At 64.6% G+C, this 55042-nt stretch carries 57 protein-coding genes, 1 tRNA gene and 1 riboswitch (2 of these 59 cut by a window edge); of the genes, 37 read left to right on the top strand and 21 right to left on the bottom strand.

The genetic code is table 11. From position 1 onward, the window contains the following. Positions 1 to 1514, bottom strand: the 5' portion of a protein-coding gene (gene aspT, locus HDG32_RS13275) for an aspartate-alanine antiporter (RefSeq protein WP_184067425.1). It extends 169 nt beyond the left edge of the window; 1514 of the gene's 1683 nt are visible here — the first part of the coding sequence; the start codon lies at positions 1512 to 1514; its stop codon lies off the left edge, out of view. Between the two features lie 487 nt (positions 1515 to 2001). Between aspT and HDG32_RS13270 the strand changes: the two genes are divergently transcribed. Beyond that, the gene (locus HDG32_RS13270; protein ID WP_018419530.1) at positions 2002 to 2997 is read left to right on the top strand and encodes a 2-hydroxyacid dehydrogenase; all 996 of its coding nucleotides are present in this window, start codon (positions 2002 to 2004) and stop codon (positions 2995 to 2997) included. A 44-nt stretch (positions 2998 to 3041) separates the two neighbouring features. Here the strand turns inward: HDG32_RS13270 and HDG32_RS13265 are convergent, their stop codons facing one another. Then, positions 3042 to 3623: a plasmid fertility inhibition factor family protein gene (locus tag HDG32_RS13265; protein ID WP_184067422.1), complete on the bottom strand. Its 582-nt coding sequence runs from the start codon at positions 3621 to 3623 to the stop codon at positions 3042 to 3044. 140 nt (positions 3624 to 3763) lie between these two features. Between HDG32_RS13265 and HDG32_RS13260 the strand changes: the two genes are divergently transcribed. From HDG32_RS13260 to HDG32_RS13245, 4 genes are all read left to right on the top strand, one after another. Then, entirely contained in the window at positions 3764 to 4582 is an 819-nt protein-coding gene (locus tag HDG32_RS13260) for a crotonase/enoyl-CoA hydratase family protein (RefSeq protein ID WP_184067419.1), read from the top strand. 99 nt (positions 4583 to 4681) lie between these two features. Further along, the gene (locus HDG32_RS13255; RefSeq protein WP_184067416.1) at positions 4682 to 5074 is read left to right on the top strand and encodes an SRPBCC family protein; all 393 of its coding nucleotides are present in this window, start codon (positions 4682 to 4684) and stop codon (positions 5072 to 5074) included. A gap of 199 nt (positions 5075 to 5273) precedes the next feature. Then, a complete protein-coding gene (locus HDG32_RS13250; protein WP_090805596.1) occupies positions 5274 to 6431 on the top strand; it encodes an MFS transporter in 1158 nt (385 codons plus the stop codon). A gap of 193 nt (positions 6432 to 6624) precedes the next feature. Further along, a complete protein-coding gene (locus HDG32_RS13245; protein ID WP_184067413.1) occupies positions 6625 to 8412 on the top strand; it encodes a PQQ-binding-like beta-propeller repeat protein in 1788 nt (595 codons plus the stop codon). Between the two features lie 107 nt (positions 8413 to 8519). On the opposite strand, the gene fahA is transcribed toward HDG32_RS13245, so the two are convergent. The 3 genes from fahA to HDG32_RS13230 all read right to left on the bottom strand — a co-directional run bounded on the left by fahA (position 8520) and on the right by HDG32_RS13230 (position 11364). After that, on the bottom strand, positions 8520 to 9818 hold the full coding sequence (gene fahA, locus HDG32_RS13240; protein WP_184067409.1) for a fumarylacetoacetase: 1299 nt from the start codon (positions 9816 to 9818) through the stop codon (positions 8520 to 8522). Next, entirely contained in the window at positions 9815 to 11161 is a 1347-nt protein-coding gene (gene hmgA / locus HDG32_RS13235) for a homogentisate 1,2-dioxygenase (protein WP_184067406.1), read from the bottom strand. The genes fahA and hmgA overlap by 4 nt, the downstream gene beginning before the upstream one ends. Before the next feature lie 62 nt (positions 11162 to 11223). After that, a complete protein-coding gene (locus tag HDG32_RS13230; protein ID WP_184067457.1) occupies positions 11224 to 11364 on the bottom strand; it encodes a hypothetical protein in 141 nt (46 codons plus the stop codon). A 267-nt stretch (positions 11365 to 11631) separates the two neighbouring features. Here HDG32_RS13230 and HDG32_RS13225 point away from each other — a divergent pair, with 267 nt between their 5' ends. Further along, positions 11632 to 12465: an EAL domain-containing protein gene (locus tag HDG32_RS13225; RefSeq protein WP_184067403.1), complete on the top strand. Its 834-nt coding sequence runs from the start codon at positions 11632 to 11634 to the stop codon at positions 12463 to 12465. A 40-nt stretch (positions 12466 to 12505) separates the two neighbouring features. Here HDG32_RS13225 and HDG32_RS13220 read toward each other — a convergent pair whose 3' ends face one another. Next, positions 12506 to 13291 (bottom strand): IclR family transcriptional regulator, encoded by a 786-nt coding sequence (locus HDG32_RS13220; protein WP_184062238.1) that lies wholly within the window; start codon positions 13289 to 13291, stop codon positions 12506 to 12508. A gap of 94 nt (positions 13292 to 13385) precedes the next feature. On the opposite strand from HDG32_RS13220, the gene HDG32_RS13215 reads away from it, so the two are divergent. Further along, complete coding sequence (locus tag HDG32_RS13215; RefSeq protein WP_184034334.1) at positions 13386 to 14576, top strand: acyl-CoA dehydrogenase; 1191 nt, start codon at positions 13386 to 13388, stop codon at positions 14574 to 14576. Between the two features lie 74 nt (positions 14577 to 14650). On the opposite strand, the gene HDG32_RS13210 is transcribed toward HDG32_RS13215, so the two are convergent. Next, positions 14651 to 15289, bottom strand: a complete 639-nt coding sequence (locus tag HDG32_RS13210) for a peroxiredoxin (protein WP_184067400.1) — start codon at positions 15287 to 15289, stop codon at positions 14651 to 14653. Positions 15290 to 15637: 348 nt separating this feature from the next. Between HDG32_RS13210 and HDG32_RS13205 the strand changes: the two genes are divergently transcribed. From HDG32_RS13205 to HDG32_RS13195, 3 genes are all read left to right on the top strand, one after another. Then, entirely contained in the window at positions 15638 to 15940 is a 303-nt protein-coding gene (locus HDG32_RS13205; protein WP_026225611.1) for a YqjD family protein, read from the top strand. A 131-nt stretch (positions 15941 to 16071) separates the two neighbouring features. Further along, positions 16072 to 16461 carry a phage holin family protein gene (locus tag HDG32_RS13200; protein ID WP_018419515.1) on the top strand — a complete coding sequence of 130 codons (390 nt, stop codon included), beginning with the start codon at positions 16072 to 16074 and terminating at the stop codon, positions 16459 to 16461. Between the two features lie 57 nt (positions 16462 to 16518). Further along, positions 16519 to 17034, top strand: coding sequence for a DUF3318 domain-containing protein (locus tag HDG32_RS13195; protein WP_184067397.1), 516 nt, complete (start codon positions 16519 to 16521; stop codon positions 17032 to 17034). 78 nt (positions 17035 to 17112) lie between these two features. On the opposite strand, the gene HDG32_RS13190 is transcribed toward HDG32_RS13195, so the two are convergent. The 7 genes from HDG32_RS13190 to glyA all read right to left on the bottom strand — a co-directional run bounded on the left by HDG32_RS13190 (position 17113) and on the right by glyA (position 21928). After that, complete coding sequence (locus HDG32_RS13190; protein ID WP_184034346.1) at positions 17113 to 17544, bottom strand: type IV pilin protein; 432 nt, start codon at positions 17542 to 17544, stop codon at positions 17113 to 17115. A gap of 22 nt (positions 17545 to 17566) precedes the next feature. Further along, a complete protein-coding gene (locus HDG32_RS13185; protein WP_184067394.1) occupies positions 17567 to 18037 on the bottom strand; it encodes a pilus assembly protein in 471 nt (156 codons plus the stop codon). Between the two features lie 128 nt (positions 18038 to 18165). After that, positions 18166 to 18972, bottom strand: coding sequence for a PilW family protein (locus HDG32_RS13180; RefSeq protein ID WP_184067391.1), 807 nt, complete (start codon positions 18970 to 18972; stop codon positions 18166 to 18168). Continuing rightward, positions 18969 to 19418 (bottom strand): hypothetical protein, encoded by a 450-nt coding sequence (locus tag HDG32_RS13175; protein ID WP_184067388.1) that lies wholly within the window; start codon positions 19416 to 19418, stop codon positions 18969 to 18971. The genes HDG32_RS13180 and HDG32_RS13175 overlap by 4 nt, the downstream gene beginning before the upstream one ends. Further along, entirely contained in the window at positions 19415 to 19981 is a 567-nt protein-coding gene (locus tag HDG32_RS13170) for a GspH/FimT family pseudopilin (RefSeq protein WP_184067385.1), read from the bottom strand. Before HDG32_RS13170 ends, HDG32_RS13175 begins: the two co-directional genes overlap by 4 nt. Before the next feature lie 213 nt (positions 19982 to 20194). Beyond that, positions 20195 to 20677: a transcriptional regulator NrdR gene (nrdR, locus tag HDG32_RS13165; protein WP_008919734.1), complete on the bottom strand. Its 483-nt coding sequence runs from the start codon at positions 20675 to 20677 to the stop codon at positions 20195 to 20197. Between the two features lie 3 nt (positions 20678 to 20680). After that, complete coding sequence (gene glyA / locus HDG32_RS13160) at positions 20681 to 21928, bottom strand: serine hydroxymethyltransferase (RefSeq protein ID WP_090803175.1); 1248 nt, start codon at positions 21926 to 21928, stop codon at positions 20681 to 20683. 178 nt (positions 21929 to 22106) lie between these two features. Beyond that, a riboswitch (ZMP/ZTP riboswitch) is annotated at positions 22107 to 22233 on the bottom strand. Between the two features lie 247 nt (positions 22234 to 22480). Here glyA and ydfG point away from each other — a divergent pair. The 10 genes from ydfG (at position 22481) to HDG32_RS13110 (ending at position 31333) form a co-directional block, all read left to right on the top strand. Beyond that, positions 22481 to 23227 (top strand): bifunctional NADP-dependent 3-hydroxy acid dehydrogenase/3-hydroxypropionate dehydrogenase YdfG, encoded by a 747-nt coding sequence (gene ydfG, locus HDG32_RS13155; RefSeq protein ID WP_184067382.1) that lies wholly within the window; start codon positions 22481 to 22483, stop codon positions 23225 to 23227. Positions 23228 to 23432: 205 nt separating this feature from the next. Beyond that, positions 23433 to 23897 carry a tol-pal system-associated acyl-CoA thioesterase gene (gene ybgC / locus HDG32_RS13150; protein ID WP_184055415.1) on the top strand — a complete coding sequence of 155 codons (465 nt, stop codon included), beginning with the start codon at positions 23433 to 23435 and terminating at the stop codon, positions 23895 to 23897. A gap of 187 nt (positions 23898 to 24084) precedes the next feature. Beyond that, positions 24085 to 24762 carry a protein TolQ gene (gene tolQ, locus HDG32_RS13145; protein WP_090803171.1) on the top strand — a complete coding sequence of 226 codons (678 nt, stop codon included), beginning with the start codon at positions 24085 to 24087 and terminating at the stop codon, positions 24760 to 24762. Positions 24763 to 24772: 10 nt separating this feature from the next. Then, on the top strand, positions 24773 to 25219 hold the full coding sequence (gene tolR, locus HDG32_RS13140; protein ID WP_026225609.1) for a protein TolR: 447 nt from the start codon (positions 24773 to 24775) through the stop codon (positions 25217 to 25219). After that, positions 25216 to 26262, top strand: coding sequence for a cell envelope integrity protein TolA (tolA, locus tag HDG32_RS13135; protein ID WP_184067379.1), 1047 nt, complete (start codon positions 25216 to 25218; stop codon positions 26260 to 26262). The genes tolR and tolA overlap by 4 nt, the downstream gene beginning before the upstream one ends. 139 nt (positions 26263 to 26401) lie before the next feature. Beyond that, the gene (gene tolB, locus HDG32_RS13130; protein ID WP_184067376.1) at positions 26402 to 27694 is read left to right on the top strand and encodes a Tol-Pal system beta propeller repeat protein TolB; all 1293 of its coding nucleotides are present in this window, start codon (positions 26402 to 26404) and stop codon (positions 27692 to 27694) included. 32 nt (positions 27695 to 27726) lie between these two features. Next, positions 27727 to 28233 (top strand): peptidoglycan-associated lipoprotein Pal, encoded by a 507-nt coding sequence (pal, locus tag HDG32_RS13125; protein ID WP_184067373.1) that lies wholly within the window; start codon positions 27727 to 27729, stop codon positions 28231 to 28233. 20 nt (positions 28234 to 28253) lie between these two features. Next, positions 28254 to 29003, top strand: a complete 750-nt coding sequence (ybgF, locus tag HDG32_RS13120; protein WP_184034372.1) for a tol-pal system protein YbgF — start codon at positions 28254 to 28256, stop codon at positions 29001 to 29003. A gap of 183 nt (positions 29004 to 29186) precedes the next feature. After that, positions 29187 to 29262, top strand: a tRNA-Lys gene (locus tag HDG32_RS13115). Between the two features lie 328 nt (positions 29263 to 29590). Continuing rightward, a complete protein-coding gene (locus tag HDG32_RS13110) occupies positions 29591 to 31333 on the top strand; it encodes a hypothetical protein (RefSeq protein WP_184067370.1) in 1743 nt (580 codons plus the stop codon). A gap of 100 nt (positions 31334 to 31433) precedes the next feature. Here HDG32_RS13110 and HDG32_RS13105 read toward each other — a convergent pair whose 3' ends face one another. The 3 genes from HDG32_RS13105 to HDG32_RS13095 form a co-directional block, all read right to left on the bottom strand. Next, on the bottom strand, positions 31434 to 32816 hold the full coding sequence (locus HDG32_RS13105) for a HAMP domain-containing sensor histidine kinase (RefSeq protein WP_184067367.1): 1383 nt from the start codon (positions 32814 to 32816) through the stop codon (positions 31434 to 31436). Then, positions 32794 to 33516 carry a response regulator transcription factor gene (locus tag HDG32_RS13100; protein WP_184067365.1) on the bottom strand — a complete coding sequence of 241 codons (723 nt, stop codon included), beginning with the start codon at positions 33514 to 33516 and terminating at the stop codon, positions 32794 to 32796. Before HDG32_RS13100 ends, HDG32_RS13105 begins: the two co-directional genes overlap by 23 nt. 148 nt (positions 33517 to 33664) lie before the next feature. Further along, entirely contained in the window at positions 33665 to 34381 is a 717-nt protein-coding gene (locus HDG32_RS13095) for a phosphatase PAP2 family protein (RefSeq protein WP_184067362.1), read from the bottom strand. 309 nt (positions 34382 to 34690) lie between these two features. Here HDG32_RS13095 and HDG32_RS13090 point away from each other — a divergent pair, with 309 nt between their 5' ends. The 5 genes from HDG32_RS13090 to HDG32_RS13070 all read left to right on the top strand — a co-directional run bounded on the left by HDG32_RS13090 (position 34691) and on the right by HDG32_RS13070 (position 39862). Further along, on the top strand, positions 34691 to 36862 hold the full coding sequence (locus tag HDG32_RS13090; protein WP_184067359.1) for a TonB-dependent receptor: 2172 nt from the start codon (positions 34691 to 34693) through the stop codon (positions 36860 to 36862). Positions 36863 to 36876: 14 nt separating this feature from the next. Beyond that, positions 36877 to 37566 (top strand): MotA/TolQ/ExbB proton channel family protein, encoded by a 690-nt coding sequence (locus HDG32_RS13085; RefSeq protein ID WP_184067356.1) that lies wholly within the window; start codon positions 36877 to 36879, stop codon positions 37564 to 37566. A gap of 2 nt (positions 37567 to 37568) precedes the next feature. Continuing rightward, the gene (locus HDG32_RS13080; protein WP_090803146.1) at positions 37569 to 37967 is read left to right on the top strand and encodes a biopolymer transporter ExbD; all 399 of its coding nucleotides are present in this window, start codon (positions 37569 to 37571) and stop codon (positions 37965 to 37967) included. Position 37968: 1 nt separating this feature from the next. After that, the gene (locus HDG32_RS13075) at positions 37969 to 38697 is read left to right on the top strand and encodes a TonB family protein (RefSeq protein WP_184067353.1); all 729 of its coding nucleotides are present in this window, start codon (positions 37969 to 37971) and stop codon (positions 38695 to 38697) included. A gap of 100 nt (positions 38698 to 38797) precedes the next feature. Next, positions 38798 to 39862, top strand: coding sequence for a YncE family protein (locus tag HDG32_RS13070; protein WP_184067350.1), 1065 nt, complete (start codon positions 38798 to 38800; stop codon positions 39860 to 39862). A 60-nt stretch (positions 39863 to 39922) separates the two neighbouring features. Here the strand turns inward: HDG32_RS13070 and HDG32_RS13065 are convergent, their stop codons facing one another. Then, positions 39923 to 40246 carry a hypothetical protein gene (locus HDG32_RS13065; protein ID WP_184067347.1) on the bottom strand — a complete coding sequence of 108 codons (324 nt, stop codon included), beginning with the start codon at positions 40244 to 40246 and terminating at the stop codon, positions 39923 to 39925. 731 nt (positions 40247 to 40977) lie between these two features. Here HDG32_RS13065 and HDG32_RS13060 point away from each other — a divergent pair. The 3 genes from HDG32_RS13060 to HDG32_RS13050 all read left to right on the top strand — a co-directional run bounded on the left by HDG32_RS13060 (position 40978) and on the right by HDG32_RS13050 (position 43259). Further along, complete coding sequence (locus HDG32_RS13060) at positions 40978 to 41637, top strand: hypothetical protein (protein WP_184067344.1); 660 nt, start codon at positions 40978 to 40980, stop codon at positions 41635 to 41637. Between the two features lie 235 nt (positions 41638 to 41872). Further along, the gene (locus HDG32_RS13055) at positions 41873 to 42247 is read left to right on the top strand and encodes a hypothetical protein (protein ID WP_184067341.1); all 375 of its coding nucleotides are present in this window, start codon (positions 41873 to 41875) and stop codon (positions 42245 to 42247) included. Between the two features lie 193 nt (positions 42248 to 42440). Then, positions 42441 to 43259 carry a mechanosensitive ion channel family protein gene (locus HDG32_RS13050; RefSeq protein WP_184067338.1) on the top strand — a complete coding sequence of 273 codons (819 nt, stop codon included), beginning with the start codon at positions 42441 to 42443 and terminating at the stop codon, positions 43257 to 43259. A 123-nt stretch (positions 43260 to 43382) separates the two neighbouring features. Here HDG32_RS13050 and HDG32_RS13045 read toward each other — a convergent pair whose 3' ends face one another. Continuing rightward, on the bottom strand, positions 43383 to 44054 hold the full coding sequence (locus HDG32_RS13045) for a VTT domain-containing protein (RefSeq protein ID WP_184067335.1): 672 nt from the start codon (positions 44052 to 44054) through the stop codon (positions 43383 to 43385). A 194-nt stretch (positions 44055 to 44248) separates the two neighbouring features. Here HDG32_RS13045 and mutL point away from each other — a divergent pair, with 194 nt between their 5' ends. Both mutL and miaA read left to right on the top strand, forming a co-directional pair. Beyond that, complete coding sequence (mutL, locus tag HDG32_RS13040) at positions 44249 to 46348, top strand: DNA mismatch repair endonuclease MutL (RefSeq protein WP_184067332.1); 2100 nt, start codon at positions 44249 to 44251, stop codon at positions 46346 to 46348. 47 nt (positions 46349 to 46395) lie between these two features. Continuing rightward, positions 46396 to 47337: a tRNA (adenosine(37)-N6)-dimethylallyltransferase MiaA gene (gene miaA, locus HDG32_RS13035; RefSeq protein ID WP_184067329.1), complete on the top strand. Its 942-nt coding sequence runs from the start codon at positions 46396 to 46398 to the stop codon at positions 47335 to 47337. Positions 47338 to 47476: 139 nt separating this feature from the next. Here the strand turns inward: miaA and purM are convergent, their stop codons facing one another. Then, the gene (gene purM, locus HDG32_RS13030) at positions 47477 to 48544 is read right to left on the bottom strand and encodes a phosphoribosylformylglycinamidine cyclo-ligase (RefSeq protein ID WP_184067326.1); all 1068 of its coding nucleotides are present in this window, start codon (positions 48542 to 48544) and stop codon (positions 47477 to 47479) included. On the opposite strand from purM, the gene HDG32_RS13025 reads away from it, so the two are divergent. The 7 genes from HDG32_RS13025 (at position 48543) to panB (ending at position 54004) form a co-directional block, all read left to right on the top strand. Beyond that, positions 48543 to 48746, top strand: coding sequence for a hypothetical protein (locus HDG32_RS13025; protein WP_184067323.1), 204 nt, complete (start codon positions 48543 to 48545; stop codon positions 48744 to 48746). The two genes, purM and HDG32_RS13025, sit on opposite strands and share 2 nt — an antisense overlap. Positions 48747 to 48820: 74 nt before the next feature. After that, complete coding sequence (gene hda / locus HDG32_RS13020; protein ID WP_090803130.1) at positions 48821 to 49573, top strand: DnaA regulatory inactivator Hda; 753 nt, start codon at positions 48821 to 48823, stop codon at positions 49571 to 49573. Next, entirely contained in the window at positions 49566 to 50252 is a 687-nt protein-coding gene (locus HDG32_RS13015; protein WP_184067320.1) for an HAD family phosphatase, read from the top strand. The genes hda and HDG32_RS13015 overlap by 8 nt, the downstream gene beginning before the upstream one ends. Continuing rightward, positions 50249 to 51880, top strand: coding sequence for a polynucleotide adenylyltransferase PcnB (gene pcnB, locus HDG32_RS13010; protein ID WP_184067317.1), 1632 nt, complete (start codon positions 50249 to 50251; stop codon positions 51878 to 51880). Before HDG32_RS13015 ends, pcnB begins: the two co-directional genes overlap by 4 nt. 51 nt (positions 51881 to 51931) lie before the next feature. Then, a complete protein-coding gene (folK, locus tag HDG32_RS13005; RefSeq protein WP_090803125.1) occupies positions 51932 to 52474 on the top strand; it encodes a 2-amino-4-hydroxy-6-hydroxymethyldihydropteridine diphosphokinase in 543 nt (180 codons plus the stop codon). Next, positions 52471 to 53151 carry a deoxynucleoside kinase gene (locus tag HDG32_RS13000; RefSeq protein WP_090803123.1) on the top strand — a complete coding sequence of 227 codons (681 nt, stop codon included), beginning with the start codon at positions 52471 to 52473 and terminating at the stop codon, positions 53149 to 53151. The genes folK and HDG32_RS13000 overlap by 4 nt, the downstream gene beginning before the upstream one ends. A gap of 37 nt (positions 53152 to 53188) precedes the next feature. Next, positions 53189 to 54004 carry a 3-methyl-2-oxobutanoate hydroxymethyltransferase gene (panB, locus tag HDG32_RS12995; RefSeq protein WP_184034424.1) on the top strand — a complete coding sequence of 272 codons (816 nt, stop codon included), beginning with the start codon at positions 53189 to 53191 and terminating at the stop codon, positions 54002 to 54004. A 48-nt stretch (positions 54005 to 54052) separates the two neighbouring features. Here panB and pabB read toward each other — a convergent pair whose 3' ends face one another. Continuing rightward, positions 54053 to 55042, bottom strand: partial view of an aminodeoxychorismate synthase component I gene (pabB, locus tag HDG32_RS12990; RefSeq protein ID WP_184067313.1) — the 3' portion only. 897 nt of this gene lie beyond the right edge of the window; only the last 990 of its 1887 coding nucleotides appear in the window; its start codon lies off the right edge, out of view; its stop codon occupies positions 54053 to 54055.

Genomic DNA, 55042 nt, shown 5'->3' with positions numbered 1-55042 from the left:
AGCAGCATCGGCGCTTCGAGCTTCAGCAGCGCATGCCCGATCCATAGCGACAGCAGGCCCGGCACGAGCACCATCAGGATGCCGGCGAGCGGCAGCGCGAGTCCGTATTCGCGCACGAGCTTGATCGCGTCGGGCCCGGCCGACAGCCCGACCGCTGCGATGAACGTCGCGAGTCCGAAATCCTTGATGATCTGCGCGGCCGCCGACGGCAGCGAGCCGACGAGCGGATGGCGCGAGCGCACCCAGCCGAACAGCAGCCCCGACAGCAGACAGCCGCCGCCCGTGCCGAGCGCGAGCGTCACGCCGCCGATCGTGCCGCCGAGCCGCCCGATCGCCATACCGACCAGCACGCCGAGGCCGAGATAGACGAAGTCGGTCTTCTCGGTCGGCGGCAATACGTAGCCGAGCCGCTTCGCACCGCGCTCGACGTCGGCTTTCGCGCCGACCAGCGTCAGCACGTCGCCGCGATGCAGCTCGGTGCCGGGCAGCGCGGGAATCGTCGATTCGAGCCGCGTGATCGCGGCGACATAAACGCCGCGCGCGTTTTCCGGCTTCGCCTGCGCGCGCAGCTGCGCGACCGTCATCCCGCTGACGTCGGGCCGCGTCAGCACCACGTTGAGCCGTTGCGCGAACACCTGGCCGAAATCGGCGCCAAGCACCTCTTCGCCGAGGCTCGCTGACGCCGCGACGACCGCGGCGCGCCGCCCAGCGACTAGCACGACATCGCCGGCCGCGAGCCGCGTCTCCATGGCGACCGGCAGGTCCGCGCCGTGGCGCTCGATCTGCTCGACGGTCAGGTTGTAGCCGTATTGCTCCTCGAGCCCCCGCACCGTCAGGCCAGCGGCGTCGCCGATGCGAAACGCGCGGCCGACGAGTGCCGGCGCGGCCGCCCTCTGCCCTTCGCTGAACGCGCCCTCGCCGCCGAGCTTGCGCCACACGCGCTCGGCTTCTTCGCGCAGATTGACGCGCAGCATCAGCGGTGCGAACTGGCTCGTAAACAGTACGATCGTGATCAGGCCGAACAGGTAGCTGACGCTGTAAGCGGTCACGATATTGGCCTGCAGACGCTGCGTGGCCGCGTCGCCGAGACCGAGCCTGGCGATCGCCTCGGACGCGGTGCCGATCACCGCCGACTCGGTCGCCGCGCCGGCGAGCAGCCCGGCCGCGGTGCCGACATCGAGCCGCATCACGCGGACCGCGATCATGATCAGCACCAGCACCGAGACGATTTCGATCAGCGACAGCACCCCATAGCGCCAGCCGCGCCCGATGTTCGCGAAAAACTGCGGCCCGCCGGTAAAGCCGAGCGCGAAGATGAACAACGCGAACGCGATGTTCTTCAGGTCAGGCGCGATGCGCGCGCCGCTCTGCCCGAGCACGAGCGCGACGATCAGCGTGCCGCACACGCCGCCGAGCTGAATCGGGCCGATATGAAACGAGCCAATGAAATAGCCAATGGCGAGACACGCGAAAAGCGCGATTTCGGGTTGCGATCTCAGCAATTCACCGATCATGTTGGCTCGCCGATTTACAGGTTGATTAAAGAAAAACAGAACACCAACCGCTCGAAAACCGAATCAAACCGTCTGACAGAAGGTGACGCAATGGTGATGTCGCGCGCGCAACAAGCGCGATGCACGGCACATCAAATGGCCGATAGCGGGAAGCAGAAAAACACAGCTATGAAAGGAGAACCACGCGATGGGTGCCGGAAGAGCCGCACAGCGGGGCACCAGGGCGCCCGGACGCACGCACCGCCTGGTGATACCGGCGGTGAAACGATTTCCCGAACGCTCGACAGTTACTCTTTCATCGCGAAGTCGCCTAACATCGTGAAAAGGATAATCTGCTGTCTGGCCAGTTTCTTGCAGCATGTTTGTACATGCTTTGTTCGGAATGCTCGTTATTTAATATTGCAGTTCGGCACCCCTGTCAATGTTATTTTTTGCGAGAAACCGACTTTCCAAAACACGTCTAAAGCACGCTTCTTCGGAGCCCGATATGCGCACGATCCTGTTCAGCAGTCGTCAATACGACGTCGATACATTCACCGAGGCCAATGCCGCGCATGGCTATGAACTGCATTTCCAGGAATCCCCTCTCGACAGCGAGACCGCGATCCTCGCGCATGGCTACGACGTGGTCTGCCCGTTCGTCAACGACAGCGTCGACGCCGCCACGCTCGAACGGCTTCATGCGGGCGGCACGCGCATGATCGCGCTGCGCTCGGCGGGCTTCAATCACGTCGACCTCGCGGCGGCCGAGCGGCTCGGCATGCCGGTCGCACGCGTGCCGGCCTACTCGCCGTACGCGGTCGCCGAACATGCGGCCGGGCTGATTCTCGCGCTGAACCGGCGCCTGCCGCGCGCGGTCGCGCGCACGCGCGAAGGCGACTTCTCGCTGCATGGGCTGCTCGGCTTCGACCTGCATGGCAAGACGGTCGGCGTGATCGGCGCGGGCATCATCGGCCGGGTGTTCGCGCGCATCATGGCGGGCTTCGGCATGCAGGTGCTCGCCTACGATCCGGGGCCGCCGGCCGACGAACTGCTCGCGCTCGGCGCGCGCTACGTGCCGCTCGATACCTTGCTCGCCGAATCGGACGTCGTCAGTCTGCATTGCCCGCTGTTGCCCGACACCTATCACCTGATCGACCGCGCCGCGCTGGCGAAGATGAAGCGCGGCGCGATGCTGATCAACACCGGGCGCGGCGGGCTCGTCGAGGCGAACGCACTGATCGGCGCGTTGAAGGACGGCCAGCTCGGCCATCTCGGGCTCGACGTGTACGAGGAAGAAGGCGGCATCTTCTTCGAGGATCATTCGAATCTGCCGCTACAGGACGACGTGCTCGCGCGTCTGTTGATGTTTCCGAACGTGATCGTCACCGCGCACCAGGCGTTCTTCACGCGCGAGGCGATGACCGAGATCGCGCAGACCACGCTCGCGAACATCGCGGCGTGGCAGGCGGGCACGCCGCGCAACGTCGTGCAGGCGGGGTAGCCGTGATAACCGTGGCGTACGCGAATTGCCGCGGACCGCGAAAGTTAGACGTCGCTGTCGCTGCCCGACTGGGTCGCGCGAATCGCGGTGCGGGCATCATCGGCCGCGCCGCACAGCTCACGCAGCAATCCCGCCTCGCGCTCGTGCACTTCGACCGGACACCAGCGCGCGCCCGCCTCGGCCAGATAGCGCGCGCGATGCTGGCCGTTGCGAAACGCCACCACCCCCTCGCGCTCGATGCCGACCCAGCCGAGCAATCCCGGCGCGCGACGCGTGGAGATCGTCACGTACGGCATCTGCGGAATGCGCGGGCTTTCGGGATCGAGAAACTCGCGAATGCCGCGGACCTTGCCCGAGTGCCATTCGGCGACCGGCTTCAGCACGTAATCGGTGTTGTCGCGATCCGCGCACACGAGCAGCTTGCGCAGATCGACGAGCACGACCTGGTGACGTGTGCCGTCGGTGACGAAGACGCGCTTCAGGCGCACATGGTCGTACCACGAGTGGGCCTGCAACGGCACGACCCACACCGTTCCGGCGCAGGCTGGCGCGGCGGCCGGCGATGAATTGGGCAAAGGCAAGGACAAAGGTAGGCTCGGCAAGCTGGCGACAGGACGCCAGCGCATCAATAGAGCGCTAACGCTACGAGCCGGATGTGATGGAAACATGACAACTCACCGGATTAATTACGCTGCATGAGCGTGCTGTAACACTGCCGGATCAACAGGCCAGCAGCGACCTTCAGGTACCCTCAAGGTACATAACGATGATAGCCAACCAATATTTCAATAACCATGTGCGAATCGAGTCGAATGACGGCAACGGCGTCGCTACGATCGTGCTGGAGAGGCCCGCGCAGCGCAACGCGGTCGATCGCCAGGTGGCCGATGCGTTGAGCGCCGCGTTCAGCCGCTTCGAGGCGGAGCCCGCGTGGCGCGCGGCCGTGCTGTTCGGCGCGGGCGGCACGTTTTGCGCGGGCGCAGACCTCAGCGCGCTTGCCGACGACGCGCGCCGCAACGAGTTGCATGCGGACGGCAGCGGCCCCGGTCCAATGGGACCGACGCGCATGCATTTCAGCAAGCCGGTGATCGCCGCGATCGCCGGCTATGCAGTGGCGGGTGGGCTCGAGCTTGCCGTGATGTGCGACCTGCGCGTCGTCGAGGAAGATGCGGTGCTCGGCGTGTTCTGCCGGCGTGTCGGCATTCCGCTGATCGACGGCGGCACGATCCGGCTGCCGCGACTGATCGGTCTGTCGCGTGCGCTCGATCTGATCCTGACCGGCCGCGCGGTCGATGCGCGCGAGGCGCTTTCGTTTGGGCTCGCCAACCGCGTGGTGCCGAAGGGCGAAGCGCGCGCGGCTGCCGAGCAACTCGCCGCGGAACTCGCCGCGTTTCCGCAGGCGGCGCTGCTCGCCGATCGTCGCTCCGCGCTCGAGAACAGCACGCTGGACGAACTCGCCGAGGCATTGCGGCGCGAAAGCGCGGGCGGCTACGCGGCGGTCTTCGCCGAGGGCGTGGCGGGCGCGGCGCGTTTTGCGTCCGGCGCGGGCCGTCATGGCGACACGTTCGACGCGGATCGCGGATAAGACGGCGCCGCGCGATCGGTGAGAGGTTCGCAATCGCCGGTCGCGACACCCCCGCGCGCACGAGACCTGGGTTACCCGAAACGAACAGGAGGAAGTGCGATGGCGACGATCTACCGGGAAATCGCCGTGGCAACCACCGCGGCCGATGCGTGGTCCGCGCTGCGCGATCCCGCCGGGGTCGCCCGCGTATTCGCGGGCGTGCTGATCGCGGCGCGCATGGAAGGCGACCTGCGCTGGGTCACCTTCGCCGACGGCACCGTGGTCGAGGAACGCGTGATTGCCGTCGACGATGCCCACATGCGGCTCGCCTACTCGGTGGGCGGCGGGCGCTTCGAGCATCATCATGCGACGCTGCAGGTCGTGGCCGACGCGTCCGCACATTGCCGCGTGATCTGGATCGCCGACTTCAAGCCCGACGATCGCAGCAACGTGGTCGAAGCGCTGACGGATGCGGGCTGCGCGGCACTCGGGCGCAACCTCGCGCGGCGCTGAACGCCGCCCGGCGCCTCGGGCTCCCGCCGCCGCGTTCCACAAAAAACAACAGCTTTCCGGACAGCCTGCAAGCCAGATTTGGCTTAGGTAGAATCCCCTACTGTTTTTTCCCTATCCGGCGACAGCGTTTCCGCCTTCGGAATCGCCCGCCCGGCGCCCGTTGTTCGCGCCGCTTCACCCGTCACACCCCATCATCGCCATGCCATTGCCTCTGCTTGCCCTTGCCGTTGCCGCGTTTGGAATCGGTACCACCGAGTTCGTCATCATGGGCCTGTTGCCCGATGTCGCGCGCGATCTGTCCGTGTCGATTCCGGCGGCTGGCATGCTGGTGTCCGCGTATGCGCTCGGCGTCACGATCGGCGCGCCGATCGTCGCGATCGCGGTTGCCAACATGCCGCGCAAAAAGGCCCTGATGAGCCTGATCGGCGTGTTCATCGTCGGCAATCTGCTGTGCGCGATCGCGCCCGGCTACGCGGTGCTGATGGCCGCGCGCATCGTCACCGCGTTCTGCCACGGCGCGTTTTTCGGCATCGGCTCGGTGGTCGCGGCCGGGCTCGTCGCGCCGAATCGCCGCGCGCAGGCAATCGCGCTGATGTTCACCGGCCTCACGCTCGCCAACGTGCTCGGCGTGCCGCTCGGCACCGCGCTCGGCCAGGCGGTCGGCTGGCGCGCTACTTTCTGGGCCGTGACCGGCATCGGCGTGCTGGCGGCGGCCGCGCTCGCGGTGTGCCTGCCCGCGAAGATCGAGATGCACAAGGCGAGCCTCGTGCGCGAATTCAGCGTGCTGAAGAACCCGCAGGTGCTGATGGTGCTCGGTATCAGCGTGTTCGCGTCGGCGAGCCTGTTTTCGACCTTCACCTACATCACGCCGATTCTCGAAGACGTGACCGGCTTCACGCCGCACGCGGTCACCCTGGTGCTGCTCTTGTTCGGCCTCGGCCTGACGGTCGGCAGCACGCTCGGCGGCAAGCTCGCGGACTGGCGGCTGATGCCCTCGCTGGTCGCGTTCCTGATGGCGATCGTCGTGATCCTGTGTGTGTTCGCGGGCACGATGCACGCGCGCACTCCGGCGATGCTGACCGTGTTCGTGTGGGGGGTGCTCGCATTCGCGATCGTGCCGCCGCTGCAGATGCTGATCGTCGATCGGGCGAGCCACGCGCCGAATCTGGCGTCGACGCTGAATCAGGGGGCGTTCAACCTCGGCAACGCGACCGGCGCATGGCTCGGCGGCATGGCGATCGGCGCCGGCGCGCCGCTGACGACGCTGCCGTGGGTCGGCGTCGCGACCGCGCTCGGCGCGCTGTTGTTGACGTTGTGGTCGGTGTCGATCGAGCGGCGGGTGGCGGTGGCGGGGTGAGCTGGCCGGCTCGAAGTCATGGTTCGAGAGAGCGATTACACCGTTCTGCTGCGGGCAGCCGAGTTGACGAATAGACGCTAATTGCTGGCTTTTACGATCTATACGCAGGGTGATAATCTCAACCCACGTTGCGCGGACACTCGACAAACGGCCCATATTTCGTGGCGCCGCCGCAAGCAACGGGGAGTCCGCCATGGTCTCGATGCGCCTGTTGCTCCGTGCCAGCCTGTTGGGCACGGCGATCGCGGTAGCCGCGATCGTCGCGGCGAACTGTGGAGGCGGCGGAGGCGGAAACAGCAGTGCCCCGACGGGCGCGAGCGTCGGCGCCGGCGGCAGCGGCGCATCGGCCCCGGCCGCAGCGAGCGGCGGCAGCACCACCGGCGGTGGCACCACGAGCGGCGGCACCACCTCCGGTAGCACCGGCGGCTCGGGCAGCGGCTCGGGCACCCCGATGGGCGGCACATCGGCGGCAGCCGTGCACGACGTGCTCACCTATCACGACGACATCGCGCGCACCGGCCAGAACCTCGGCGAAACCACGCTGACGCCCGCCAACGTGGCGGCGTCGACGTTCGGCAAGGTCGGCTTCTTTAGCGTCGACGGCAAGGTCGACGCGCAGCCGCTATTCGTCGCTGCGCTGGCGATCGCGGGCGGCACGCACAACGTGCTGTACGTCGCGACCGAGAACGACAGTGTGTACGCATTCGATGCCGACACCGGCGCGCCCCTGTGGCAGGTGCGCACACTCGGCACCGGCGAAACCCCGAGCGACGACCTCGGCTGCAGCCAGATCGTGAACACCATCGGCATCACCGCGACACCGGTGATCGACCGTTCGCGCGGCACGCACGGCACGATCTACGTCGTCGCGATGTCGAAGGACGCGGCCGGCGGCTACCATCATCGCATTCACGCGCTCGACCTCGCGACCGGCGCCGAGCTGCTGAACGGTCCCACCGAAGTCGCCGCCTCTTACCCGGGCAGCGGCGCGGGTAATACGAACGGCGTCGTGCCGTTCACCACGTCGTTGTACGCGGAGCGCGCGGGGCTGCTATTGCTCGGCAACACGGTCTACACGACGTGGACCTCGCACTGCGACGACGGCGGCTATACGGGCTGGATCATGGGCTACGGCGCCGACACCTTGCAGCAGACCACCGTGCTCAACCTGACGCCTAACGGCATCGGCGGCGCAATCTGGATGAGCGGCGCGGGACCGGCGTCGGACGGCTCGTCGATCTATCTGCTCGATGCCAACGGCACGTTCGACACGACGATGACGTCGAGCGGCTTCCCCGCCAGCAAGGATTTCGGCAATACGTTCCTGAAGCTCGGCACGACGGGAGGCCTGTCGGTGGCGGACTACTTCGCGATGACGAACGTCGTGCAGGAGGCCCACGACGACATCGACCTCGGCTCCGGCGGCGCACTGGTGCTGCCGGACCTGACCGACGCGAACGGCACCGTACAGCATCTGACGCTCGGCGCGGGCAAGGACAGCACCATCTACGTGCTGAATCGCGACTCGATGGGCAAGTTCAACCCGGCGGCCGACAACATCTATCAGGAGATTCCCGCGCAGCTGGCCGGCGGCGAGTTCGGCATGCCCGCCTATTTCAACGGGCGCGTGTATTTCGGCTCGGTCGGCGATCATCTGAAGGCGTTCACCGTGACCAACGCGAAGCTGTCGATCACACCGACCGCGCAAAGCGCGATGACGTTCGCCTATCCCGGGACGACGCCGAGCATCTCGGCGAACGGCACCACGAACGGCATCGTGTGGGCCGCCGAAAACGGCACCGTCGCGGCCTTGCATGCGTTCGACCCGAGCACGCTCAACGAGCTGTACAACAGCAACCAGATGGGCACGCGCGATCAGTTCGGCACGGGCAACAAGTTCATCACACCATTGATCGCAAACGGCAAGGTGTATGTCGGCACGACGAATGGGGTGGCCGTATTCGGGTTGCTGGGTGGGTGAAGCGGACGACGCGCCGATTCATTTCGACCCGGTACGCCCAGGGTCTCGCACAAACGACGAGGGCCGGCATACCGCGCCGGCCCTCGCTCATCGTGACTGCCGCGCGCTCACGCTCGCGCCGGCAGAATCTCTGCGGCACACGCGCCGAACCCCACGCGATACCCGTCGCCCTGGCACCAGCCGACGAGCGTCAACTCATCGCCGTCCTCGATGAACGTGCGCGTGCCGCCCTCCTTCAACGCCAGCGGCTTCTTGCCGTTCCACGTCAGCTCCAGCAGGCTGCCGTACGAATCCTCGGTCGGCCCGCTGATCGTCCCCGAGCCCATCAGGTCGCCCACCCGTGTATTGCAGCCCGCCACCGTGTGATGCGCGAGCTGCTGCGCCATCGTCCAGTACATGTATTTGAAGTTGGTCCGCGCGATCGTGCTCGCTTGCCGCGCGGGTTGCGCGCGCAATGTCACTTTGAGGTGAATGTCGAACGCATGCTTCCCTCGATGCCGCAGATAGGCGAGCGGCTCCGGCTCCTGCACCGGCTGCGCGACGCGGAAGGGTTCGAGCGCATCGAGCGTGACGACCCACGGTGAGATCGTCGTCGCGAAGGTCTTCGCATTGAATGGGCCGAGCGGCACGTATTCCCATTGCTGGATGTCGCGCGCGCTCCAGTCGTTCAGCAGCACCATGCCGAAAATGTGCGCCTCCGCGTCCTCGCACGCGATCGGCTCGCCCAGCGCATTGCCGCCGCCGATGATGAAACCCGTCTCCAGTTCGATATCGAGCTTGCGGCTCGCGCCGAACACCGGACGCTCCTGGTCGGGCAACTTCAGCTGACCATTCGGACGACGCACCGGCGTCCCGCTCACGACCACCGACGATGCCCGTCCGTTGTAGCCGATCGGCATCTCCGACCAGCTCGGCAGCAGCGCATTCTTCGGATCGCGGAACATCGCGCCGACATTGGTCGCGTGTTCCTTCGATGAATAGAAATCCGTGTAGCCCGGAATCTGCACCGGCAGATGCAGACGCGCATCGGCCGCGCGCACGAGCACCTTCGCGCGCAACGCGGCATCGTCGCGCAGCGTCGCGGTGTCGCGCGCGAGCAGTTGGCTCAGCTGGATACGCACGCTGCGCCACACGTCGCGGCCAAGTGCGATGAAATCGTTCAGCGCATCGCGCGCGAACACGTTGTGCGCCGGCACGTTCAGCAGACCCGCGGCCTGCAACGCGGCGAGATCGACGATCTGATCGCCGATCGCGACGCCCACGCGACGCGCGTCGTTGCCACGGTCGCTGAAAATGCCGAACGGCAGGTTCTGGATCGGGAAGTCGCCAGCCGGGTCGTTGGCCGACTCGATCCAGCTCTTGCGCGACGCATCGAGCGTCGCCTGGAGATCGTTCACCGCGTTCATCGTTGCTCCGGATTGAAGTGTTTCTTGAGGCCTTGCCAGCACTCGTAGTAACGCGCCTGCAGTTGCGCGGTTTCGAGCGCGAAGCGCGTCGGCTTGATCAGCGTGCGGGTCTCGAACATGAAGGCCATCGTGTCGTCGACCTTCTTCGGCACCGAGGTATCGAGATGCGACGCCTTCTCGAACGTGTCCGCGTCCGGGCCGTGGCCCGTCATGCAGTTGTGCAGGCTCGCGCCGCCGGGCACGAAGCCCTCGGCCTTCGCGTCGTAGACGCCATGCACGAGGCCCATGAACTCGCTCGCGACGTTGCGATGGAACCAGGGCGGCCGGAACGTATCTTCGGCGGCGAGCCAGCGCGGCGGGAAGATCACGAAGTCGATCGTATCGACGCCCGGCGTGTCGCTTTGCGATTGCAGCACGAGGAAGATCGACGGATCCGGATGGTCGAAGCTGATCGAGCCGATCGTGTTGAAGCGGCGCAGGTCGTATTTGTACGGCGCGTAGTTGCCGTGCCATGCGACCACGTCGAGCGGCGAATGGCCGATGTCCGCGCGCCACAGATTGCCGTTCATCTTCGCGACGAGCTCGAATGCGCCTTCGCGGTCTTCGTATGCGGCGTGCGGCGTCAGGAAATCGCGCGGATTCGCGAGACCGTTGGAGCCGATCGGCCCCAGTTCCGGCAGACGCAGCAGCGCGCCGAAGTTCTCGCAGATATACCCGCGCGCGCTGCCGTCCGGCAGGCTGACCGCGAAGCGCACGCCGCGCGGAATCACCGCGATCTCGAACGGCTCGACATCGACGCGGCCCATTTCAGTCGCGATATGCAGGCGCCCCTGCTGCGGCACGATCAGCAGTTCGCCGTCGGCGCTGTAGAAGAAGCGATCGTGCATCGAGCGGTTCGCCGCGTACAGATGGATCGCGCAACCGCTCATCGCTTCGGCCGAGCCGTTGCCCGCCATCGTGACCCAGCCGTCGATGAAATCGGTCGGTTCGCTCGGCATCGGCAGGGGGTCCCAGCGCAGCTGGTTCGGCGGCGTCGGCGGCACCTCGGCGAAGTTCGCGACGAGCCGCTCCGACGGCATCGAAGTGAACGGCTTGTGCATGGCCGCCGGACGAATCCGGTACAGCCACGAGCGACGGTTGTGACCGCGTGGCGCTGTAAACGCCGTGCCCGAAATCTGTTCGGCATACAAACCATAGGCCGCGCGTTGCGGCGAATTGCGGCCGGTCGGCAGCGCGCCCGGCAATGCCTCGGTCGCGAATTCATTCGCGAAACCCGACTGATAGCCGGGCTCGATTTCAGGCCGCAGGCGTTCGTCGGCCGGCGTACGTGTTGAGGTATCCATACAAGGTTCTCCGCGAGTTGCCCGATTCTTTCCCGGTTGATAGGTGATCTTTGCAGTCAGGCTCAGGCCGGCTCCGCTTCGGCCGCGCGGTTGGGTTGCCGCGTCGCACCGCCGAGCACGACCACCAGCAGCGCCGAGCACAGCACCGGCAGCGCCGCCGCATGAAACAGCGCGGCATTCGACCAGTTCAACGCGATCAGCATTGAGTCGTCCCCTCCGGCTGGCTAAAATCGCCTTTTACGAATAGTAAAACGAATTACGAATAGTGAAACTAACGTATACCCTTGGAAACACGCCCGCGAACCTCGTCCTTCCGCGCTCAGCCCCGGCCGATAAGCGTGAGACCAATAACGATATGAGCATTTTGTTAATCTGCGCAGGGCGCGTACTGCTACCATCAATGAATGCGGCCATCGCGTCGCGCTGCCACGCGCCCGGTGCGCGTTCATCGTCGCCTTTCATTTGCCTTCATGATTTCGCCGACCATCCCCGATCTGATCGCCCGCGCCGCTCATCACCCGTTTCTCGGCGAGCATCTGGCAATGGGACAAGGCGGGCGCGCCGGCATCGCGCTCGCACATTTCGACGGCATCGAGCTTACGAGTGCCTACGAGCCGATCTTCGACATCAGCGTGCATGGGCTTGCGCAGTCGCTGTCATGCGGCGCGGAAGGGGTCGACCGCTTCGGTGATGAACTCGGCTTTCAGGCGGTCACGCACCGGCTCGACGCGCCGCCATTCGAGGTGTTCGATCCGTTCGACAACATCGCCGACGATCAGCAGCTGGTCGCGCTAGACCGCATGTCGCGCGCGCTGCACGCAATCAACTTCTTCGGCCCGCAGCGGCATGGATTGCTGTTTCTGCGGGTGCACGAGAGGCTGTTGAAGAGCGTGAAGTACGACCACGGCCGGCATTTTTCGAGCGTGCTGACCTCGTTCAATTTGAGTCCGGCGCGCATCGTGATCGAGTTGCCGGCGGCGGCGGTCGCACACAAGACGTTCCTGGGCTATCTGACGCGCAGCTATCAGCACTACGGGTTCAAGGTGGCGGGCAATCTGTCGAACGCGGGGCAGATCCTGTCGGTATCCGAAACCGCGCGGCTCGACTTCATCAAGATGGATGCGGCGGCCGCATTGCGCGACGCGACCGTGAAGCCGCTCGTCGGCTACGCGGGCCGGCTGCGGGTGCCGCTGATTTTCAATCGCGTGACGGATGAGGCGCAATTCTCCGCGCTACAGCAGTACGACGTGCGGTTCGTGCAAGGGCCATTATTCAACGCGCATTATCACGACCGGGCGGCGTGACACGGTGTGGGCCCGGTTAGTCGGGCGCCCCGGCATTAGCTCAGCCCGGCTCCCCCAGCCGCGCCGCGAGCGCCTTCAGGCGCGGCGCGACATTCTCGCGAAACACTTCCTCCCCCATCGACGACGCCGGCCCGCTGCAGCTGAGCACGAGCCAGCGGTTTTCGCGCGGCTCGCGAAACGGCACCGCGACTGCGTTCACGTCGTCATGCCACGCACGAAACGAGTAGCAGCATCGCTCGGTCGCGAACGCGGCGATCTCCTGTTCGGCTTCGGCGACGAGCATCGCCCCCACTCTGCCAGCCGCTTTTTTCAGTTCCGCGAGTAACGCGGTACGCGCGTCGGGCGGCTGCACGGCGAGATAGGCGCGGCCCATCGAGCTCGTCAGCATCGACAGTTTCGAGCCGGATGCGAGGCCGAGCGTCAATGCGGTTTCGCTGCGAATCGTCTCCAGATACACCATGTCGAGCCCGTCCCGGCACCCGAGCGAGACCGCCGCGCCGACCTCGCGCGCCAGGCTGCGCAGGTGCGGGCGTGCCAGTTCGAGCATGTCGGTGCCCGACAGCAGCGCGAAACCGAGCGACAGCACGCCCGCGTCGAGCGCATATTTGCCGTGTCTTTCGTCCAGCCGCAGATAGCCGAGCACGGTCAGCGTGTAGGCGAGCCGGTTCACGGTTGCCTTCGGCAGACCCGTGCGTTCGACGAAATCCCGATTGCCGAGCATCGTCTCGCCTGGCCGGAACGCGCGCAACAGGTCCAGCCCGCGAGCAAGGGCGACGACGAATTTGCGTTCGTCGAGCGAAGCGGAGAAAGTGGATGGCGGCGTCATAGGGTGATACACTCGGGCGTCATTTGCAAAACATTGTTTCGCAAAGCGGAACTCTAGTCAAGCTGGTTCTGAGCGAGAAATCAGGAGATACGTCATGGCCGTAGCCGCGCAGTTTCACTGGGAAGACCCGTTGCTGCTGGATCAGCAGCTCACCGAAGACGAACGTATGGTGCGCGATGCCGCTGCGGCTTACTCGCAGGACAAGCTGCTGCCGCGCGTGCTGGAGGCGTTCCGCCATGAAAAGACCGATATCGGGATCTTTCGCGAAATGGGCGAGCTTGGCCTGCTCGGTCCGACGATTCCCGAACAGTATGGGGGCCCCGGTCTGAACTATGTCGCGTACGGGCTGATCGCGCGTGAAGTGGAACGCGTCGACTCCGGCTATCGCTCGATGATGTCGGTGCAGTCGTCACTGGTGATGGTGCCGATCTACGAATTCGGCTCGGACGCGCAGAAGGAGAAATATCTGCCCAAGCTCGCGCGCGGCGAGTGGATCGGCTGCTTCGGCCTGACCGAGCCGAACCACGGCTCCGATCCGGGCAGCATGGTCACGCGCGCGAAGAAGGTCGATGGCGGCTACTCGTTGTCGGGCTCGAAGATGTGGATCACCAATTCGCCGATCGCCGACGTCTTCGTCGTATGGGCGAAGCTCGAGGAAGACGGCAAGGACAACATCCGCGGCTTCATTCTCGAGAAGGGCTGGAAGGGTCTGTCGGCACCGGCGATCCACGGCAAGGTGGGTCTGCGAGCGTCGATCACCGGCGAAATCGTGCTCGACGAAGCGTTCGTGCCGGAAGAGAACATCATGCCGGGTGTCAGCGGCCTGCGCGGTCCGTTCACGTGTCTGAACTCGGCGCGCTACGGCATCGCCTGGGGCGCGCTCGGCGCGGCCGAAGCGTGCTGGCACATCGCGCGTCAGTACGTGCTCGATCGCAAGCAATTTGGCCGGCCGCTCGCCGCGAACCAGCTGATCCAGAAGAAGCTCGCCGACATGCAGACCGAAATCACGCTCGGGCTGCAAGGCGTACTGCGCCTCGGCCGCATGAAGGACGAAGGCACGGCCGCGGTCGAAATCACCTCGATCATGAAGCGCAATTCGTGCGGCAAAGCGCTCGACATCGCCCGCCTCGCGCGCGACATGCTCGGCGGCAACGGCATTTCGGACGAGTTCGGCGTCGCGCGTCATCTGGTGAACCTCGAGGTAGTCAACACCTACGAAGGCACCCACGACGTTCACGCGCTGATCCTCGGCCGTGCGCAGACCGGTATTCAGGCGTTCTTCTGATTCCGATGCTGGTGTATCGATAATGCCAAAAAGCCGGTTCCTTCGAACCGGCTTTTTGGTTCATGCCGCGCCGCTTACCGGTTCGGCTGCGGCGTCAGGCGCAGGTACGGACGCAACGCCTTGTAGCCCTTCGGGAATTTCTGCTTGATGACTTCCTCGTCCTTCAGCGACGGCACGATCACGACGTCATCGCCCTGCTTCCAGTTGCCCGGCGTCGCGACCGAGTGACTGTCGGTCAGTTGCAGCGAATCGATCACGCGCAGCACTTCGTCGAAGTTGCGGCCGGTGCTCGCCGGGTACGTGATGATCAGACGCACCTTCCGGTTCGGATCGATGACGAACAGCGAGCGCACCGTGAACGTTTCGTTCGCGTTCGGGTGAATCATGTCGTACAGCCCGGAGACCTTGCGATCGCCGTCCGCGAGAATCGGAAAACCGACGTTGGCGGCCTGCGTCTCGTTGATGTCCTTGATCCACTCCTTGTGCGACTCCGCGCTGTCGACCGACAACGCGATCGTCTTCACGTTGCGCTTTTCGAACTCGCCCGCGAGCTTCGCGCTCAGCCCCAGCTCGGTCGTGCAGACCGGCGTGAAGTCGGCCGGATGCGAGAACAGCACGCCCCAGCTATTGCCGAGCCACTCGTGAAACCTGATGCGGCCCATGCTCGACTCCTGTTCGAAATCCGGCGCAATGTCGCCAAGACGTAGACTCATAGTGCATCTCCTGTAGGTCTTCGGAAGGTATCCGGATAAGGTCGCGGGCGTGTGCCCGCGGCGGCCAGTCACGATAAAGCATAAGGCCGCGGTGGTACATGGCGAACCAACATCGCGTCAGTACTTTATGTGTTTTTGTAATTTTTTCCCGTTTGACGGAAACTTTGCGGGACAGATCAACTCAATCCAGATACCGGTCTGGAGCAGAGTGCCCTCAAACGGGTGTCTTGACGCCACGCGCTGGCGGGAACGAATCGTGCAGCGGCGGCATGCAACCGGCACTATGCTCGCCAGCGACCGTTTCTTTGGTTACGATTTACGCGTAGCGTGAGACAAAGGGAGCTGTCAATGTCGGAAGTCAACAAGGAGAGATTGATGTCGGATATCAAAACCGTCCTCGCGGACGCTGAAGACCTGCTGAAACAGGCCGCGAGCGCTACCGGCGAACGCGCGTCGGAACTGCGCGAAACCGCGCTGACGCGCCTGAAGCAGGCGAAAGAAAAGGCAGCCGACGTTCAGGTCGTGGTCGTCGAAAAAGGCAAGAAGGCCGCCCGCGCCACCGACGACTACGTGCACGAGCATCCGTGGGCGTCGATCGGCATCGCCGCGGGCATCGGCGTGGTGGTCGGTCTGCTGATCAATCGCAAGTAAAGGCCGGTGAGGCCGCCGGAGCAGGCAGGTCCGGCGCACCGGCGACACGGGCGGACCGGCGCGAGCCTCGCCGGTCCCCTTCTGCTGGCGCGCGCGCGCCGGCCAGGCCCTCACGCGCAACGCCCACAGCCATGACGACCGAAACACACTCGCAGCGCGCAGAACGCAGCCCGTTGCGCCGTATTCTCAGTTCCGTGTTTGCGATCCTGCAGACGCGGCTCGAACTGGTGGGCATCGAACTCGCCGAGGAAAAAGACCGCCTGCTCGGCGTGCTGTTTCTCGGTCTTGCCGCGATGATGCTCGCAACGATGGCCTTGATCGCGTTGACCGCACTCGTCGCCATTGCCTTCTGGGACACCTACCGATGGCAGGCGCTTGCCGGCATCACCGCGGTCTACGCGATTGCCGGGCTCGCCTGTGCGCTGAAGGCGCGCAGCGGTTTGCGCAACGCGCCGATGGTATTCGAAGCGACCATCGCGGAGTTCGAAAAGGATCGCGAAGCGTTTCGCAGCCGCGACTGATGGGAAAGTTCGTCTGCATCCGATCCATCGCCTCACCCTCACTGCCGCCGACACGCCATGAGCCCCTCCCGTCCTGATACCGCCTTTCGTAACAAGCGCCATCCGTCGAAGGATCTGAGCGCGCCGCATCTGCGGGCGCTGCGCAAGGAATTGCTGCTCGTGCGCGCGGACGTCGAGCGCGTCGAGCTTGCACAGGCCACCTTCGAACTGCGCCAGGCCGTCACGCATTTCAGCTGGCTCAGGTTCGTGATCCCCGGCTTCGGCGGCGTGCGCGTCGGTAAAGGGCCAAAGGCGAGCGTGCTCAACGCGGGCACGATCGGCGCGTTGCTCAAGCAGTACCCGTTCATCAGCTCGATCGCTTCGCTGTTGCTCGCCAAACCGCTGCGCGCGAGGGTCGTCGCGAGCGCGAAGCCCGTGCTCAAGTGGGGCAGCCTTGCGCTCGGCGCGTGGGAAGCGTTCCGGATCTGGCAACAGATGAAGAACGAGTCGGCGGCGGCGCGGGCGGCCGCGGCGGCTTCCGCTACGGCGCAGTCGCCGGCTGCGCAGGACGATTCGTTGCGAAGCGGCTATTGAGGTCGTGGCCGCTGCGAGTGGCAGCAATCTATCGGACCTCCCGCTCGCAAGGTTGCGTGTGTCGGACTTCAATCACCGCTAACTGGTATTCCAGCATTCGCTGCTCGTGGGCGTCGCGCCGCTCGCATCGTTTCTATTGCCTCGCTGACCCGTCGCATCCAGCGTGAACGTGCCGCACGGGTCGTCGCGCATCGGGCCCGCTTCCGCGGGCGCCGCTTCGATCGAATAGCCGCCGTTCGTGTCGTCCGCGGGCAGCACGCGCACTCGATACACCGGGGCGCCGAACTGCGGCGCCTGATCGATACCCGCTGGCAAGGCCGGCACGCCATCGCTCGCCGCGGCCTCGACGAATTGCGCAGCCCGATATAACGCCGACGCCGCATCGATGCGATGCGTGCGCGCAATGTGGCTGCGATACGAAGGGATCGCAAACGCGGCGAGCGTGGCGGCAATCGCGAGCGCGATCACGAGTTCGAGCAGCGTGAATGCGGATGTGTTCGGCCTTTTCATACGTGTCCAGTCGGTGCGTTCCTCAGAATGGTCTTGCTGCAACGCGCCGCCAATGACGTTCGATCGCGCCATCTTCTGTCACGACCTCCATCTGCAACCAGATCTGCGACTCGCTGCTCCGCCCGAAGCCGCGCGCGGTCAGCAGATAAGCGCTGGCGTTGGGTCGACTCGCGAGACGCCAAGGCTCGATCAGGCATTGCGGCGCGCGCGATGATCCCGGCCATTGCGCCACCGGCGTGATGGCGCCTGCGTCGAACGCGGTTTCAAGCCTCCATTGAGTCGGCTCGCCGGATGTGAGCGGTGCATCGGGCGCATCGCCACTTGCCGATAGCACGTTGCGCTCGCACCAGCTCAGCGCCGAATCCGCCGCGTGGAAAGCCTGCAGATAGTCGCGCACATTGGTCGCCGCGCGAGCGGCCGCGAGCGATGTTTCGAACCATATCGCGGACGTGGCGAGCATCATGGCCGAGATCAACAGCACGATGGCTAGCACGACGCCGCGTTGATGTGCCCGTCGGGCACCGCCCTGACAATTTCGCCTACCTAAGTGTTTCGCTGTTCCGCCTGGCCCGCCGCATATGTCGTACGCGCGGCCGCGTTGCGTTGCTGTGCCGCGATCCATCACGACGACACCTCCGCGCGATTCCGCAGCGCAACGCGGCGGGAAAACACCTGTCGAGGCCGCAGGTCGGTACCGAGTGTACTCACGCCATCGCAGTCGATGTACTTCGAACGCTGTCCTTGCGGCGCGCCGCGCACCAGCACGCAGACATCGACCGCAACGACGTTCGCCCATTGATCCGCCGCCACGGCCGACGCATTCACCGCATCCGCCGCGCCGTCCAGCCAGTAGCGCAACCGCACGCGCTCGACGCCTTCGATCAGCGGCTGCGCGGACCCCGCATTGCCGCTGCCCACGCAGTAAAGCTCCGGCTCGCCGGTCGAGCCGCTGACGTTGGCGAAGTAGCGATTCACCACCGGCGCGCCCTCATCGCCAAGGACCGCGTCGCTGCTTTTGACGGCCTGTCCGACACAGTCGGTGACCTGACCGCTCGACGATGGCCATGTCGATACGACGTCTGCGACGTAACGGATCGCGACGCCATCCGAGCCGGTGCTCAAGGTGGTGCAAGCGAGGCTGTCGTCGGCGCCGGTCGGGCGACCGCCCGAGCAGCCGAATAGCGCAGGCGCCGCGTTGTAGCCAATGACATTGGCAGGGACGAAGCCGGCCATCTGCAATTGCTGGCCGATCAGCATCAGCGCGGTCAAGCCCGCTTCGCGAATTCGGGTCGCGTTGCTCGCCTGCACGAACGCGTTGCGCTGCGCCGTGTAAAGGGACACGGCGCCCGCGATCACGAGCAACCCGAGCGCCATCGCGATCAGGAATTCGATTAGCGTATGACCGAGTGGGCAATGCGGCCGCTTCATTTCGCGAACGCCAACGCGACACACGACGATCCAGCCGGTGCATCGACGTCGCCGCAAGGCTCCGCCGGCTGGGCGCTCGCATCGCCCAAAGCGGGCCGGTCCCGCACGGACGCCCACGTCACGCGCGCCGCCGCGACCGCGCCGCTCTCGCCAATCGATGCGTCGCCGTGCGGCAGCAGAACGCTCGCCCAGGTGCGCCATTGATTGAGCGCGACATCGCCCGTGGAAGGCGTGCGCGTCGCTTCGGCAATCGAGTCGGCTATCCACGCGGCGCTCTCGCGCAGCGTCATCGCGCGCGCTTCGCGTGCGGTCCACACCTGAACCGCGATCAAACCCAGCGCGCTCACCGCGACCAACGCGACCGCCAGCATCACCTCGATCAACGAGCTGCCATTACATGTCGATGCGTGCACACGCAAACCGGTGTTGAATGCGGGCTGTCTCATGACGTCGCTCCGCACGCGCCCTCCGAGATCCGCGCGCGACCTCCTGCCGCGACACTGATGCAGCGCCGCCACGAGTTCCCCTGCATCGATTTCGATGGGCTTCGCGGTGCGATATCAAAACTTCGAAACGCGCCGATCAGTTGCCCAGCCGGCGGCGTGAACGTCATATCCGTCTGCACGCCGGCGATGCTCACCGCCGCGAGCGCCGGCTGCGCGCGCAACAACGACGGCTTGCCGCCACGTTCGGCGAATACGGCCCAGCCGCAGGCCCAGTCGGCGATGCCGCCGGCGCAGGCTTGGCCCGACGCGAGACAGACGCGCGCTGCATCGACGCGGCACACCGTGATGCGCGCACCGCGCCGCAGCGCCTCGCTGCGCGCGTAGGCGAACGTGGACAGCAGCGCCTTCGAGCGCGCGTCGACCTGATCGCGCATATGCCATGCGGCGAACGACGGCACCGCCATCACGGCCATCAGCATCACGAGCGCTATCACCGCCAGCGTTTCGACGAGTGTGAAACCGGCGCGCGATGGCCGGTAAATCCCCTTGAATTTCATCTGCATCCCTGAGCGTTACGAACGGATGCAGCCAATCTAGCGATTTGCGAGCGCGCCGACCATCGTCCGAATGGCCAGGTGGCATTCAGACGTTAGCGCGCGCAACAATGCACGTGACGATCGATCACGGAGGCGGGAGAAGCGATGCGTGAAAAAAAGCGCGAAATGCGCGAGGCGATGGACGCGAATGACCGCAGCTCAGCTGCGACACGCGTGCGCTCAGCGCTTGCGGGAAGGCTTGGGCGGGGAAGAGGCGCGGCGGAATTCCTCGATCACGTCCTCGAATTCGGAGACGTCTTCGAAGCGCCGGTACACGGAAGCGAAACGGACGTAAGCGATCGTGTCGAGCGCGCGCAACTCGTTCATCACGAGTTCGCCGAGGCGCTCGCTACGCACCTCGCGCTCGCCGCTGCCGAGCAGCTGATACTCGATACGGGCGACAGCCGCTTCGATCGCGTCCACCGCAACCGGGCGCTTGCGCAGCGCCAGTTGCATGCTCGCGACGATCTTGCGGCGATCGAATTCCGTGCGCGTACCGTCCTTCTTGACGACCGACGGCAACGCCAGTTCGACCCGCTCATACGTCGTGAAACGCTTGTCGCAGGCCGGGCAGCGGCGGCGCCGGCGGATCGTCGCGCCGTCTTCGGATACGCGCGAGTCGACGACTTGCGTATCGGCATGGCGGCAGAAGGGGCAATGCATGGTTTAGCCGTAAACCGGAAAGCGCTTGGTCAGATCGGCGACCTGAACCTTCACGCGCTCGATCGTCGCGGCATCTTCCGGGTTGTCCAGCACGTCGGCGATCAGGTTGCCGACCTGCTCGGCTTCCTTCACGCCGAAGCCGCGCGTGGTCATGGCCGGAGAACCGAGGCGGATACCCGAGGTCACGAACGGCTTTTCCGGATCATTCGGGATCGCGTTCTTGTTGACCGTGATGTGTGCCGCGCCGAGTGCCGCTTCCGCAGCCTTGCCGGTGATCTTCTTCGCGCGCAGGTCGACCAGCATCACGTGGCTTTCGGTGCGACCCGACACGATGCGCAGACCGCGCTTGACCAGCGTTTCAGCAAGCACACGCGCGTTCTCGACGACCTGCTGCTGATACGCCTTGAATTCCGGCGAAAGCGCTTCCTTGAACGCGACGGCCTTCGCGGCGATCACGTGCATCAACGGACCGCCCTGGATGCCCGGGAAAATCGCCGAGTTGATCGGCTTCTCGAACTCGGCCTTCATCAGGATCACGCCGCCGCGCGGGCCGCGCAGGCTCTTGTGCGTGGTGGTGGTGACGAAATCGGCGTGCGGCACCGGGTTCGGATAAACGCCCGCGGCGACGAGACCGGCGTAGTGCGCCATGTCGACCATGAAGTACGCGCCGACCGACTTCGCGATCTTCGACATGCGTTCGAAATCGATGCGCAGCGCGAACGCGGACGCGCCCGCTACGATCAGCTTCGGCTTGTGTTCTTGCGCGAGCTTCTCGGCGGCGTCGTAGTCGATGTCTTCGGCTTCGTTCAAGCCGTAGCTGACCACGTTGAACCACTTGCCCGACATGTTGACCGGCGAGCCGTGCGTGAGGTGGCCGCCGTGCGCGAGGCTCATGCCCATGATCGTGTCGCCCGGCTTGAGCATCGCGAAGAACACGCCCTGGTTCGCCTGCGAGCCCGAGTTCGGCTGCACGTTCGCGGCTTCGGCGCCGAACAGCTGCTTCACGCGGTCGATCGCCAGCTGCTCGGCAACGTCGACGTATTCACAGCCGCCGTAATAGCGCTTGCCCGGATACCCTTCGGCGTACTTGTTCGTGAGTTGCGAGCCTTGCGCGGCCATCACGGCCGGGCTCGTGTAGTTTTCCGACGCGATCAGTTCGATGTGCTCTTCCTGACGGCGGTTTTCCTGCTCGATGACCTTCCAGAGTTCAGGATCGACGTTGGCGATGGTGCTTTGGGCTCTGTCAAACATACGGGTTCCGTTGAGTGTTTTCAGGTTGACCGGATCGTGCGCCGAATCCTGCGTAGAGGGTACACAGCGGGGTACGCAGCGCTTTGGGCGGCGAGGCTTGCCCTGACGTGGCGAGTGGAGAGTCGCCGCACACGCGAGGCGAGCCAGCCACCGTCAGCGCAGATTAATGCGCGCGGTTCACGGCTGCCCAGGCGAACGGCAAAACGGCACCCTGCGCTTCACGGTGGGTTGTTCCACCTTGAACCCGATTGGTTGAATCGGCTGAGTCGGACGACTCGGTTCTATCGCCAGTCACGCAGGGTCGAGCGCGTTAGTGTATTGGAAGAGGCCCGAATAGGCAACCGACTTGCGGGTGCTCCGGCGGCCGCTGGCGGGGCCTCCGGACGGTTTGGCGGCCCCGCTGCGCAACCATCTGAGGAAAGCGCGCCGGTCGCGCCGCGCACCCGTTGCGCGCCGCCGCGGCAGCCGCCGATCCGGCTCGTGCATCCTTGCCGCAGCGTGCCATTGGAAGTAGGCTTTGGGCCTTTGTCTCTTACCGACCAGGGAACTGCAATGATCGTGTTTGTCACAGGAGCGTCGGCCGGATTCGGCGCCGCCATCGCCCGCTCGTTCGTCAAGGGCGGCCATCGTGTCGTCGCCACTGCACGCCGCAAGGACCGTCTGCAAGCACTCGCCGACGAGCTCGGCGACGCGCTGCTGCCGTACGAGCTCGACGTGCGCGATCGCGCCGCCGTCGAAGCCGTGCCCGCCTCGCTGCCGGCGGACTTCGCCGCGATCGACGTGCTCGTCAACAACGCCGGCCTCGCGCTCGGCACCGAGCCGGCTCACAAGGCAAGTCTCGATGAATGGAACACCATGATCGAGACCAATTGCACGGGCCTCGCGCAGGTCACGCATGCGCTGTTGCCCGGCATGGTCGAGCGCAATCGCGGGCATATCTTCAATCTGGGTTCGGTGGCGGGCCGCTGGCCGTACGCGGGCGGCAACGTCTACGGCGCGACCAAGGCGTTCGTGCGCCAGTTCAGCCTGAACCTGCGCGCCGACCTCGCCGGCACGGCGCTGCGCGTGACCGACATCGAGCCGGGTCTGTGCGGCGGCACCGAATTCTCGAACGTGCGATATCGCGGCGACGACGACAAGGCCGCCAAGGTCTACGAAAACGTGCAGCCGCTGACGGCCGAAGACATCGCCGATTCCATCTACTGGATCGCCACGCGCCCAGCCCACGTCAACATCAACACGATCGAGCTGATGCCGGTCGCGCAGTCGTTCGCCGGTCTGTCCGTGCATCGCAGCTGAGTTTGAAGGCGGGCGGCCGCGGCCGCCGCTACCGTTGGTCGCGCCGCCGCCCATCATCGTGCTGGCTTTCTTCTGCGGCACGTCGATAGCCCGCTCCGCCAGTCCCGGCCCGGCCCGGCCGGCAAAGCCGGCTCCCATCGCCGCCGACGCCCGCCACAAGCAACTCACATTTCGAAACAGACCCCGGGTTGTGCGTTCCGGTAGAATGCGCCGCATGAATATGTCGACCAGCCAGCCAGGCACGGAAATCGGCTATACGTGGCCGATCCGCGTGTACTACGAAGATACCGACGCCGGCGGCATCGTGTTTTACGCCAATTACCTGAAGTTTTTCGAACGCGCTCGCACCGAATGGCTGCGCGCGTGCGGCGTCGACCAGCACCGGCTTGCGGAAGAAAACGACGCGATTTTCATCGTGCGCAGTACCGCGGTCGATTACCGGGCTCCGGCCCGACTCGACGACATCGTGAAAATTATCAGCCGGATCGAGCGTCTTGGCCGAGCTTCGGTAGACTTCGTGCAGGAAGCATGGCGCGAAGGCACGCTGCTTGCCACCGGTTCGGTCCGGATTGGCTGTGTGGACCGCGCGACGCTGCGGCCAGCCGCGATCCCGCCGTCGGTTCTCGCCGCGCTGCGGCACGGGCCGGGCACTAGCGAGAGCGCTGACTGAACGACGGCGGCATGTCAACGGACGATCCCTGAGCCTCGTTGTTACGGGGCCAGTGAACTCATACCGGTCAGGTAACACAAAGCATGGTTCGGCTTCGATATCGCCGAAGCTTCCGTTTTGCCCACGGCAAGCTTGAAGCGGCCTTGCAGCCGGACGCCCCCTTTCCGGGACGTTAAAACGAACCTTTATGAACACTACACAAGATCTGTCGATCGTTTCACTCGTACTCAACGCGAGCCTGCTGGCCCAGGCCGTCATGGCTCTGCTGCTGTTGCTGTCGCTACTCTCCTGGACTTTCATCTTCCGCAAGTGGTTTGCGATTCGCCGGGCGCGCGCGCAAACTGAACGCTTCGAGCGTGATTTCTGGTCGGGCGGCGACCTGCAGGCGCTGTATCAGAGCGCCGCGAACAACCGTCACAGGATCGGCGCGCTCGAGCGGATTTTCGAGTCCGGCATGCGGGAATTCCTGAAGGGCAAAGAGAAGCGCCTGAACGATTCGGGCGCGATTCTCGACGGCGCCCGGCGCGCGATGCGCGCGGCGTTCCAACGCGAAATGGACGTTCTCGAAGCGAATCTGGCGTTCCTCGCGTCGGTCGGTTCGGTCAGCCCGTATATCGGTCTGTTCGGCACGGTGTGGGGGATCATGAATGCGTTCCGCGGCCTCGCCAACGTGCAGCAGGCCACGCTCGCGAACGTCGCGCCGGGCATCGCCGAGGCCCTGACCGCCACCGCGATCGGCCTGTTCGCCGCAATTCCGGCCGTGGTCGCCTACAACCGCTACGCGCACGACATCGACCGTCTGGCGATCCGTTTCGAAACCTTCATCGAAGAGTTCTCGAACATCCTGCAGCGCCAGGCACACTGAGGAGGCCATGATGGCAGGCTCCCGTTCCTCCAGCATGCGCGGCTCGCGCTCGCGTCGCGCAATGGCCGACATCAACGTCGTGCCGTACATCGACGTGATGCTCGTGCTGCTAGTGATCTTCATGGTCACGGCGCCGCTCGTCGCGCCGTCGATCGTCAATCTGCCGACCGTCGGCGGCGCGGCGCCCCAACAGCAGACGCCGCCCGTCATCGTCAACATCCGCGCGGACGGCAATATGAGCGTCAAGTACAAGGACGACTCCGGCACGCAGCAGCAGGAAGACATGACGAAGGCTGGCCTCAACGGTTTCATCGCCGATCGGGCACAATCGCACCCCGATCAGCCCGTCGTGATCGCCGCCGACAAAACCGTGAAATACGAAGTCGTGATGAACGTGATGTCCGAGCTGAAGGCTCGGGGCGTCAAGCGCGTCGGATTGCTCGTCAAATCGCAATGATCCGCAAGAACTCCGAATACCCGCTTCAGCCGCCGCGTGAACGCGGCACCGGGCGAGCTTTTCTGTTCGCGCTGGTGATGCATGCGCTGCTCGGATTCTTCCTGTATCGCGGCATCCAATGGCAGAACAGCACGCCCGAGGGCGAGCAGGCGGAACTGTGGACAGAGGTGCCGGATTCGGCGATTCCGCGTCCCGTCGTCACGCCGCCGCCCACGCCGGTCGCCCCTGCTCCGCCCGTGCGCGACGAACAGGCCGACATCGCGCTGCAGGAAAAGAAGCGCCAGCAGCAGGAAGCGGCTCGCGCGGCCCAACTGGCCGAACAGCAGCGCCAGTTGAAGCTGAAAGAGCAGCAGGAAGCGGAAGCGAAGCGGCAGCAACAGCTGGCGGCCGAACAGGCGGCCCAGCTCGCGGCGCAGAAGGCCGCGAAGCTCAAACAGCAGCAGGCGCAACAGCAGCAACAGCAGCAACAGCAGCAGGCCGAGAAGCTCAAGCAACAGCAGCTCGCCGAGCAGCAGAAGCAACAGCAACTGAAAGAACAGCAGGAGCAGCAGCAAAAGCAGGCTCAGGCAGAAGCGCAGAAGAAGGCTGAGGCGGAGAAAGCGGCGAAGGCCAAGGCGCAAGCCGATGCGGCCGCGCAGGCGAAAAAGCAGCTCGACAACGAACGTCGCGCGCGGCTTGCGCAGATGCAGGGTCTGGCCGGCGGCGTGGGCGGCAGCAGTTCGAGCAGCAACGGCCTGGGCAAGAGCGGAACGGGTAGCGGCTCGGGCGGCACGGCGGCATCGCCGGGTTACGCGGACAAGGTACGACGGCTGGTGCTTCAGCATGTGAACTGGGGCGGCGAAACGGAAGGTCTCGAGACCGTGATCGCCGTGCGTTGTTCGCCGGACGGCAATCAGCTGAGCGCAAACATTACTCGCAGCAGCGGCAACGCCGCGTGGGACGCCGCCGCGTTGCGGGCGGTGAAAGCCTCCGATCCGATGCCTCGGGACGTCAATGGCAAGACGCCGGACTACTTCACTATCACGCTGCGTCCGGCGGCTTGATGTGCAGGCTGACAGCCGACCGGCGGCCAACGCCGCGCCCCACCCGGCGCGGCGTTGCGCGGGAACGAAATAGCCGTTTTCCGGTCTGTCTGCTGTCTTCGAGTATTAAGTAAAACCGTTTTTGAGGAACCCATACAGCATGAGTTTGATGACCAAGCTAGGCCTGCGAACCCTCGTGGCAACGTGCCTGATCGCCGTCGGCGGCGCCGCCAACGCACAACTCAACGTCCTCGTGACGGGCGTCGGATCCACTCAGTTTCCGATCGCAACGGCGAATTTCGCCAATGAAGCGAACTCCCCGCAGCAGGTCAGCACGATCGTGCGTCAGGATCTGCAACGCAGCGGCAAATTCACGAATATCGACGCAGGCTCGACGCCGGTGTCCGAGACCGATTCCGTCGACCTCGGCGCATGGAAGGCGAAAGGCGCCAACGCGTTCGTCGCGGGCAGCGTGAACCGCCTGCCGAACGGCCAGTACGAAGTGCGCTTCAAGCTGTACGACACGGTCAAGGGCGAAAGCCTCGGCGGCCTCGTGCTGGTGAGCCCGGAAAGCGGTCTGCGCATGAGCGCGCACAAGGTCGCGGACTATATTTACGCCAAGCTGATGGGCAGTCGCGGCGTGTTCGCCACGCGCCTGTCGTATGTGATCAAGTCGGGCAACCGCTACCAGCTGCAGATCTCGGATTCGGACGGTCAGGACGCGCACATCGCGCTGTCGAGCCCCGAGCCGATCATCTCGCCGGCCTGGTCGCCCGACGGCACCAAGGTCGCTTACGTGTCGTTCGAGAAGAAGAAGCCGATCGTCTATATCCACGACCTGCCCACGGGCCGGCGCATCGTCGTATCGGACCAGAAGGGCAACAACAGTGCGCCGGCGTGGTCGCCGGATGGCCGCACGCTCGCCGTCGCGCTGTCGCGTACCGGCAATACGCAGATTTTCGCGGTCAACGCGGACGGCAGCGGTCTGCGTCGTCTGACGCAAGGCAGCTCGATCGACACCGAGCCGACCTACTCTCCTGACGGTCAGTGGATCTATTTCACGAGCGACCGCGGCGGCGCACCGCAGATCTACAAGATGCCGGCGCAAGGTGAAAGCGCGGGCGGCGCGCAACGCGTCACGTTTACGGGCAGCTACAACACCAGCCCGCGTGTGAGTCCTGACGGCAAGGAGCTTGCCTACATCTCGCGCGTCGGCGGTGCATTCAAGCTGTACATCCAGGACCTGCAAGGCGGATCCGCCACGGGCCTGACGGACACGACACATGACGAATCGCCGAGCTTCGCGGCGAACGGTCAGTACATTCTTTACGCCACTCAGGTGAACGGCCGTGGCGTGTTGGCCGCAGTATCGACCGACGGTCGCACTCGGCAGGTCCTGTCCGTTCAGGGGGGCAGCGTACGCGAGCCGTCCTGGGGCCCGTTTATGCAATAACGTTGATGCAATAACACAAGGAGAGTAATCAAATGATGTCCAAACTTCGTTTCGCATTCGCCGTCGTGATGGTCGGTGCACTGGCCGCATGTCACTCGGGCGTCAAGCTCGACGAAAACGCCAACAAGGGCGCAGGCTCGGCCCAACCGAACCCGACCGACGTCGCGACGGTCAACGTCGACCCGCTGAACGATCCGAACAGCCCGCTCGCGAAGCGCAGCATCTACTTCGACTTCGACAGCTACTCGGTGAAGGATGACTATCAACCGCTGCTGCAACAACACGCGCAATATCTGAAGAGCCACCCGCAGCGTCACGTGCTGATCCAGGGCAACACCGACGAGCGCGGCACCAGCGAATACAACCTCGCACTCGGCCAGAAGCGTGCTGAAGCCGTGCGTCGTTCGCTGTCGCTGATGGGCGTGTCGGATTCGCAAATGGAGGCCGTGAGCCTCGGCAAGGAAAAGCCGCTGGCAACGGGTCATGACGAAGCGTCGTGGGCACAGAACCGCCGCGCCGACCTCGCGTATCAACAGTAAGTCAACGGGTGGTGAGCCGAATGACGCATCGTTTCTCCTGGCTGCGGTTTGCCGCAGCGGCCTGCGTCGCAGGCACGGCCCTCACGGCCGTGCCCGCCCATGCGGGCATGTTCGACGACGATCAGGCCCGCCAGGCCATTCTCGATCTGCGCTCGAAGACCGATAGTCTGTCGAGCCAGCTATCGGCGGCGCAACGCACGATCCTCGATCAGTCCAACCGTCTCGACCAGCTCAACCAGCAGGTCGCGACGCTGCGCGGACAGAACGAGGACATGGCGAACCAGCTCACGACGCTGCAAAAGCAGCAGAAGGACTACTACACCGATCTCGACACGCGCCTGAAGAAATTCGAGCCGCAGCAACAGACGGTGGACGGCGTCCAGGGCGAGGTGCAGCCGGGTGAAACCGATGCGTTCAACGCGGCTTCGCAGCAATTCCGCAGCGGCGACTTCAAGAACGCGGCGGCATCGTTCCGCAGCTTCATCTCCAAATATCCGAACAGCCCCTATCAGCCGACCGCGCAATACTGGCTCGGCAACGCGCTGTATGCACTGCGCGACTACAAGGGTTCGACGACTGTCTGGCAAGGTGTCGTGAAGAACTATCCGCAGCATCCGCGTGCACCGGAAGCGCTGCTCGCGATCGCGAACAATCAGCTCGAACAAGGCCAGAAGGCCGCGGCGAAAAAGACGCTCGAGCAGATCGTAGCGCAATACGCCGGCTCGGACGTCGCGCAGTCGGCGCAGAACAAGCTGTCGCAGATCAAGTAGATCGTGGTGTTGGATTGATCACGTTTTGATGTAGTTGGCAGTAACGCGCAGTGTCCGAAGTGATAGCCACGCGCGCCTCTCGCTGGAAAGCCCGGGTAGTGATGCCCGGGCTTTTCATTTTGGGCGACGGTCTTGCCGAGTTGACAGGGCATTGGTGCGCCGATATAATTTCGCTTCTCTTTTGGGTCGTTAGCTCAGCTGGTAGAGCAGCGGACTTTTAATCCGTTGGTCACAGGTTCGAATCCCGTACGGCCTACCAAAAGATTCGAGGGCTGACATGCGAAAGCATGTCGGCCCTTTTCTTTTTCCTTTGCCCGCGTGTGCAAACAGGTACGCGCGCGGCAAACGAGCTGCCTCTTCCCGCCCGCCTCAACGTAGCCTTCCGTTCAGGCACTGCCCTCCGCCCTCCAACGCCGCCCAAAAAAACCAGGCATCCCGCAACGACATCGCGCCAACGCGCCAGCGCATTCTTATCTTTTTAGTAATTTTCGATTCATGTTTGTGCCACGGGTGGTTTGTAGCCTCGCGACTTGCAATACCGGCTGCAACTTTCAAAAAATTTCACCCACCCTACCCAAACACACAGAATGCAAACCACCCTGAAGGCGCTTCCGATCGCGGTTCTGATCTCCGCCATCTACGGCTGCGGCGGCAGCACCCAAAACCCGTCGAGCACGAGCGCGCCGCAAGGCACCACGAGCAGCACCCCGGCCACGACGACGACGCCCTCGACTTCCGCCAGCAACTACACGGCTGGCAACCTGCTGGTCTCGCGCACAGCCTATGACCCGGCGTTCGCTCTGAGCGGCACACTGCCTTATAACGCGACGCCCACGACCACCAATGCAGCCCCCGTGACCGCAGTCACGCCGGGCACCTTTCCGAATGTGTTCACCAACGACGCGAACGACGCCAACTTCGGCGTGACGTCGGAAGCGTATCTGGATCAGTGGGCACCGAACGCGACGAGCCCGTCGCAAACGCTGGACATCACCGCGCAGGCCGCGAAAAGCAGCGTGAATTTCGCCACCAGCTTCGCCTCGAAGTCGGAGCTCGCGCTGAACGTGTCGGTGGATCAGAAATCGCTGACCTTCACCGGCTACAACACGTCGATCGACCAGGCCGATATCTCGAACTCGAATACGCCGGGCGTGGTCGACACGACGAATACCGACGTCGCAACGCCGACCTACCGTACCGTCGCGCAGCTGAATTTCGCCGATAACAGCCTGTCGTTCACGAACACCAACGCATACGCCGGCAACAACAGCCGCGCGGCCGTGCTCGCCAACGGCATGTACTACATCGTCGGCAATGCCGGCAATTCGGGCAAGAATCCGAAGCCGACGACGGCCCAGCTCGACATGCTGACGATGAACACCGGCGTGCAAAGCATCGCTCCGGGCAGCCAATGCGCGTTCACGCAAGTGATCGGCGCATTCCAGTCCGGCACGGGCACCGGCACGTACGCGGTCGCACCGGCTGGAACGGCGTGCTCGCTGGCGTCGATGGGTTCGATCACGGGCGGTAGCTCGACGGGCGACCAGTTCGGATTCTCGATCGCGAGCCTGCCGACGACGCCCGCGACCGCCGCCGACAAAACCGGCAAGGACGTCAACCTGCGCGGCCTGTTCGTCGGCCCGGACGGCACGATGTATGTCTCCAAGGGCAGCGGCGGCAACGGCGTGAACACCGTGTACCAGGTCGGCGCGACCGCTGCGCTCGCCAATGGCGGCAAGTTGCCGCAAAACGCCGCGATGACGATCGTGCCTGGTTTCCCGACGACCCTCGCGACCAACCTGACGGCGCTCACGTCGCCTAGCCAGGTGACCGGCACGGTCTATCCGTTCGGGATGTGGATCCCCGCGTCGAATCCGTCGATCATGTTCGTCGCCGACGAAGGCGACGGCACGCCGGGCGACCAGGTGAGCGGCAGCGGCGGCCTGTGGGTCTATCAGAACCAGAACGGCACGTGGATGCCGCTCGCCAACCTGACGACCGGCCTGAACCTCGGCACGGCCTACACGGTGACGGACACGACCGGCGCGTACGGTACGCAGGGCGCGAGCTATACGACGACGCCTGACGGCTTGCGCAACATCACGGGCCAGGTCAACAGCGACGGTTCGTTCACGATCTACGCGGTGACCTCGACGATCGGCAACAGCCTCGGCGCCGCGTTCGATGCGGGCGCCGACTCGAACCAGCTCGTCAAGATCACCGTGAGCATCAACGGTTCGACGGCGACCTCGACGCAGGGTTTCACCGTGATGCAGACCGCGCCGTATGGCCAGGCGCTGCGCGGCGTCGCACTCGTGCCGAAGTCCTGAGCGGGTTAGTAGATTCAAAAGAAACGACCTGCCATCCGGCAGGTCGTTTTTTCTTGCACGCTCCAACGTAAAATCCGTCGCGAGCAATCGCCGTCTCGCCTCAACGCGCCGGCAGTCCCGCATTGAACCGCAACACGATCCTGCAGCCTGGCGTGTTGTCTTGAATCTCCACGACTGCCTCGTGCACCCGCGCGATCGCGGCCACGAGACTCAAGCCGACGCCATGCCCCGAAGTCGCCGCCTCCTGCCCGTTTCTGCTGCGATAGAACGGACGCAGGACTGCGTCGCGCTCACCTGCCTCGATACCGGGTCCAGTATCCGCGACCTGCACGACGGGCCTTCCCGCTTCAAGCGTTGCTTGCAGCGTCACCGCGCCGCCACCGGGCGTAAACTTCAGCGCGTTATCGAGCAGATTCTCGATAGCGCCGAACAGCAGATCCACGTCGCCGCGCGCGAAAACTGGTTCGGACGCAAGCACCGCGACCGACAAACGACGGTTCTCCGCGACCGGCTCGTACAACTCCGCGACGTCGCGCAGGATGGTGTCCAGCGACACCTCGCAGAAGCTCGCGCGTCTGACATCCGCTTCGACCTCCGCGATCCTCAATAGCGCGGTGAAACGGTTCAGCACGACGTCCGATTGCGCGATCGCGGTGTCGACGGCGCTCGTGTAGTCGTCGACGGTATGCGAGCGCCGCCGCGTGCGTTCGAGGCCCGCGCGCAGATGCGTCATCGGCGTGCGCAGATCGTGCGCGATGCCCGCGCACACGCCGCGCACTTCGGCCACCAGCCGCTCGATTTCATCGAGCATCAGGTTGACGATTTCCGCCAGACGATCGAGATCGTGATGCGTGCCGCGATTCGACAGACGCCGACTCAACTGGCCCGCCATGATCTCGCGCGCCGTCAGACTCATCGAGCGGATACGTCGGTTCGACATCGCGTGAAGCGCGGCGCCGCAGCCCACGGCAAGCAGAATCGTCAGCATGAGCCCGAGGCACAGGATCTTCACGAGCGTATGGTCGAAATGAATGATCTCGTCGATCGAGTGACCGACGACCACCCGCAGACCGCTACGCGTCGGCACGACGATGCCGCGAAAATGACTGGCCAGCGACGGCGGCCCGTCGTTCATTGCTTGCGTGTAGTAGAACGGCCGGCGCTCGCGCTCGGCCGGCAACGCACGGATATTGCCGGCGAGCCAGCGGCCTTCTTCGTCGAACACGCCATAGGGCCGGCTGCTCGCGATGTCGCGCCGGCTCAGCGCCGCGATATTGGCGATCGCCTCGGCGCGGCCGATCGAGCTGAACTCGGCCACTTCTCCGCGCAGCCGTTCATCGACCTCGTGCAGCAGATACGTGTGCATCATCCAGAAGAGCATCGCGAACAGCACGACCGCGCAACTGATGAACACCATCAGCAGCCAGGTGACGTTGTTGGCCGGCAGGCGCGGCCAGCGCCTATTCGCTGGCACGGAGGACATAGCCGACATTTCGAACCGTGTGGATCATCAGCGAAAACCGTCCGTTCATACTGATCTTGCGGCGCAGGTGACCGATATGCATGTCGATCACGTTGGTCTGCGCATTGAAGTGGTAATTCCAGACTGACTCGAACAGCATCGCGCGCGTCACCGGCTGCTCCGTATGCAGCATCAGGTATTTGAGCAACTGGTACTCGCGGGGCTTCAACTCGATCGACTCGCCCGCCCGGCTGACCTGGCGCGTGCCAATATCGAGCACGAGATCGCCGACGCTCAGCATGAGCGGCTGCTCCGTGGAAGAGCGGCGGCGCAGCAGCGCATTGAGGCGCGCGGTCAATTCCAGACTGTCGAACGGTTTGGTCAGGTAATCGTCGCCGCCGGTGCGCAGGCCGCGCACGCGTTCGTCGACCGCTGACAGCGCGCTCAATATCAGCACCGGCGTCTCTTTGCCGACGTTGCGCAACGTGGACAGAATCGACAAGCCATCCACGTCGGGCAGCATCCGGTCGAGCACGACGGCGTCGAAATCGCCGTTGAGCGCGCGCAGCAGGCCGGCATGGCCGCTCGGCACGCTTTCCACGGCGAATTCGTAGTCCTCGAGCGCAGTGGAGACTTCGAGCCTCACACGCTCGTCATCTTCGACGACGAGAATGCGGGGTCTGCGCCCCGCGGGGTAGTTGATCGCTGCTCTGTTTTTCAAGAGGACGTCGTTTCCTGTGGTCGTGCGTCGCCGCATGAACGGCGACGTCAATAGCGGGGGCCGCCTATGCGGGCGCGGAGTATGACATGGCCATGTTGCTGCTTCATGACGCGTCCCGGGCGGAGCCGAAAACCGTTCACACGTGCAACTAGTCGAGCTTCAGTGCCGCGCGCACTTCCGCCTTCGCATCGGCAAAGTCGCGCTGAAAATCCGGATTGGCCATCAGCGCCGCTGCGACGAGCGTTCCGTCGATGCGACCCGCTTCGACATCGCTCGGATAGTGGACGCCGTCGACGACGCGGTTCTTGCCGAATTCGCGCCCACGCGCGAATAGCGCATCGCGCTTTTCGGGGACCATCTGCGCGAGCAGGATCGCGCACAGATAGCCGAAGGTCGCGTGACCGCTCGGGTACGAGTTGTAGTCGTCGCCGGGCCGCTTCGGCACGATCGGTTGCACGTCGCGGCTCGCGATGAAGGGCCGCGCGCGGCTAAAGAAATGCTTGCCGCCTTTTGCGACCCGCTCGGCATCGTGATCGACGGCTTCGAACAGCGCAGCGGTTTTCGGCAGACCGGCTTCGTTGAAGTCCGGTCCGAGCACATCCGCGAAACGGAACACGGACTTGGTCGCGTCCGCCTTCGCGCGCGCCACCTGCTCCGGCGTGCGGCTGCGCTGCGCGTTCAGCACGGCATCGAGATCGGCTTGCTGACGCTCGGAGCCATCGGCGGCAGGTGGCGCGAGCAGCACGCCAAGCGGAATTTGACGGGCGTCGAGATAGCTTGCCTGCGCGGACGGTGCGGCGTAACTCGCCGCACTTGCAGCGACGAAGAGGGAAGCCGCGAGCGGCAAGGAGGTAAAGCGTTTCATCGTGTACGAGAAATGAAGAGAGATTGCAACGAAGTGGCACGGCGCTATCGCCGCCAGGAGAAAAGGCGTGATTCACCGCCTGAACGGTGCTGCCGATGCTAGTGCGCACGTATGAATGCGCGGTGTCCACAAACTTACAAACCTGAGCGCGTCGCGTAGCGTTAGTGCGAATCGCGCTGTTGTGGGGCATCCGTAATAGCAACATTAGATTCGTAAGATACCGATCACTTCGCATTAACGGACGGTTGATAGCATCCCGCCTCGTTCGACTCCCAGTTCATCGCCCCACTCGCGAAAGGATGCTGCACCATGCAACGGGTTAGTTTTCCCCTTAGAAAGAAGCCGCTGACGCAATTCGTTCTTGCCACACTGTGCGCGACCGGCGCACAGATCTCGCATGCCCAGACCTCGGGCGATCTCGGCTCCGTGCAAAGCACGGCCGTCTCATCATCGAACAGCGGCACGGCCACCAGCACCAACGTGCAGTCGGCACCGGCACAGGCGCCGTCGCAAGGCTCGCTCACCGCAAGCCAACCGCAGTCGGTGATCAGCCGGCACTACATCGAAAACAGTACCGCTCCGACCGCGAACTACAGCGAGATCGTGCAGATCGCGCCGAGCGTGTCGAATGTTTCTCCGAACGGCTCCGGCCTGATGGAATCGCAGAGCCTGTCCATTCGCGGCTTTCAGGACGGTCAGTACAACGTGACATTCGACGGCATCCCGTTTGGCGATACCAACGACTTCACCCATCATTCGACGTCGTTTTTCTCGAACCGGGTGCTCGGCAATATCGTCGTCGACCGCGGTCCCGGCGACGCTTCGCAGATCGGCTTCGCCACCTTCGGCGGAACGATCAGCCTGCAGTCGAGGGATCCGTCGGCATCGCCGGCATTCTCGGTGCTCGGCTCGTACGGCAGCTTCGACACATGGCAGGCCGGCGCCGAGTTCAATACCGGCTATCTGCAGCAATGGGGCGATGCGCGCGCAATGGTCGGCTATGCGCAGAGCAGCAGCGACGGTTATCTGACCAACGCGGACCAGCGCCGTCAGAACGTCTACTTCAAGCTCGACAAGCCGATCGGCGACAACACGCTGCTCACGCTGTTCGCGACTTACAACAACATCCACCAGAACGTGCCGCTCGGCGCGACGGCCGCGCAGATCCAGCAGTTCGGTCCCAACTTCGGTCTTAGCGCCGACCCGACGAGTCAGGCCTATGCCGGCTACAACTTCGACAAGATCAACACGGACTTCGAATACATCGGCGTGAAAACGAAGGTCGCCGAGTGGGTGATCGACAACAAGCTCTATACGTACGGTTACTACCACAACGGCTTCAACGGTCTGGACCCGAACGGTGAAACGCCAAACGGCACGATCTTCGGCCCGAACAACGTGCCGGGCCAGGAAATGAACAACAACTACCGCGCGTTTGGCGACGTCCTCGCGCTCGAGCGGCAGCTCGGTCCCGGCAAGCTGCAGACCGGCATGTGGATCGCGCACCAGTCCAACTTCCGCGACAACTTCAATGTCGATTCGTCGCTGAACTTCGCGTTCATCTCGCAGAACTTTACGATGAACGACACGATGCTGACGTTTCAGCCGTATCTGCAATACGCCTGGCAACTGCAGAACGGTTTGACGATTACGCCGGGACTCAAGTACGTGTCGTTCAACCGCAGCATCGATACGCCGATGAACCAGAAGACCGGTGAGCCGCTCGATTTCAGCCACACGTGGGACAAGGTGCTGCCGTCGTTGACGCTGCACCAGCAGATCACCCCGCAATGGAGCGCGTATGCGCAGTACGCGCAGGGCTTTCTCGCGCCGAACCTGAACGTGTTCTATGTCAACGATCCGACCGTCTCGGGACAACCCGATCCGGAACAGACCGACAACTACCAGATCGGCACGACGTACAAAACGGGGCGTCTGACCGTCGCCGCCGATCTGTACTACATCAACTTCCGCAACGCGGTGACGAGCCGCACGGTCGGCAACAACGTGATCTTCTCGAATGCGGGTGGTGCGACCTACAAGGGCGTCGAAACCGAAGCGACCTTGTCGGTCGGCGACGGCTTCAGCCTGTACGGCAATCTGACCTTCAATTCGGCCAAACAGAAGAGCACCAATACGTGGATGCCCAACGCGCCGCAATCGACGGCCGCCGCCGGCGTGCTCTACGAACGCGGGCCGCTCAACGGTTCGTTGCTGATGAAGTTCGTCGGCCATCAGTATGGCGATACCGGCAACACCCAGCCGATCGGCGGCTATGCGATCACCAACTTCGCCAGCTCGTACACGTTTGCCCGACTCGCACCGTGGACGCATAACACGCGCCTCGGCTTCCAGATCGACAACCTTTTCAACCGCACCAGCATCAATGCGCTGGCCGGCTACACCGTCGCGGACAACACACCGCTTTACTGGACCATCCCGGGCCGCGCGTTCGTCGCGACGCTGTCCACCGATTTCTGAACGGAGCTTCTTTCATGACTGTCGATAACCTGCTGCACCTCGCGAACAATTCCGGTGGCGTGTTGTATGTGATTGCCGCCATGCTGTTCGTTGCCCTGACGATCATCATCGAGCGCTCGTGGTTCCTGCAGCGCGCATCGAGCGGCAGCCGCGCGGTGCTCGACCAGATCGACCGCCTCGAACAACTGAACGCCGCCTCGCTGACGGCATGCGCCGAACAGTTTCAGGCGCTGCCGATGGCGAGCCTGCTGAAGGTCGCCGGCCGGCTTGCCGGTCAGACGTCGCGCGATGAGCTCGATGCGTGTCTCGACGAAGCGATCATGCGCGAAGCACCGAACATCGACCGCTTCCTGTGGGTGCTCGACACGATCGTCACGCTCGCGCCGTTGCTCGGTCTGTTCGGCACGATCGTCGGTATGTTCAACGCGTTCCAGGTGCTGTCGAATCCGGGCAACGCACCGACCCAGGTCACGGGCGGCGTGGCCGAGGCACTCATCGCTACGGCGTCGGGTCTGTTCGTCGCGATGATCGGCCTCGTGTTCTTCAACGGCCTGCACAACCGCGTAAGAGGCGTCGTCCATCAGCTCGAAACCGTGAAGGCGGCGCTCGTGAACCGGCTTGCGGCCAGAACGCATGAGTCGCTCAAGCCGGTGCATGAAGTGCCGCGCCCGGTGGTCGGCAAATTCGCCTCGCAGGGAGTCTGACGATGAAGTATTTCGAGGCGCGAAAGGCGCGCATCGAGATCATCCCGATGATCGACATCATGTTCTTCCTACTGGTGTTCTTCATCATGATCACGCTGCACATGATCCCGAACGCGGGGCTGCGCTCGCAGCTGCCGTCGAGCGCCACGGCGCAAGCGCTGCCGCCGCCGCAGGTCACGGTAACGCTCGCGACCGACGGCAGTCTGTCGGTCGACGGCCGCACGCTGAGCCTTGCGCAATTGACCACCCTGCTCGCCGCCCGCACGGACGTCGCGCATACGGTCGTGACGATTGCCGGCTCGAAGCAGGCGCAGATCCAGCACCTCGTCTCGGTGATGGACGCGTGCCGCGCCGCGGGTGTATCGCAAATCGCGCTCGCCGCGCAGCCCGTGGCGAACTGATATGGCAACCGTACCCGCCTCCGGGATCGTGCAGGAACGAACGCGCCTATTGCCGGCCGCCGCCATCGCGCTCGTCGCGGAAGCGCTGGTGCTCGGCGCGACGATTGCGCTGCTCACGCATACGACCCGGGTGTCTTCCGTATCGCATGAAGCGCCGCCAACGCTGCTGACGCTGGCGGCGCCGGCTCCCGCGCCGCAACCGCCGCAGCCGCCTGCGAAGCCCGTGCCGCCTCCCGCGCGGCCGGTCGTACCCGTGCGCCATGCTGCGCACACGCCCGCGAAGCCCGTGACGGCCGCGGTGCCGAAGCGCGTGCCGACTCCGGTGCCGGTGCAGCCCGCGGCGACACCGACCGAGCCGCCATCCGCGCCCGCGCCGCAACCGCCAGCTCAGCCCGCGCGGCAACCGCCCGCAACCGCTGCGGCGCCGGTTGCAGCCGCGCCTACGCCAAGCTTCGAGGGTGCGCTGCGCGCGGCGATTCAGGCCGCGCTGCGCTATCCCGAGTCGGCCCGCATGGCTGGCATGACGGGCCGCACACGCGTCGCGTTCCGGTATCGCGACGGCGTCGTGTCCGACCTCAGCGTCGTGGTGTCGAGCGGTATCGGACTGCTGGACCGCGCAGCGCTCGCAGCCGTGCGCGACGCCGCTTATCCGAAACCCGAGTCCGCATTCGTGGGCAAAACGCTCTCGGAGCAATTGTGGGTCGACTTCAAACTCGACGACCACGAATGATGATCCGCTAACGCCCAACCGCACGAGGGACGTCATCCGCCCACCGGAATGGCGTCCCCCTTCCCAATCCATCCGCAGTACCAGTAAGAATCTACTCAACGTGAAACTGAAAAATATCCTGTCCGCCTTGATCGCCGGCGGCGTCGCTTCCCTGCTCGCGCTGTCGAACGTCCATGCGGCGACGGGCGCCAACGCCGATCAATTCGAAATCGCGAAACGCTATGGCCTCGAAGGCGGCGAGCGTTGGGATTACGTGGCGTACGACGCTGTTCGCCAGCACCTCTTCATCAGCCGCGACACGCACGTGCAGGTGATCGATACGCGCACCGGCAAACCGGTCGGCGAGATCGCCAACACCGACGGCGTGCACGGCTTCGCGTTCGTGGAGGACCTCAAGCTCGGCTTCGTCACCAACGGCCGCGCCAATACGGTGAGCGTCGTCGATCTCGACACACTCAAGGTCGTCGACAGCATCAAGGCCGCGGGCCCCGACCCGGACGGCATCCTCTACGTGCCGGCCTTGCGGCGCATCTTCGTGAGCAATGGCCACGACGGCAGCGTCAGCGCAATCGACGTCGCGACGCGCAAGGTGGTCGCCACGATGAGCGTGGGCGGCAAGCCGGAGGCGCTCGCGGCGGACAGCCACGGGCACGTGTTCGTCAATGTGGAAGATCGCGCCGAGATCGTCGAGATGGACGGTCGGTCCGCGACGGTGCTGGCGCATTGGCCACTCGCACGGTGCGAGTCGCCGACCGGGCTCGCGATCGATGCGGCGAGCGAGCGCCTGTTTTCGGTTTGCGCCAATCACCGCATGATGATCGTCGATACGACGTCGGGCCGTCGCGTGGCCGAGGTGCTGATAGGGGGTCACCCCGACGCGGCGGCTTTCGATCCGGCCTTGAAGCTCGCGTTCAGTTCGAACGGCGCGGACGGCACGCTGACGATCGTGCATGAAGACGATGCGGACCATTACACGGTCGCGCAGAACATGCCAACGCTGGAAGGCGCGAAAACGATGGCGCTCGATGAACAGCAGCACCGGATCTATCTGGTGTCGTCGAAGTTCGGCGCGGCCGACCCGGCCACGGCTGCCAATTCTCATCCGCGCGCGACGGTCATCCCCGGTACGTTCGAAGTGCTCGAGGCGCAGCTCAAGGCACGCTGACGCGTGGCATCGACGCACGGCCGCCCGTTGATCGCGGCGGCGCGTCAAACATCGGTTCGCCTAGATGAGGCCGTGCGCGACGCCGCTCGGCGCCGCCCAGCGCTCGCTGTCGTTCGACACGCCGAAATCGGCGGCCCGTAGTGAAACGGTGGCCGAGCAGGCCGTCGCACGCTTTGCGCTGGCGCGCGCGAGGATGCGTTGCTCGTGCACATAGAAGAATTCGAGTTGGCGCGCGTCGGACGCTTTTCGTTCGAGTTCGAACACATCCTCGAGCGCGCGCCGCGACACATGAAAACGCTGAAGTCCGCGGCCAAGCCGGATCTGAAAGACAACACCGTCGCTGTTGTGCGGCACCGCTGCCCAGATAAGCGGAATGCTACTCATGGAGCCCCCGTAACTGGATCTTCATGTCAGGAACATTGACGATTTCATCGTCGCACGGATAAACGCACGGCGCGACTTGTCAAAATTAAACAAGGTTGATTTGTCGTTTTCACCACAGTGGCAGGTGTTGCGACGCGACGCCCCAGCGAATCCTTACTCGACAGCAGTCCGTCGCTTGCGCCGCGCGGTCGTTCGTCGGGTACGATGCAATGCGGCCCGATTTAATTTGCCACGCTTCTCGCTGACTTTTCGGTGGCCGGCCATGCAGAAGAATCATTCGCTTTTGCGGCGGGAATCCACACGCAAGGAATATGCGCTGGCTCGTTTGCGTCTTGCCACGAACCGCCTTATGCGCGCTGAGTCAGAAGCTGAAAAGACACTCGCCACCTGCTGGATGAAGGCGTGGGCAAGCGTCATCGGCGATGCGCAGTTCCCTAAGCTTCCTTACCGACCGGCCACACCCAAAGCGAGGCGGCGCTCCTCGCCAAGGTCCCGCGATTGACATCTGCCGTCGCTCGAACTGGATGGCGACGCGGCGACATCGTCGCGCACTCCGACCCCATTCATTTGACCGTATGGTTCGCCACCTCACAGACCGTCTACGCCCTCTGCTCGCATGATCGCTTCACGACGCCTTAGAGCGTTCGCGACAAAGAGAGCAACAAAGAAGAAACGACAAAACGGCGAGCGCGTCCCGCAACGATCGGGCTGCCCGCCGCTCAGGGGTACCCATGAAAGCTGGAAAGGTAATCTGGGTAGTGGCCTTGCCGTGTCTGATCGAAACGTCGCATGCGCAGGAGGTCTATCTGCAAGGCGGCACGCTGGGCATCGGGGTTGGCGCGGCGTGGAGCGTCACGTCGAGGTTCGGCGTGCACGCGGACTTCAACGCGATCAATTTGTCGCACAACTTCGAGGTTGGCGGCAATCGCTACGAAGACGGCATACGGCTGCGTCAGGGCGGTCTCTACGGCGATTTCTTTCCGTGGGCCGGCACCGGCTTTCGCGTGACAGCGGGCCTGCGTCTGACCGACAACGAAGTCAGCGGCAACTCGGTTCCGACCAACGGCATGTACGTATTCGAGGGCAAAGCCTCACCGGCCTTTCCTGGCGAGTACGCGACGGCGACCGCCCGATACCCGACCGCGATGCCCTACCTTGGCATCGGCTATGGCTTGCACCCGAGAGCAAAAGGCTGGGGGCTCGTGGTGGATCTCGGTGTCGCCTACGGCATTCCGAAATCCTCGTACACACTGTCGCCGGCGCTGTCGCAGGCCGCGGGACCGGAGATGAGTCAGCAGATCATCGACACCGGATTGCAGCAACTGCGCGATAAGGCCTCGCCTTATCGATGGTATCCGACGTTGCAGCTCGGCATTTCTTATCGCTTCTGAGGCGCAGCGCACGGAAACCGTCGCAGTACTATAAATTTGCGAAGGACTTTTCACATTCCGATTGCATAAAAAAACAAACGAAAGAAAGCGCGATACGACCTTCGCTTTTTCTGGTTATTTATCGAGATGAAAAGATATGCAATGATCGCCGCCGAATCAGCGGAGCATGTCTGAACCTTGCGCGAGCATACGTTCCGGCAACCCCACGGCCCATTGCTTTTTCATTGAACCGATAATGACCACCTTTCTGTTCGATCTGCTGTCGAACCTCGCCTTGTTCGCCATCGTATCGATGGCCTGTCGACTGTATAACCGGTTCGGGTCGGGTGCCGCGCTGAGCGGACCTGCGATTTTCGTCGTGATCGCGCTGGCCGCATGCGTGCTCGACGGCTTGTTGACGTTTGTCGTGTTCGCCGACGCGCAGAACCGCTATGGACAATTCGCCCTGCCGACGTCGTTTCTTCAGCGTGCTGGCGCGTATGCGCTCGCGATCGTGATCGCGTTCACGTGGCATCGGATATCGAGGCGCCGGCGCGGCGTGAAAAGCGCCCCGGACAACGCGGTTGTCATCCAGACGTCACCGTACTCCGAATCGCGGCTGCGCATGTGAGCCCGGCACGCCCCGACCGGCTTTTCACGTACGCCCCGCCATGTTTCATCGCTATATTGCCGCCGCGAGCAGGGCAGGAACGGTCCTTGCGCATGCGGGCGCCGTCGGCTATAACTCCCGAAGACCGCGCGTTGTGGGTCATGGCACCACCGTCGTTCAATCCGTTGATGGCAACCTATAACGAGGAAACATCTTGGATATCGAAACCGTACGTGCATTCATCATGACCCGTGGCATCGACATCGGCACCAAGGTCATCGGCGCAATCGTGCTGTGGCTCGTCGGCCGCTGGATCATCGGGCTGATCTCCAACCTGTCGCGCAAGCTGCTCGCACGCAACGGCCGGGTCGACCCGACACTCGCCCACTACCTCGCGTCGATTCTCGCCGGGTTGCTGAACCTGCTGCTCGTCCTCGCGATCCTGGAAATCTTCGGTGTGCAGACGACGTCGTTCGCCGCGTTGCTCGCCGGCCTCGGCCTCGCGATCGGTACTGCGTGGGGCGGCCTGCTCGCGCATTTCGCGGCCGGCGTGTTCATGCAGGTGCTGCGGCCGTTCAAGGTCGGCGATTTCGTCATGGCCGCGGGCGTCACCGGCACCGTCACGGAGTTGGGCCTGTTCGGCACCACGATCGTGACGCCGGACAACGTGACGACCATCATCGGCAACAACAAGATCTTCTCCGACACGATCTCGAACTACAGCGTGCTGCCGTTCCGGCGCGTCGAGCTGACCGCGAAGATCGCCAATGGCGTCGATCCGACCGATGCGATCGCGCGCTTGAAAGCCGCCGTCGCGAAGATTCCGAACGTGGCCGAAAACCCCGCGCCGGATATCGAGGTCTTGAGCTTCACGCCAGAAGGACCGCTGCTGTGCGTGCGCCCTTACTCGTCCAACCAGAACTACTGGCAGGTCTACTTCGACACCAATCGCGCGATCGTTCAGACCTTCAAGGAAGCCGGCTATCCGACGCCGGAAACGCCACTCGCACCGCGCGCGATCACGCGCGATTGATCTGATCGAACCTCCGCGCGCGCCCGACACGGGTCGTCGGCATGGCGGCATGAAAAAAGGCGTCGCGAGATTCGCGACGCCTATCGTGTTTTCAAGGCCCGAAATACCGCAAACAACTCGTCATCAACGCGTACTCGCGTTCGCGCCATTCTTGCGCAGCATCTTCCACAGCGCGCCGAGCACGATCGGTACGATCGCCGCGCCGATACCGACCAGCACGATCACGTTCAGATACTGACGGATGAACGGGATGTTGCCGAAGAAATAACCGAGCAGTGTCAGCAGCAGCACCCACAACAGCGCGCCGACGACGTTGAACATCTGGAAGCGGCTCCACGTCATCGACGACGCGCCCGCGACGAATGGCGCAAACGTCCGCACGACCGGGATGAAACGCGCGAGCACGATCGTCTTGCCGCCGTGTTTCTCATAGAAGTTGTGCGTCTTCTGCAGCGCGGCGCGATCGAGAAAACGCTCGAGCACCGGAATGTGCGTATTGAACACGCGCGGTCCGATCGCGCGGCCGATCAGATAATTGGTCGTATTGCCCGAGACCGCCGCCACCAGCAGCAACAGGATCAGCAGTCCGAGATGCATCTGCCCGCTCGCGCAGAACGCGCCGCCGATGAACAGCAGCGAATCGCCCGGCAGAAACGGCAGCACCACGAGCCCGGTTTCGGCGAACACGATCGCGAACAGCACCGCGTAGACCCAGGCGCCGTAGACCTGAATGAAGTCCCCGAGAAACTTGTCGATGTGCAGGACAAGATTGGCGAAATGTAGCAGCGTATCCAAGGAACGTCCTTTTAAGCCAGTGTATGCGTAGAGGGAAAACGGCCGCCGCGCGACCCTGCAACAGGCGCAGCAGGCGGCGGGCCGACCGCTGCGAATTGACCGCGACATGATACCGAAAGTGCCTCGGGTCGAATGAAAATCTGCTGGTTGGGCGTCTGCGCGGGCGGCGTGCGCCGAGTCGCTATAATTTCGCCATGTCCGAATTCTCCGAAACGCCTGCGGGCACCGCGGCCACACCTTCCGACGCCTCCCGCGCGGCGCCCGTGCCGCGTCCGTTGCGCGCCATCCAGCCGCTCCCCGGTCAATTGATCAGCCAGATCGCCGCCGGCGAAGTGGTCGAGCGGCCGGCGTCGGTAGTCAAGGAGCTGCTCGAGAATGCGCTCGACGCGGGCGCGCAGACGCTGCGCATCCTGCTCGACGAAGGCGGCGTCAAACGCATCTCGATCACCGACGACGGCTGCGGCATCCCCGAGAACGAACTCGTGCTCGCCCTGACGCGCCATGCGACCAGCAAGATCCGCTCGCTTGCCGAGCTCGAAGCGGTCGCGACGCTCGGGTTCCGCGGCGAAGCGCTGGCGTCGATTGCGTCGGTCGCGCAGATGAGCATCACGAGCCGCACTGCCGAAGTGCCGCACGCGGTGCGCATCGACGCGGAAACCGGCGTGCTGAGTCCCGCCGCCGGCACCCAGGGCACGACGATCGAAGTCCGCGAGCTGTACTTCAACACCCCGGCACGCCGCAAATTCCTGAAAAGCGAACAGACCGAACTCGGCCACTGTCTTGAACAGATCCGCCGCGCCGCGCTCGCGCGGCCGGACGTCGCGATCTCGGTGCTGCACAACGGCAAGGCCGTCGAGCACTGGAACGCGAGCGAGCCGCCCGCGCGGGTTGCGAAGATTCTCGGCGAGACGTTCGCGACCGCCCATCTGCCGCTCGGCGAATCCGCCGGTCCGCTTGCGATCTACGGCTGCGCCGGTCTGCCGACCGCGAGCCGCGGTCGCGCCGATCAACAGTATTTCTTCGTCAACGGCCGCTTCGTGCGTGACAAGCTGCTCACGCACGCGGTGCGCGCCGCGTATGAAGACGTGCTGCACGGTGAGCGTTATCCGTCGTACGTGCTGTTCCTCGATTTGCCGCCCGAAGGCGTCGACGTGAACGTACATCCGTCGAAAATCGAGGTGCGTTTCCGCGATTCGCGCTCGATCCACCAGTTCGTGTTCCATGCGGTGCAGCGCGCGCTCGCCCGGCACGCGGGCGCGTCGCCTGAAACGACGGCGGGCGGGCATGCGGCGCACCTGGAACCGTCGGCCGGTGGACCGGCTTCATCTGGTTCGACGCCGCCGGGTGTCACGAGCGGCGTAGCCGACGGCATTGGCGCGGGCGCCGGTCTTTCGAGCGGCGCGGGCTTCGGCGCGGGAAGCCGCGGCGGCCTTGGCGGCGGCAGCGGCTTCAGCAGCTTCGGCGCCCCGGGCGCCTCGCAGCCTGGCAATACGTGGATGCGCCAGGCACGCATGACGCAAGGCACGCTGCCGGTCGCGCAACCGCTCGCCGGTTACGACGCGCTGTTCGGCCGCAAGGATCCGCTTGCCGGCCGGGTCGAAGGCGCGTCGCTGTTCGAAGCGCGCGACTCCGCAACCGACGCGACGTCGCCATACGACGCAGCGCCGTTCGCGCCGCGCCCGGCTTCCCCCGCATTCGACGCCACCGACGACCAGCCGCTCGGCTTCGCGCTAGGCCAGATCCACGGCATCTACGTGCTCGCGCAGAACCGCCAAGGGCTCGTAATCGTCGACATGCATGCGGCACACGAGCGCATCCTGTACGAGCAGTTCAAGAGCGCGCTCGCCGACCGCGCGATCGCCGTGCAGCCGCTGCTGATCCCGCAGACGATGCAGGCCGATCCGGTCGAAATCGGCACGGTCGAGGAAGAGCGCGATACGCTCGATGCGCTCGGCTTCGACCTCGCGGTGCTGTCGCCGACCACGCTCGCGATCCGCGCGGTCCCCGCGTTGCTGAAGGACGCCGACCTGCAAGCGCTGGCGCGCGCGGTGCTGTCCGACCTGCATGCATTCGGCGGCTCGCGCGTGCTGACCGAGCGTCAGCACGAACTGCTCGGCACGCTCGCGTGCCATCACGCGGTGCGCGCGAACCGGCGTCTGACGCTCGACGAAATGAACGCGCTGTTGCGCCAGATGGAAACGACCGAGCGCGCCGATCAGTGCAACCACGGGCGTCCGACCTGGTATCAGCTGACGCTGGCCGATCTCGATCGGCTGTTCATGCGCGGGCAGTAACGACGCTGCGTTTCGATCACACCGTTGCGCCGCGCGCCCGCTTGCCCATGACGTCACACCCTACCCCCATCCCGTGCCTGCTCGGCCCGACCGCGTCCGGCAAGACCGCCGCGGCGCTCGCGCTCGCCGCGCGGCGGCCGGTCGAAATCATCAGCGTCGACTCGGCGCTCGTCTATCGCGAGATGGACATCGGCACCGCGAAGCCGACCGCGGAAGAACGCGCGGTCGCGCCGCATCATCTGATCGATATCGTCGATCCGGCCGACTCGTACTCGGCCGCGCAGTTTCGCGCCGATACGCTGCGGCTCGTCGGAGAAATTCATGCGCGCGGGCGGCTGCCGCTGCTGGTCGGCGGCACGATGCTTTACTACAAGGCGCTCACGCAGGGCCTCAACGACCTGCCCGCCGCCGATGCCGAAGTACGCGCGAGGCTCGACGCCGACGCCGCCCGCGACGGCTGGCCGGCGCTTCACGCGCGGCTCGCCGCGCTCGATCCGGTCACGGCCGCGCGTCTCGCGCCGAACGATTCGCAGCGCATCCAGCGCGCGCTGGAAGTGTTCATGCTGACCGGCCAGCCGATGTCGACGCTGCTCGCCGCGCCCGCGCGCACCGACGACGCCGCATCGGCACGCTTCGTGCCGGTCGCGCTGGAGCCGTCCGAGCGTGGCGTGCTGCACGCGCGCATCGAGCAGCGCTTCGATTCGATGCTCGCGCACGGTTTCGTCGATGAAGTGGTGAAGCTGCGCGCGCGCGGCGACCTGCTGCCCGAGATGCCGTCGATGCGCTGCGTCGGGTATCGGCAGGTGTGGGAATACCTCGATGGCGCGGTCGACTATCGGACCATGCGCGACAAGGGCGTCTTCGCGACGCGGCAACTCTGCAAGCGGCAGCTCACGTGGCTGCGCAGCATGCCGGAAAGACAGGTGGTGGATTGCTGCGATCCGCACGCGACGGCGCGGGTGGTGGAGTTGATCGAAACGCTGGTTTGAGGCGCCGATCAGCGTTGGGGGAATCGGAGGGACGTAAAGCGGGAATTTGAAGCGGGAATTTGAAGCGGAAAATGTGAAGAAGGATTCGAAGCCCGCGCGGCGCACCATTGCGGCACGCCACGCGAGCCCGCGTCAATCTTTAGACCACGACCGTCTGCGCTTCACCCGCTGCGCTTTCACGGACCGTGCCGATCTTCCAGACCTGCTCGCCCGCCGCGGACAGCAGACCGATCGCCGCTTCGGCATCCGCGGCCGACACGATCACCGCCATACCGATACCGCAGTTGAACACGCGGTGCATTTCCGCATCGGCGACGCCGCCGTGCTTCTGCAGCCACGAGAACAGCGGCGGCAGCGGCCACGCGCGATGGTCGAGCTCGGCCGTCAGGCCTTCGCGCAGCACGCGCGGAATGTTCTCGACGAGGCCGCCGCCCGTGATGTGCGCCATACCCTTGACCTCGATCTGCTGCATCAGCGCGAGCAGCGGCTTCACGTAGATGCGCGTCGGCGCCATCAAGGCGTCGGCGAGCGTGCGGCCGTCGAAGTCCGCGTTCAGATCGGGATTGGCACGCTCGATGATCTTGCGCACGAGCGAAAAGCCGTTCGAATGGATGCCGCTCGACGCGAGCCCGAGCACCACGTCGCCCGACGCGATCTTGCTGCCGTCGATGATCTTGCTCTTTTCCACCGCGCCGACCGCGAAACCAGCCAGGTCGTATTCGCCGTCCGGGTACATGCCCGGCATTTCCGCGGTTTCGCCGCCGATCAACGCGCAGCCCGACAGCTCGCAGCCGTGCGCAATGCCCTTCACGACGGTCGCCGCCGTGCCGACGTCGAGCTTGCCGCAGGCGAAATAGTCGAGGAAGAACAGCGGCTCGGCGCCCTGCACGAGGATGTCGTTGACGCTCATCGCGACCAGATCCTGGCCGACCGTGTCGTGCTTGTTCAGCTGGAACGCGAGACGCAGCTTGGTGCCGACGCCGTCGGTGCCGGACACGAGCACCGCTTCCTTGTACTTCTTCGGCACTTCGAACAACGCGCCGAATCCACCGATGCCGCCCAGCACGCCCTCGCGCAGGGTCTTCTTGGCAAAGGGCTTGATGGCGTCGACGAGGGCGTCACCCGCATCGATGTCCACGCCGGCGTCGCGATACGACAAACCTTGGGCCGAATCGGTTGAATGCTCGGCGGATTTCGGTTGATTCATGGGGAAAAGCTCGAAGGTCGGTAAAATGCGATTTTACCCGATGCTGGTCGCCTGGCTGGAATTCACGCGTTCCGACGATATCCTGGAAACGACATTGCAACACGACACCCCGATTCCGGCGCCGCCGACCCGCGCAATTGCGCCAGCCGTGCTTCGCGACGCGCGGCCTCACGACCCGGCGAGCACGCTTCACGACAACTGAGCGCCTGGCAACCTTCCAGGCCCCGAGGTCCGGGCCACTTGCGGCCTGAGCCTCATTTTCGGCATTAACCTACTGTGCTTCGTCAACTGACGCTCGATCTCGGCACCCCGCCGCCATCGACATTCGACAATTTCTTCGCCGGCGCGAACGCCGAGCTGGTCACGCGCCTGCGTGAGCTCGACGACGCGCTCGCCTCCGGACCGGTCGCCGATCGCACCTTCTACATCTGGGGCGAAGCCGGCAGCGGCCGCACGCACCTGCTGCAGGCGCTCGTGCACGAAGCGCCGCCGGGGCATGCGCGCTTCGCCGGGCCGCAAAGCAGCCTCGCCGCCTTCGGCTTCGATCCGCGCGTCGCGCTCTATGCAATCGACGACTGCGACGCGCTGTCGGCCGCGCAGCAGATCGCCGTGTTCAACCTGTTCAACGAAGTGCGCGCGCATCCGACCAGCGCGCTCGTCGCCGCGGGCAACGCGGCGCCGATCGGCATGACGGTGCGCGAAGATTTGCGCACGCGCCTCGGCTGGGGACTGGTGTTTCACCTTGCGCCGTTGCCCGACGACGCGAAGGCCGCGGTGTTGAAACGCGCGGCGCGCGAGCGCGGCATCATGCTCGCCGACGACGTGCCGGCCTACCTGCTCACGCACTTTCGCCGCGACATGCCGAGCCTGATGGCGCTGCTCGACGCGCTCGACCGCTTCTCGCTCGAACAGAAACGCGCGGTCACGCTGCCGCTGTTGCGCACGATGCTCGCGTCGCCCGACCCCGCCGCCGCGCCGGGTTCACACGCCGCTCTTCCCGCTTCAAGTAAAATAGGCGCCCATGGCTAACCTTGCACTCTTCGATCTCGACCACACGCTCATTCCCACCGACAGCGACCACGAATGGGGCCGCTTCATGGTGAAAAAAGGCATGGTCGACGCCGAAAATTTCGCCCGTGAAAACGATCGCTTTTACGCCGATTACAAGGCCGGCAAGCTCGACATTCACGCTTATCTGATCGCCATGCTGACGCCGCTCGCGAAGTACACACGCGCGCAGCTCGCGGACTTTCACGCGCAGTACATGCACGAGGTCATCACGCCGGCCATCCAGCCGGTGGCGCTCGAACTCGTGAAACAGCATCGTGAAGCGGGCGACCTGTGCTGCGTCGTCACCGCGACCAACGAGTTCATCACGCGGCCGATCGCGCAGGCGTTCGGCGTCGACACGCTGATTGCGTGCGAGGCGGAGACCGTCGGCGGGGAGCCGCACGGCGCCTACACCGGTCGCCCCACCGGCACGCCGAGCTACAAGGAAGGCAAGATCGTGCGCACCGAAATGTGGCTCGCGTCGCTCGGCAAGAGCTGGAGCGACTTCGAGCACAGCTATTTCTATAGCGATTCGCACAACGACATCCCGCTGCTCGAAAAAGTCACCGATCCCATCGCGACCAATCCGGACGACACGTTGCGCGCCCATGCGCGGGCCAAAGGCTGGCGCATCCTCGAACTCTTCCAACCCTCGTGATCAAGAAACTCATCCGCAAGCTATTCGGCCAGGACACGGCGACCGCTGACGACACGCTCTCCGCCGCCGCCAGCGTCGACGGCAATGCCAATGGCAAGCCGCCGGCGCGCGGCAAGTCCGTATCCGGCACGACCGTATCCGGCACGACCGCTTCCGGCACGGCCGCGCGGCCGCGCCGCAAGTCCGCAGGTGCCGCTGCTGCCGCGCAAGCGCCGCGCGAGCCGGACGTACCCGTCATCATTCCGCACGACGTGCACGGCATCGACCCCACGCTGATCTCGCGCAATGCGATCCGCGTGACCGAGGGCCTGCAACAGGCGGGCTTCCGTGCGTTCATCGTCGGCGGCGCGGTGCGCGACCTGCTGCTCGGCGTCAAGCCGAAAGACTTCGACGTCGCGACCGACGCGACTCCCGAACAGGTGCAGAAGCTGTTCCGCCGCGCGCGCATCATCGGCCGGCGCTTCCAGATCGTGCACGTGCAGTTCGGCCAGGAAATCATCGAAACCTCGACGTTCCGCGCGCTGGTCGATCCGCCCGCGGCCGACGCGCCGCCGCCGAAGCGTCTGAAGCGCGACGAGCTCGACCGCCGCACCCACGCGGTCGATGCGAGCGGCCGCGTGCTGCGCGACAACGTGTGGGGCGAGCAGCACGAGGACGCCACGCGCCGCGACTTCACGATCAACGCGATGTACTACGATCCGGCCACACAAACGGTGCTGGACTACCACAACGGCATGGCCGACATGCGCGCGCGCCTGTTGCGCATGATCGGCGACCCGGCCACACGCTATCGCGAGGATCCGGTGCGCATGCTGCGCGTCGTGCGCTTCGCCGCCAAGCTCGACTTCGACATCGACGACGCCACGCGCGCGCCGATCGAGAAGATGGCCGATCTGATCAACAACGTGCCCGCCGCGCGTCTGTTCGACGAAATGCTGAAGCTGATGCTGTCGGGTCACGCGCTCGCGTGCCTGACGCGGCTGCGCCAGGAAGGCCTGCATCACGGGCTGTTGCCGCTGCTCGACGTCGTGCTCGAGCAGCCGACCGGCGAAAAATTCATTTCTCTGGCACTCTCTAACACAGATGCACGCGTGCTCGCCGGCAAGCCGGTGTCGCCGGGCTTCCTGTTCGCGACGCTGTTGTGGCACGACGTGCAGCAGCGCTGGCAGAAGTTCGAGGCCGAAGGCGAGTATCCGGTGCCCGCGCTGCATCGCGCGATGGACGAAGTGCTCGACATGCAGACCGAAAAGCTCGCGATCCACAAGCGCTTCTCGGCCGACATGCGCGAGATCTGGGGCCTGCAGCTGCGCCTCGAAAAACGCTCGGGGCGCAGCGCGCTGAAGCTGCTCGAACACCAAAGATTTAGAGCGGGGTATGATTTCCTCCTGTTGCGCTGCGCATCGGGCGAACTCGACGAGTCGGTCGGTGCATGGTGGACGGAGTTCATCGAAGGAGACGTCACCGCGCGCGAGACATTGCTCACGCAAGGCGGGAAGGACCGGAGCCCAAGAAAACGACGGCGGCGCGGTGGCGCCAGAAGCCGCGAATCAGGTGACGGAGTGGAGGGCGGCTCGTCCGCCGAACGCACGGACAACGACGCGGGCCTCGAAGGCTCGCACGAAGACTGACGCGGCGTTCGCGGAAAAGCCGTCAAAACGATAGCTGCAGGAAGTTATGCCATGACGGTTGCTTATCTCGGCCTCGGCGCGAATCTCGGGGACGCGCGCCAGACCCTGAAAGACGCGGTGGTGTGCCTCGCACAACAGCACACCATCACCGTGCTCGCCAAATCGAGCCTGTATCGTACTGCCCCGATCGACGCGGGCGGCGACGACTATTTCAACTGCGTCGTGAAGCTGGAAACGACGCTCCCCGTGCGGCATCTGCTCGCGCTGTGCCACAAGATCGAGCATCAGTTCGGCCGTGAGCGGCCGTTCCGCAATGCGCCGCGCACGCTCGATCTCGACATCCTGCTGTATGGCGATCAATCGATCGACGAAGCCGATCTGATCGTGCCGCACCCACGCCTCGTCGAGCGCGCGTTTGCGCTGGTGCCGCTTGTCGAGATCGACGCGGCGATCGTCATTCCGCTGCATGGCCGGGCCGCCGCGCTGCTCGACAGCGTGAGCGATCAGCGCATCGAGAAAGTAAAGTCGCCCTGCCAGTGCCCGATGCTCAATGCGCTGACCGGCAATTCCGCCGAAAAAGGCCGTTGCGAATGAGTTCGCCGCCACTCACGGTCACCGCGCCGCAGCTGCGCCCGCCGTTCGGCTATATCGCGATCGAGGGGCCGATCGGCGTCGGCAAAACCTCACTCGCGCGGCGCCTCGCGCAACGCTGGTCGATGCACGAACTGTTCGAACGCTCGCAAGACAATCCGTTTCTTGAACGCTTCTATCGCGACACCACGCGCTATGCGCTACCGGTGCAGTTGCACTTCGCGCTGCAACGCGCGCAGCAGGCGCAGGAAGTCAGCGCCGCGCAGGCGAGCGGCACGCCGCTGATCGCCGACTTCATCACGCAGCGAAACGACATCTTCGCGCGTCTGACCTTGCAGGAAGACGAGTGGCAGTTGTACCGCGCGCTTGCCGTGCGGCTCGACGTCAGCGCGCCGGAGCCGGACTTCGTCGTTTATCTGCAGGCGAGCCCGGAGGTGCTGTTCGCGCGCATCCAGAAGCGCGCGGTGCCGATGGAGCTGCAGATTTCCGATGCCTATCTGCGCGCGCTGTGCGACGCGTACAACGAATTCTTCTACCACTACGACCGCACGCCCGTGCTGACGGTCAACGCCGAACACCTGAATCCGCTCGACTCCGACGCGGACCTTGCGCTGCTCGCCGAACGCATCGAGACGATGCGCGGCCGCAAGGAATTCTTTGTCAAAGCCACGTCGCTGTAAGCGGCGCGGCTAGTTCGTTTTTTTCACTGGATTGACCATGACTTATTTGCAGGAAGCGAGCCGGAGCGCGATCACCGTGCCGAAACTGCAGGCAATGCGCGACGCTGGCGAAAAGATCGCCATGCTCACCTGTTACGACGCGAGCTTCGCCGCGCTGCTCGATCGCGCGGGCGTCGACGTGCTGCTGATCGGCGACTCGCTCGGCAACGTCCTGCAAGGCCAGGCGACAACGCTGCCGGTGTCGCTTGCCGACATCGCGTATCACACGGCGAGCGTCGCGCGCGCGCGGCCGTCGGCGCTGATCGTCGCGGACCTGCCGTTCGGCACCTACGGCACGCGCGAAGACGCATTCAGGAGCTCGGTCGAACTGATGCGCGCGGGCGCGCAGATGGTCAAGCTCGAAGGCGGCGAATGGCTCGCCGACACGGTGCGGTTTCTGGTCGAGCGCTCGATTCCGGTGTGCGCGCATGTGGGTCTCACGCCGCAGTCGGTGCATGCGTTCGGCGGCTTCAAGGTGCAGGCCAAGACCGAAGCGGGCGCGAGCCAGCTGCTGCGCGATTCGCTCGCCGTGCAGGAAGCCGGCGCGCAATTGATCGTGATGGAAGCGATCCCGTCGCAACTCGCGGGCGAGGTCACGCAGCAGCTGCGCATTCCGACGATTGGTATCGGCGCGGGCCTCGGCTGCTCGGGTCAGGTGCTGGTGCTGCACGACATGCTCGGGATTTTTCCTGGCAAGCGACCGCGCTTCGTGAAGGATTTCATGCAGGGGCAGCCGAATATTCAGGCGGCCGTCGAGGCGTATGTGCGGGCGGTAAAGGACGGCACGTTTCCCGGCGCCGAGCACACGTTCTGATGCTTCATTGCCGCGCGAGCGCGCGGCATTCCCGTATTTTTCAGTGCTTTAACCAACAAGCCGTGCCGGCACCGCGCCGCGCAACGCGTTGCACACGAGCAGCGCTTCGGCGTTCAGCACATCCGCCCGCGTCAGCACTTTTTCACCTGCCCGCAAGCCCGACGCGTCGTCGAGCAACACGCTTCGCATTACACCCGGCAGCACGCCTGACGCGAGCGGCGGCGTCCACCATTGTCCCGCGAGCTTCACGAACACGTTCGACCTGCCGCCTTCGGTCAGTTCGCCCCGCTCGTTGAAAAACAGCGTATCGAAGGCGCCCTTCGCTTCGGCTTCGCGCCAGCCGCGGTCGTAGTCTGCCCGGCGCGTGGTCTTGTGGCGCAGCAGCGGATCGGCGGCGTGGGTCGGCGCGAACTGCGCTTCGGGGCCGAGCAGAACACCAACGACCGCATCCGCCAACGGCGCAAGTATCGCGGCCGAGATCTGGGTCACCCCGCTCTTGCTCAAAGCAAGCCGCATTCGATGCGGCATCTGCGCCGGGAGCGTGGCGCACCGCGCTGAAATCTCCCCGCGAATGCGCGCTTCGTCGAACCCAAAGCCAAGCGTCGCGGCGCTCGACGACAAGCGCCGCAGATGCCGCTCGACGTGCCGCACGCCGTCTTCCCGCGTCGCGTACATCGTTTCGAACAGTTCGAAACCCGGCTCGGCGCCCATCAGAAAACGTGCTTTCAATCGACACTCCTCGTGCTCGTCGGCGGCCACGCTGTCGAGCACGATGCCCGCGCCGATGCCCATGCTGCCGCGCAGACCGTTCGTGCCACCGTCTGACGCCGATGACGCAGTCAACGTCAACGTGCGAATCGCGACCGACATGCAAAAGTCGCCGCAATCGTGATCATCGCCCGGCGCATCGAGCCAGCCGATCGCGCCGGTATAGAGCCCGCGCGGCGTGCTTTCCAGTTCGTCGATCAACTGCATCGTGCGATGCTTCGGCGCACCGGTAATCGAGCCGCAGGGAAACAGCGCGCGCAGGATCGTCGC

This window comes from Paraburkholderia sp. CI2, from assembly GCF_014201055.1.
GTDB classification, from domain to species: Bacteria; Pseudomonadota; Gammaproteobacteria; order Burkholderiales; family Burkholderiaceae; genus Paraburkholderia; species Paraburkholderia tuberum.
The sequence above is the reverse complement of the archived record's forward strand: the minus strand, read 5'-3'. Positions and strand labels throughout refer to the sequence as shown.

What these genes read in the sequence shown, in the direction of transcription:
- HDG32_RS13270 (WP_018419530.1), top strand. Translation starts at nt 2,002, where the DNA reads ATGCGCACGATCCTGTTCAGCAGTCGTCAATACGACGTCGATACATTC.
- HDG32_RS13265 (WP_184067422.1), bottom strand. Translation starts at nt 3,623, where the DNA reads ATGCGCTGGCGTCCTGTCGCCAGCTTGCCGAGCCTACCTTTGTCCTTG.
- HDG32_RS13260 (WP_184067419.1), top strand. Translation starts at nt 3,764, where the DNA reads ATGATAGCCAACCAATATTTCAATAACCATGTGCGAATCGAGTCGAAT.
- HDG32_RS13255 (WP_184067416.1), top strand. Translation starts at nt 4,682, where the DNA reads ATGGCGACGATCTACCGGGAAATCGCCGTGGCAACCACCGCGGCCGAT.
- HDG32_RS13250 (WP_090805596.1), top strand. Translation starts at nt 5,274, where the DNA reads ATGCCATTGCCTCTGCTTGCCCTTGCCGTTGCCGCGTTTGGAATCGGT.
- HDG32_RS13245 (WP_184067413.1), top strand. Translation starts at nt 6,625, where the DNA reads ATGGTCTCGATGCGCCTGTTGCTCCGTGCCAGCCTGTTGGGCACGGCG.
- fahA (WP_184067409.1), bottom strand. Translation starts at nt 9,818, where the DNA reads ATGAACGCGGTGAACGATCTCCAGGCGACGCTCGATGCGTCGCGCAAG.
- hmgA (WP_184067406.1), bottom strand. Translation starts at nt 11,161, where the DNA reads ATGGATACCTCAACACGTACGCCGGCCGACGAACGCCTGCGGCCTGAA.
- HDG32_RS13230 (WP_184067457.1), bottom strand. Translation starts at nt 11,364, where the DNA reads ATGCTGATCGCGTTGAACTGGTCGAATGCCGCGCTGTTTCATGCGGCG.
- HDG32_RS13225 (WP_184067403.1), top strand. Translation starts at nt 11,632, where the DNA reads ATGATTTCGCCGACCATCCCCGATCTGATCGCCCGCGCCGCTCATCAC.
- HDG32_RS13220 (WP_184062238.1), bottom strand. Translation starts at nt 13,291, where the DNA reads ATGACGCCGCCATCCACTTTCTCCGCTTCGCTCGACGAACGCAAATTC.
- HDG32_RS13215 (WP_184034334.1), top strand. Translation starts at nt 13,386, where the DNA reads ATGGCCGTAGCCGCGCAGTTTCACTGGGAAGACCCGTTGCTGCTGGAT.
- HDG32_RS13210 (WP_184067400.1), bottom strand. Translation starts at nt 15,289, where the DNA reads ATGAGTCTACGTCTTGGCGACATTGCGCCGGATTTCGAACAGGAGTCG.
- HDG32_RS13205 (WP_026225611.1), top strand. Translation starts at nt 15,638, where the DNA reads ATGTCGGAAGTCAACAAGGAGAGATTGATGTCGGATATCAAAACCGTC.
- HDG32_RS13200 (WP_018419515.1), top strand. Translation starts at nt 16,072, where the DNA reads ATGACGACCGAAACACACTCGCAGCGCGCAGAACGCAGCCCGTTGCGC.
- HDG32_RS13195 (WP_184067397.1), top strand. Translation starts at nt 16,519, where the DNA reads ATGAGCCCCTCCCGTCCTGATACCGCCTTTCGTAACAAGCGCCATCCG.
- HDG32_RS13190 (WP_184034346.1), bottom strand. Translation starts at nt 17,544, where the DNA reads ATGAAAAGGCCGAACACATCCGCATTCACGCTGCTCGAACTCGTGATC.
- HDG32_RS13180 (WP_184067391.1), bottom strand. Translation starts at nt 18,972, where the DNA reads ATGAAGCGGCCGCATTGCCCACTCGGTCATACGCTAATCGAATTCCTG.
- HDG32_RS13175 (WP_184067388.1), bottom strand. Translation starts at nt 19,418, where the DNA reads ATGAGACAGCCCGCATTCAACACCGGTTTGCGTGTGCACGCATCGACA.
- HDG32_RS13170 (WP_184067385.1), bottom strand. Translation starts at nt 19,981, where the DNA reads ATGCAGATGAAATTCAAGGGGATTTACCGGCCATCGCGCGCCGGTTTC.
- nrdR (WP_008919734.1), bottom strand. Translation starts at nt 20,677, where the DNA reads ATGCATTGCCCCTTCTGCCGCCATGCCGATACGCAAGTCGTCGACTCG.
- glyA (WP_090803175.1), bottom strand. Translation starts at nt 21,928, where the DNA reads ATGTTTGACAGAGCCCAAAGCACCATCGCCAACGTCGATCCTGAACTC.
- ydfG (WP_184067382.1), top strand. Translation starts at nt 22,481, where the DNA reads ATGATCGTGTTTGTCACAGGAGCGTCGGCCGGATTCGGCGCCGCCATC.
- ybgC (WP_184055415.1), top strand. Translation starts at nt 23,433, where the DNA reads ATGCGCCGCATGAATATGTCGACCAGCCAGCCAGGCACGGAAATCGGC.
- tolQ (WP_090803171.1), top strand. Translation starts at nt 24,085, where the DNA reads ATGAACACTACACAAGATCTGTCGATCGTTTCACTCGTACTCAACGCG.
- tolR (WP_026225609.1), top strand. Translation starts at nt 24,773, where the DNA reads ATGGCAGGCTCCCGTTCCTCCAGCATGCGCGGCTCGCGCTCGCGTCGC.
- tolA (WP_184067379.1), top strand. Translation starts at nt 25,216, where the DNA reads ATGATCCGCAAGAACTCCGAATACCCGCTTCAGCCGCCGCGTGAACGC.
- tolB (WP_184067376.1), top strand. Translation starts at nt 26,402, where the DNA reads ATGAGTTTGATGACCAAGCTAGGCCTGCGAACCCTCGTGGCAACGTGC.
- pal (WP_184067373.1), top strand. Translation starts at nt 27,727, where the DNA reads ATGATGTCCAAACTTCGTTTCGCATTCGCCGTCGTGATGGTCGGTGCA.
- ybgF (WP_184034372.1), top strand. Translation starts at nt 28,254, where the DNA reads ATGACGCATCGTTTCTCCTGGCTGCGGTTTGCCGCAGCGGCCTGCGTC.
- HDG32_RS13110 (WP_184067370.1), top strand. Translation starts at nt 29,591, where the DNA reads ATGCAAACCACCCTGAAGGCGCTTCCGATCGCGGTTCTGATCTCCGCC.
- HDG32_RS13105 (WP_184067367.1), bottom strand. Translation starts at nt 32,816, where the DNA reads ATGTCCTCCGTGCCAGCGAATAGGCGCTGGCCGCGCCTGCCGGCCAAC.
- HDG32_RS13095 (WP_184067362.1), bottom strand. Translation starts at nt 34,381, where the DNA reads ATGAAACGCTTTACCTCCTTGCCGCTCGCGGCTTCCCTCTTCGTCGCT.
- HDG32_RS13090 (WP_184067359.1), top strand. Translation starts at nt 34,691, where the DNA reads ATGCAACGGGTTAGTTTTCCCCTTAGAAAGAAGCCGCTGACGCAATTC.
- HDG32_RS13085 (WP_184067356.1), top strand. Translation starts at nt 36,877, where the DNA reads ATGACTGTCGATAACCTGCTGCACCTCGCGAACAATTCCGGTGGCGTG.
- HDG32_RS13080 (WP_090803146.1), top strand. Translation starts at nt 37,569, where the DNA reads ATGAAGTATTTCGAGGCGCGAAAGGCGCGCATCGAGATCATCCCGATG.
- HDG32_RS13075 (WP_184067353.1), top strand. Translation starts at nt 37,969, where the DNA reads ATGGCAACCGTACCCGCCTCCGGGATCGTGCAGGAACGAACGCGCCTA.
- HDG32_RS13065 (WP_184067347.1), bottom strand. Translation starts at nt 40,246, where the DNA reads ATGAGTAGCATTCCGCTTATCTGGGCAGCGGTGCCGCACAACAGCGAC.
- HDG32_RS13060 (WP_184067344.1), top strand. Translation starts at nt 40,978, where the DNA reads ATGAAAGCTGGAAAGGTAATCTGGGTAGTGGCCTTGCCGTGTCTGATC.
- HDG32_RS13055 (WP_184067341.1), top strand. Translation starts at nt 41,873, where the DNA reads ATGACCACCTTTCTGTTCGATCTGCTGTCGAACCTCGCCTTGTTCGCC.
- mutL (WP_184067332.1), top strand. Translation starts at nt 44,249, where the DNA reads ATGTCCGAATTCTCCGAAACGCCTGCGGGCACCGCGGCCACACCTTCC.
- miaA (WP_184067329.1), top strand. Translation starts at nt 46,396, where the DNA reads ATGACGTCACACCCTACCCCCATCCCGTGCCTGCTCGGCCCGACCGCG.
- HDG32_RS13025 (WP_184067323.1), top strand. Translation starts at nt 48,543, where the DNA reads ATGGGGAAAAGCTCGAAGGTCGGTAAAATGCGATTTTACCCGATGCTG.
- purM (WP_184067326.1), bottom strand. Translation starts at nt 48,544, where the DNA reads ATGAATCAACCGAAATCCGCCGAGCATTCAACCGATTCGGCCCAAGGT.
- HDG32_RS13015 (WP_184067320.1), top strand. Translation starts at nt 49,566, where the DNA reads ATGGCTAACCTTGCACTCTTCGATCTCGACCACACGCTCATTCCCACC.
- folK (WP_090803125.1), top strand. Translation starts at nt 51,932, where the DNA reads ATGACGGTTGCTTATCTCGGCCTCGGCGCGAATCTCGGGGACGCGCGC.
- HDG32_RS13000 (WP_090803123.1), top strand. Translation starts at nt 52,471, where the DNA reads ATGAGTTCGCCGCCACTCACGGTCACCGCGCCGCAGCTGCGCCCGCCG.
- panB (WP_184034424.1), top strand. Translation starts at nt 53,189, where the DNA reads ATGACTTATTTGCAGGAAGCGAGCCGGAGCGCGATCACCGTGCCGAAA.